Origin of the sequence: Frisingicoccus caecimuris, assembly GCF_004340975.1 — a bacterium.
Classification (GTDB): domain Bacteria; phylum Bacillota; class Clostridia; order Lachnospirales; family Lachnospiraceae; genus Frisingicoccus; species Frisingicoccus caecimuris.
Genome location: NZ_SLXA01000002.1, coordinates 286,529 through 344,199 on the forward strand (window position 1 = coordinate 286,529; position 57,671 = coordinate 344,199).

Annotated in this window: 50 protein-coding genes and 1 riboswitch (2 of these 51 running past the window's edge); of the genes, 10 read left to right on the forward strand and 40 right to left on the reverse strand. The window is 45.7% G+C overall.

Annotated elements, in window-relative coordinates; translation table 11 throughout:
- The 9 genes from EV212_RS03815 to ftsH all read right to left on the reverse strand — a co-directional run.
- A protein-coding gene (locus EV212_RS03815; protein ID WP_132089085.1) for a pyruvate carboxylase crosses the window boundary here: on the reverse strand, positions 1-1,866 show its 5' portion. Its footprint begins 1,590 nt before the window's first position; only the first 1,866 of its 3,456 coding nucleotides appear in the window; its start codon is at positions 1,864-1,866; its stop codon lies beyond the left edge, outside the window.
- An 89-nt stretch (positions 1,867-1,955) separates the two neighbouring features.
- Positions 1,956-2,210 carry an HPr family phosphocarrier protein gene (locus EV212_RS03820; protein WP_132089087.1) on the reverse strand — a complete coding sequence of 85 codons (255 nt, stop codon included), beginning with the start codon at positions 2,208-2,210 and terminating at the stop codon, positions 1,956-1,958.
- A gap of 27 nt (positions 2,211-2,237) precedes the next feature.
- Positions 2,238-3,188: a DNA-binding protein WhiA gene (whiA, locus tag EV212_RS03825; RefSeq protein WP_132089090.1), complete on the reverse strand. Its 951-nt coding sequence runs from the start codon at positions 3,186-3,188 to the stop codon at positions 2,238-2,240.
- A 34-nt stretch (positions 3,189-3,222) separates the two neighbouring features.
- A complete protein-coding gene (gene rapZ / locus EV212_RS03830) occupies positions 3,223-4,098 on the reverse strand; it encodes an RNase adapter RapZ (protein ID WP_132089093.1) in 876 nt (291 codons plus the stop codon).
- A gap of 16 nt (positions 4,099-4,114) precedes the next feature.
- Positions 4,115-5,032: a UDP-N-acetylmuramate dehydrogenase gene (gene murB / locus EV212_RS03835; protein ID WP_132089095.1), complete on the reverse strand. Its 918-nt coding sequence runs from the start codon at positions 5,030-5,032 to the stop codon at positions 4,115-4,117.
- Complete coding sequence (locus tag EV212_RS03840; protein ID WP_132089098.1) at positions 5,029-6,033, reverse strand: ROK family glucokinase; 1,005 nt, start codon at positions 6,031-6,033, stop codon at positions 5,029-5,031. Before EV212_RS03840 ends, murB begins: the two co-directional genes overlap by 4 nt.
- A 1-nt stretch (position 6,034) precedes the next feature.
- Positions 6,035-6,991 carry an HPr(Ser) kinase/phosphatase gene (gene hprK, locus EV212_RS03845; RefSeq protein ID WP_132089101.1) on the reverse strand — a complete coding sequence of 319 codons (957 nt, stop codon included), beginning with the start codon at positions 6,989-6,991 and terminating at the stop codon, positions 6,035-6,037.
- Between the two features lie 58 nt (positions 6,992-7,049).
- Positions 7,050-8,918, reverse strand: a complete 1,869-nt coding sequence (gene uvrC, locus EV212_RS03850) for an excinuclease ABC subunit UvrC (protein WP_132089104.1) — start codon at positions 8,916-8,918, stop codon at positions 7,050-7,052.
- Positions 8,919-9,035: 117 nt separating this feature from the next.
- On the reverse strand, positions 9,036-11,036 hold the full coding sequence (gene ftsH, locus EV212_RS03855) for an ATP-dependent zinc metalloprotease FtsH (protein ID WP_132089106.1): 2,001 nt from the start codon (positions 11,034-11,036) through the stop codon (positions 9,036-9,038).
- A 185-nt stretch (positions 11,037-11,221) separates the two neighbouring features.
- Here ftsH and EV212_RS03860 point away from each other — a divergent pair, with 185 nt between their 5' ends.
- A complete protein-coding gene (locus tag EV212_RS03860; protein WP_132089108.1) occupies positions 11,222-12,826 on the forward strand; it encodes a CTP synthase in 1,605 nt (534 codons plus the stop codon).
- 134 nt (positions 12,827-12,960) lie between these two features.
- Here EV212_RS03860 and EV212_RS03865 read toward each other — a convergent pair whose 3' ends face one another.
- The 4 genes from EV212_RS03865 to EV212_RS03880 form a co-directional block, all read right to left on the reverse strand.
- The gene (locus EV212_RS03865; RefSeq protein WP_132089111.1) at positions 12,961-13,785 is read right to left on the reverse strand and encodes an HAD family hydrolase; all 825 of its coding nucleotides are present in this window, start codon (positions 13,783-13,785) and stop codon (positions 12,961-12,963) included.
- Between the two features lie 173 nt (positions 13,786-13,958).
- Entirely contained in the window at positions 13,959-15,353 is a 1,395-nt protein-coding gene (gltA, locus tag EV212_RS03870; RefSeq protein ID WP_132089114.1) for an NADPH-dependent glutamate synthase, read from the reverse strand.
- Positions 15,353-16,243 carry a sulfide/dihydroorotate dehydrogenase-like FAD/NAD-binding protein gene (locus tag EV212_RS03875; protein WP_132089117.1) on the reverse strand — a complete coding sequence of 297 codons (891 nt, stop codon included), beginning with the start codon at positions 16,241-16,243 and terminating at the stop codon, positions 15,353-15,355. Before EV212_RS03875 ends, gltA begins: the two co-directional genes overlap by 1 nt.
- A gap of 116 nt (positions 16,244-16,359) precedes the next feature.
- Complete coding sequence (locus EV212_RS03880) at positions 16,360-17,757, reverse strand: UDP-N-acetylmuramoyl-tripeptide--D-alanyl-D-alanine ligase (protein WP_132089120.1); 1,398 nt, start codon at positions 17,755-17,757, stop codon at positions 16,360-16,362.
- Between the two features lie 187 nt (positions 17,758-17,944).
- Here EV212_RS03880 and EV212_RS03885 point away from each other — a divergent pair, with 187 nt between their 5' ends.
- Positions 17,945-19,318 (forward strand): sodium-dependent transporter, encoded by a 1,374-nt coding sequence (locus EV212_RS03885; RefSeq protein ID WP_132089123.1) that lies wholly within the window; start codon positions 17,945-17,947, stop codon positions 19,316-19,318.
- Between the two features lie 89 nt (positions 19,319-19,407).
- Here the strand turns inward: EV212_RS03885 and EV212_RS03890 are convergent, their stop codons facing one another.
- From EV212_RS03890 to EV212_RS03935, 10 genes are all read right to left on the reverse strand, one after another.
- Positions 19,408-19,767, reverse strand: coding sequence for a hypothetical protein (locus tag EV212_RS03890; RefSeq protein ID WP_132089126.1), 360 nt, complete (start codon positions 19,765-19,767; stop codon positions 19,408-19,410).
- Between the two features lie 179 nt (positions 19,768-19,946).
- On the reverse strand, positions 19,947-21,248 hold the full coding sequence (locus EV212_RS03895; RefSeq protein ID WP_132089129.1) for a M18 family aminopeptidase: 1,302 nt from the start codon (positions 21,246-21,248) through the stop codon (positions 19,947-19,949).
- Positions 21,249-21,276: 28 nt separating this feature from the next.
- On the reverse strand, positions 21,277-21,831 hold the full coding sequence (locus EV212_RS03900) for a nucleotide triphosphate diphosphatase NUDT15 (protein ID WP_165873287.1): 555 nt from the start codon (positions 21,829-21,831) through the stop codon (positions 21,277-21,279).
- A gap of 10 nt (positions 21,832-21,841) precedes the next feature.
- Positions 21,842-23,011 carry a SpoIIE family protein phosphatase gene (locus EV212_RS03905; protein ID WP_132089135.1) on the reverse strand — a complete coding sequence of 390 codons (1,170 nt, stop codon included), beginning with the start codon at positions 23,009-23,011 and terminating at the stop codon, positions 21,842-21,844.
- Positions 23,012-23,029: 18 nt separating this feature from the next.
- Entirely contained in the window at positions 23,030-24,784 is a 1,755-nt protein-coding gene (locus EV212_RS03910; protein WP_132089138.1) for a [Fe-Fe] hydrogenase large subunit C-terminal domain-containing protein, read from the reverse strand.
- Between the two features lie 143 nt (positions 24,785-24,927).
- Positions 24,928-26,676 carry an NADH-dependent [FeFe] hydrogenase, group A6 gene (locus tag EV212_RS03915; protein WP_132089141.1) on the reverse strand — a complete coding sequence of 583 codons (1,749 nt, stop codon included), beginning with the start codon at positions 26,674-26,676 and terminating at the stop codon, positions 24,928-24,930.
- Positions 26,677-26,690: 14 nt separating this feature from the next.
- Positions 26,691-28,481: an NADH-quinone oxidoreductase subunit NuoF gene (gene nuoF, locus EV212_RS03920; protein ID WP_132089144.1), complete on the reverse strand. Its 1,791-nt coding sequence runs from the start codon at positions 28,479-28,481 to the stop codon at positions 26,691-26,693.
- Between the two features lie 17 nt (positions 28,482-28,498).
- Positions 28,499-28,870 carry a (2Fe-2S) ferredoxin domain-containing protein gene (locus EV212_RS03925; RefSeq protein WP_132089147.1) on the reverse strand — a complete coding sequence of 124 codons (372 nt, stop codon included), beginning with the start codon at positions 28,868-28,870 and terminating at the stop codon, positions 28,499-28,501.
- A 19-nt stretch (positions 28,871-28,889) separates the two neighbouring features.
- Positions 28,890-29,447, reverse strand: coding sequence for an ATP-binding protein (locus EV212_RS03930; protein ID WP_132089150.1), 558 nt, complete (start codon positions 29,445-29,447; stop codon positions 28,890-28,892).
- Between the two features lie 3 nt (positions 29,448-29,450).
- The gene (locus EV212_RS03935; protein WP_132089153.1) at positions 29,451-29,945 is read right to left on the reverse strand and encodes an NADH-quinone oxidoreductase subunit NuoE family protein; all 495 of its coding nucleotides are present in this window, start codon (positions 29,943-29,945) and stop codon (positions 29,451-29,453) included.
- A 150-nt stretch (positions 29,946-30,095) separates the two neighbouring features.
- Between EV212_RS03935 and EV212_RS03940 the strand changes: the two genes are divergently transcribed.
- The 8 genes from EV212_RS03940 (at position 30,096) to EV212_RS03975 (ending at position 37,531) form a co-directional block, all read left to right on the forward strand.
- Complete coding sequence (locus tag EV212_RS03940) at positions 30,096-30,452, forward strand: DRTGG domain-containing protein (protein ID WP_132089156.1); 357 nt, start codon at positions 30,096-30,098, stop codon at positions 30,450-30,452.
- Complete coding sequence (locus EV212_RS03945; RefSeq protein WP_132089159.1) at positions 30,442-30,873, forward strand: ATP-binding protein; 432 nt, start codon at positions 30,442-30,444, stop codon at positions 30,871-30,873. Before EV212_RS03940 ends, EV212_RS03945 begins: the two co-directional genes overlap by 11 nt.
- 24 nt (positions 30,874-30,897) lie before the next feature.
- Complete coding sequence (locus EV212_RS03950; protein WP_132089162.1) at positions 30,898-32,313, forward strand: [Fe-Fe] hydrogenase large subunit C-terminal domain-containing protein; 1,416 nt, start codon at positions 30,898-30,900, stop codon at positions 32,311-32,313.
- Between the two features lie 2 nt (positions 32,314-32,315).
- Positions 32,316-32,651, forward strand: a complete 336-nt coding sequence (locus EV212_RS03955; protein WP_132089165.1) for a hypothetical protein — start codon at positions 32,316-32,318, stop codon at positions 32,649-32,651.
- Positions 32,648-33,373, forward strand: coding sequence for a PHP domain-containing protein (locus tag EV212_RS03960; RefSeq protein WP_132089168.1), 726 nt, complete (start codon positions 32,648-32,650; stop codon positions 33,371-33,373). The genes EV212_RS03955 and EV212_RS03960 overlap by 4 nt, the downstream gene beginning before the upstream one ends.
- Before the next feature lie 86 nt (positions 33,374-33,459).
- Entirely contained in the window at positions 33,460-33,897 is a 438-nt protein-coding gene (locus EV212_RS03965) for a MarR family winged helix-turn-helix transcriptional regulator (protein WP_132089171.1), read from the forward strand.
- 24 nt (positions 33,898-33,921) lie between these two features.
- Complete coding sequence (locus tag EV212_RS03970) at positions 33,922-35,673, forward strand: ABC transporter ATP-binding protein (protein ID WP_132089174.1); 1,752 nt, start codon at positions 33,922-33,924, stop codon at positions 35,671-35,673.
- On the forward strand, positions 35,666-37,531 hold the full coding sequence (locus EV212_RS03975; RefSeq protein ID WP_132089177.1) for an ABC transporter ATP-binding protein: 1,866 nt from the start codon (positions 35,666-35,668) through the stop codon (positions 37,529-37,531). The genes EV212_RS03970 and EV212_RS03975 overlap by 8 nt, the downstream gene beginning before the upstream one ends.
- A gap of 137 nt (positions 37,532-37,668) precedes the next feature.
- Here the strand turns inward: EV212_RS03975 and EV212_RS03980 are convergent, their stop codons facing one another.
- From EV212_RS03980 to ispE, 17 genes are all read right to left on the reverse strand, one after another.
- Positions 37,669-39,024 (reverse strand): acetyl-CoA hydrolase/transferase family protein, encoded by a 1,356-nt coding sequence (locus tag EV212_RS03980; RefSeq protein ID WP_132089180.1) that lies wholly within the window; start codon positions 39,022-39,024, stop codon positions 37,669-37,671.
- A 126-nt stretch (positions 39,025-39,150) separates the two neighbouring features.
- Positions 39,151-40,056, reverse strand: a complete 906-nt coding sequence (locus tag EV212_RS03985) for a LysR family transcriptional regulator (protein ID WP_132089183.1) — start codon at positions 40,054-40,056, stop codon at positions 39,151-39,153.
- The gene (locus EV212_RS03990; protein ID WP_132089186.1) at positions 40,056-41,462 is read right to left on the reverse strand and encodes an alanine/glycine:cation symporter family protein; all 1,407 of its coding nucleotides are present in this window, start codon (positions 41,460-41,462) and stop codon (positions 40,056-40,058) included. Before EV212_RS03990 ends, EV212_RS03985 begins: the two co-directional genes overlap by 1 nt.
- A riboswitch (glycine riboswitch) is annotated at positions 41,463-41,559 on the reverse strand.
- 68 nt (positions 41,560-41,627) lie between these two features.
- Positions 41,628-42,890, reverse strand: coding sequence for an O-acetylhomoserine aminocarboxypropyltransferase/cysteine synthase family protein (locus EV212_RS03995; protein ID WP_132089189.1), 1,263 nt, complete (start codon positions 42,888-42,890; stop codon positions 41,628-41,630).
- Positions 42,887-43,801 (reverse strand): deoxyribonuclease IV, encoded by a 915-nt coding sequence (locus EV212_RS04000; RefSeq protein ID WP_132089192.1) that lies wholly within the window; start codon positions 43,799-43,801, stop codon positions 42,887-42,889. The genes EV212_RS03995 and EV212_RS04000 overlap by 4 nt, the downstream gene beginning before the upstream one ends.
- A gap of 34 nt (positions 43,802-43,835) precedes the next feature.
- Complete coding sequence (locus EV212_RS04005; protein WP_132089195.1) at positions 43,836-44,558, reverse strand: polysaccharide deacetylase family protein; 723 nt, start codon at positions 44,556-44,558, stop codon at positions 43,836-43,838.
- Positions 44,559-44,631: 73 nt separating this feature from the next.
- On the reverse strand, positions 44,632-45,447 hold the full coding sequence (locus tag EV212_RS04010; RefSeq protein WP_132089198.1) for an RNA polymerase sigma factor RpoD: 816 nt from the start codon (positions 45,445-45,447) through the stop codon (positions 44,632-44,634).
- A gap of 117 nt (positions 45,448-45,564) precedes the next feature.
- The gene (locus EV212_RS04015; RefSeq protein ID WP_165873288.1) at positions 45,565-46,479 is read right to left on the reverse strand and encodes a cadherin-like beta sandwich domain-containing protein; all 915 of its coding nucleotides are present in this window, start codon (positions 46,477-46,479) and stop codon (positions 45,565-45,567) included.
- A gap of 15 nt (positions 46,480-46,494) precedes the next feature.
- Positions 46,495-49,284, reverse strand: a complete 2,790-nt coding sequence (locus EV212_RS04020) for an SH3 domain-containing protein (RefSeq protein ID WP_132089201.1) — start codon at positions 49,282-49,284, stop codon at positions 46,495-46,497.
- A gap of 179 nt (positions 49,285-49,463) precedes the next feature.
- Positions 49,464-50,327: a class II fructose-1,6-bisphosphate aldolase gene (gene fba, locus EV212_RS04025; RefSeq protein ID WP_132089203.1), complete on the reverse strand. Its 864-nt coding sequence runs from the start codon at positions 50,325-50,327 to the stop codon at positions 49,464-49,466.
- A gap of 89 nt (positions 50,328-50,416) precedes the next feature.
- Complete coding sequence (locus EV212_RS04030) at positions 50,417-50,842, reverse strand: DUF1934 domain-containing protein (RefSeq protein ID WP_132089206.1); 426 nt, start codon at positions 50,840-50,842, stop codon at positions 50,417-50,419.
- A 29-nt stretch (positions 50,843-50,871) separates the two neighbouring features.
- Positions 50,872-51,678, reverse strand: coding sequence for a glutamate racemase (gene murI / locus EV212_RS04035; RefSeq protein ID WP_132089209.1), 807 nt, complete (start codon positions 51,676-51,678; stop codon positions 50,872-50,874).
- 12 nt (positions 51,679-51,690) lie between these two features.
- The gene (locus EV212_RS04040) at positions 51,691-52,755 is read right to left on the reverse strand and encodes a D-alanine--D-alanine ligase family protein (protein ID WP_132089212.1); all 1,065 of its coding nucleotides are present in this window, start codon (positions 52,753-52,755) and stop codon (positions 51,691-51,693) included.
- Between the two features lie 121 nt (positions 52,756-52,876).
- Positions 52,877-54,565, reverse strand: coding sequence for a GerAB/ArcD/ProY family transporter (locus EV212_RS04045; RefSeq protein WP_132089215.1), 1,689 nt, complete (start codon positions 54,563-54,565; stop codon positions 52,877-52,879).
- Complete coding sequence (locus EV212_RS04050) at positions 54,552-56,039, reverse strand: spore germination protein (RefSeq protein ID WP_243115446.1); 1,488 nt, start codon at positions 56,037-56,039, stop codon at positions 54,552-54,554. The genes EV212_RS04045 and EV212_RS04050 overlap by 14 nt, the downstream gene beginning before the upstream one ends.
- Positions 56,040-56,157: 118 nt before the next feature.
- Positions 56,158-56,850 (reverse strand): GntR family transcriptional regulator, encoded by a 693-nt coding sequence (locus EV212_RS04055; RefSeq protein WP_132089221.1) that lies wholly within the window; start codon positions 56,848-56,850, stop codon positions 56,158-56,160.
- A 29-nt stretch (positions 56,851-56,879) separates the two neighbouring features.
- Positions 56,880-57,671, reverse strand: partial view of a 4-(cytidine 5'-diphospho)-2-C-methyl-D-erythritol kinase gene (gene ispE, locus EV212_RS04060; RefSeq protein WP_132089224.1) — the 3' portion only. Its footprint extends 87 nt past the window's final position; the window shows 792 of its 879 coding nt (coding positions 88-879); its start codon lies off the right edge, out of view — the gene reads right to left on this strand; its stop codon occupies positions 56,880-56,882.

A 57,671-nucleotide genomic window follows, 5' to 3' on the forward strand; every position in this document is an offset into this window, starting at 1 on the left:
GCTGTATCCAACCGCATTCGACGCACGAATCAGCATCTGAATCAATGTGTTCGGCATCAGCTGACGCAATGTGGAAAGTCTGCGCCATGGAGATTCTTTTAAGAAACGATAAGCCGTATCATAGGTTGCGCCGCCCCAGGCTTCCGCCGAAAAAGCATTGGCAAGGAAGGCATTAGCCGCCGGCGCCGCATCAATGATATCTCTTGTACGCATACGAGTTGCAAACAGAGACTGCTGAGCATCTCGCATGGTCGTATCGGTCACATAGAGACGGTCTTCTCTGAGAATTTTCTGGGTAAATGCCTCTGCGCCCAACTTCAGGAATTCATCCCTTGCACCGTAAATTGTTTTTTTCTGATCAAAGACCGGCGGACGATGGGCATCCAGGTAAGGTTTCTCACCATTTTGAGGATTAACGATCTTATCGCCGATAAATTCCAAAATCTTTGTCGCCCGGTCCTGAACTTTTCTCAACTCATAAAGTTCCGGCGTCTCCTCGATAAATGTCGTATAGCATTTACCTTCCTGGAAGGTTTCATGATTCAGCACATTGATCAGAAACTGAATATTTGTCTTAACACCACGGATACGCATTTCTTTCAGTGCACGCAGCGATTTGCGTATAGCACCTTTAAACGTACGGTCATAGGAAATGACTTTAACAAGAAGGCTGTCATAATATGGCAGAACTTCCGCTCCTGTATAGGCATTACCGCCATCCAGACGAAGACCATTTCCTGAACCGGAACGATAAACATTGATTCTTCCTGTATCCGGAAGGAAATTGTTTGCCGGATCCTCTGTTGTAATACGAGTCTGAATGGAATAGCCGTTCAGATGTACCGCATCCTGGGACGGAATACCAATTTCCCCGGAATCAAGGGCATATCCCTCAGCAATCATAATCTGTGACTGTACGATATCGATTCCCGTAACCATTTCGGAAACGGTATGCTCTACCTGAATTCTTGGATTCATTTCAATAAAGTATGGGTGATTCTGATCATCGACAAGGAATTCCAGTGTTCCGGCGTTCCGGTAACCCACATGTTTTACCAGACGAATCGAACTTGAAAAAATTTCCTCACGTACTTCATCCGGTACGGTAAAAGCCGGTGCATATTCCACAACTTTCTGATGACGTCTCTGCACAGAGCAGTCACGATCATAAAGGTGGACAACGTTGCCATGATTGTCTGCCAGGATCTGAACTTCGATGTGTTTTGGACTTCTTAAATATTTTTCAATGAAAATCTGTTCATCGCCAAAAGCTTTTCTGGATTCTTCTCTCGCTTCACGATAGGCTTTCTCCAATTCGTCCGCCGAATTCACAATACGCATCCCTCGGCCGCCGCCGCCGTTAGAAGCTTTCAACATCACCGGATAACCGATAAAATCAGCTGCTTTTTCGACTTCCTCATAATTCTCCACAGCCTTGTCAATCCCCGGAATCGTCGGCACTTCGGCTTCCATCGCCATTTTCTTTGAAGAGATCTTATCGCCCATAGCCCGCATCATGCCCGCTGTCGGTCCGATAAATACGATTCCGCTCTTTTCACAAGCCTCTGCAAAATATGGATTTTCAGATAAAAATCCATAACCCGGATGGATGGCATCTACCTGATGCTCTTTTGCTATACGAATAATGGTATCGATATCCAGATAAGCATCTACTGGTCCTTTATCCGGATTTAATAAATAGGCTTCATCTGCCTTTGTGCGGAACATGGCATACTTATCTTCTTTTGAGAAAACAGCGACAGTACCAATCCCAAGTTCATTTAAAGCACGAAAAATACGAATTGCGATTTCTCCCCGGTTTGCAACCAGTACTTTCTTAAATTTTCTGATTCCCTTCGTATTCATCTCTCTTTCACCCTTTCTTTTTGTCTCATATTTTTAGAAAATCGAAGGCGCCTTCCCGCGCCTTCGATTTAAGGAATATGTTTACATTATTATTGCTTTGAAATATATTTGTCAATTGCATCAACTGCAGCGTCTTCATCCGGTCCATTCGCAATGATCGTAATCTTTTCGCCTTCGGCCAGACCAAGACTCATCATTCCCATAATACTCTTCGCATTTACCTTTTTTTCCTGAATCTCCACGTAAATGCTGCTCTCGTATTGACTTGCCACCTGAACAAGCAATGCTACCGGCCGGGCTTCCAGCCCTTTTGGAATATTAATCGTCATGCTCTTTGAAACCATAATTGTACCTTGCCTTTCTAGCCTTTGCTAATTTCCGGACCTCAATTCGTCCGCTAATACACTCAACTTACGTAATCGGTGATTTACACCCGACTTACCCACAGGGGTCGACAACAATTTCCCCAGTTCGACCAACGATGCTTCCGGATATTGCAGCCGAAGTTCTGCAATCTCCTTTAGTCCATCAGTCAATTCACTGAATCCTACGGTATCCCGGATATACGTGATATCCTCAATCTGTTTCACCGCCGCAGACACTGTTTTGGAAATGTTTGCCGTTTCGCAGTTTACACGCCGATTTACAGAGTTCCTCATTTCCTTTAAAATACGGATATTCTCCAATTCCATCAGTGAAACATGGGCTTCCATGACATTGAGCATATCTACGATCTGAGACGCTTCCTTAATGTACACGACGTGATACTTCTTTCGGGTAATACACTTTCCGTCGATATTAAATGTCTTCATCATATCGCATATCTGCTGAGCCCTCTCCGGTGTCATACATACAATTTCAAAATGATAGGTTTTTTCCGGTTCACTGATAGAACCGGCACACAAAAATGCGCCTCGTAAAAACGCACGTTTACAACATGCTTTCCGGAGGATCATTAAATGAACTATCGCATAGTCTTCCTCAATCTCTCCGTCGCCATTCATAAACTTTACCGAACTCAAAATTTTCCTGGCAGCATAATCGTCTGCAACATCCAGGATATATGTACGGCTCTTTCCAGTATGAATATGATTCCTTATGCATATATCAACATCTATATTATATGTTTTTTTCAACAATGTAAAGTATTTTCTTGCGACCGCAAGGTTTTCTGTTTGTATTTTTATCGATACTTTCCCATCTTCTTCCTGAAAAATCTGTCCGCACATACTCAAAATTGCCGCAATCTCAGCGATGCGGCAATGCATGGCACTTCCTGTCTGATAGGACAATTCTTCCTTTACACGACTTGAAAAAGACATGTTACCACCTCAATCCATCCTTCCGGGACCGGATTTATTTATTTCTGAGCGCATCCTTGGACACATCCCTGTGTTCCACCTTTGCACTGTAGTTTTTTGCTGCCAGCCGATGATAAATTCCATTGGCCATCGTCACGGAACGATGTTTACCGCCAGTACAGCCAACAGCAATCACCAGTTGATTTTTTCCCTCTTTAATATATTGGGGTACAAGAAATACAAGCAGATCCTCAACCTTATCCAAGAACATGCCGGCTTCTTTACAATTCAACACATAATCCCGGACCTCCGGTTCATTTCCTGTCTTTTTACGAAGGCTTTCTACATAGTAAGGATTCGGCAGAAACCGAACATCAAAAACTAAATCTGCATCTGTCGGAATGCCATATTTGAAACCAAAAGACAATACGGTCAGATAAAAGTTCTGATAGGGTTCATTTTTAACGAAAATTTTATCTACCTCGCCTTTTAAATCCCGGATCAGCATCTGGCTCGTATCAATGATATAATCCGCTCTTTGTTTTAGAAACTTCATCTTTTTCCGCTCATTTTTAATTCCATCTTCAATCCGGCCGCCCACAGCCAGCGGATGCTGCCGACGCGTCTCCTTATAGCGTTTGATCAAAACTGCGTCTTCGCAATCTAAAAACAGGATCTCGTAATTTATTTTCAAATCCTCTATATTTTCAAGAACTTTATTCACTGTCGCCAGGCCTTCACCGCTTCGTATATCAATGCCAAGAGCGGCCTGATGCATAGCATTTTCTCCCTGAACGGACACAAGCTCTGCAAATTTAGGCAAAAGAGGCACCGGAAGATTATCCACGCAAAAATACCCGATATCCTCCAACATTTTTAATACAGAGCTTTTTCCCGCTCCGGACATTCCTGTCACAACAACAAAACGCATCTGTCTGCCTCCTCCTTTAAAACTCTCCGATCATCCTCACTTCCGGTTCAAGATGTACCTGAAACTTTTCATAGACGATCGCATCCACATCCTGCATTAACTGCCGTACCTGAGAAGCCGTGGCCGCTCCTGCATTAATCACAAAACCGCTATGCTTTTCCGATACCATGGCATCACCGACCCGATAGCCTTTCAGACCCGCGTCCTGGATCAGCTTGCCTGCGAAATACCCCTCCGGCCGTTTAAAGGTACTGCCTGCACTCGGATATTCCAGCGGCTGTTTTTCCTTCCGCTGTCTTGAAAGCTCCTCTACCTGTTCCAAAATGGCTTCTGCATCACCCCGGGCAAACTTTAAGACCGCCGATAAGACAATCAGAGCTTCTTTCTGGATCCGGCTGGTACGATATCCCAGTTCCAGATCTTTTAAAGAAATTTCCAGGACCTCGCCAGCCATGTTAACCGCCCGGACAGATACAAGAACCTGTTTCATTTCTCCGCCATAAGCTCCTGCGTTCATTGTAACAGCTCCGCCAAGCGTTCCCGGTATTCCCGTGGCAAATTCAAAGCCCGTATAGCCTCTGGCTGAAACATCCCTGGCCAGCTTTGCCAACATCACACCGGCGCCTGCACGGACACAGATTCCCGATGGTGTAATTTCTGTCTCCACAAAATCAAGGTTTTTGCATACCTGAAAAACAACCCCCCGAAAACCTTTATCGCCTACAAGCAGATTGCTTCCATTTCCTATAACATAAAAAGAAATTTTTTTCTCTCTACACCATTTTAATCCACGGATCAGGCCTTCTTCCGTCTTCGGACATACAAAAATATCCGCCGGCCCTCCGATTCGAAACGTCGTATGGTTTTTCATCGGTTCATTCTCACAAACCTGCCCCTGCCCGATCACAGTTTCTAATTGTTCTGCTAATGTCATAAAATGCTATCCTCTCTCATTCTTTCAGAAATCATCATATAGGCCGCACCGAAAATTCCTGCCTCATTTCCCAGGACCGCCAGCCGCACCGGCGTGTTCTTAAGTTCTGAAAATGCCTGTTCTCTGAAATGATGGGCGACCTTTTCCCTTAAATATTCTCCGGCAGCCGAAACTCCGCCTCCGATCAGAATACATTCCGGATTTATCACCGCGGAAATTCCTGCCAGAGCACGTCCGAGATATTTGGTCACCGTATCGATGATCTGTTCAGCCGCCTCATCTCCGTTTTTTCCAGCGTCAAACACATCCTTCGTACTGATATTCCCTTTCTCCCGCAGTAATTCTCTTAATACAGATGGTATGTCCGTTTCATCCAGATAATGCCGGGCATACTTCACGATACCCGTCGCCGATGCTATCTGTTCCAGGCATCCCCGGTTGCCGCAGCTGCAGTTTCCCGTAATATCCTTTTCATCCACACAGATGATATGTCCGATCTCACCGGCACAGCCCGAAGCGCCGTTATATATCCGGCCATCAATGACAACACCGCCGCCCACGCCGGTCCCCAGGGTGACCATGATCAGACTTTTACAGGATTTTCCGCCGCCCAGCCACATTTCACCCAGAGCCGCCACATTCGCATCATTGGCGGCACGCACCGGAATATCTTCCGGCTGGCAACTGAATGCTCCGGCCAAAAGCTCTGATAATTCCCGGGCCGCTGCCACATTCGACCAGCCAAGATTGACACATCCTCTGACCATATTTCCGTCAGGCACAGGTCCCGGAAGCCCCATACCTACCCCTGCCAGATTGGTTATATCCACACCAAAGATCCGGCATTTATCAACAATAGTTTCCGCGATTTCCGGAAGAATATGAGAACCATGTTCCGACACGTTTGTCGGGATAAACCATTTCTCTTTTAGGCTATCCCCAAACAGGCCGAATTTAATTTCTGTTCCGCCCACATCCACACCAATCGTCCACTTCTTCATGCTAAAACTCATCCTGCTTTCCCTGAAGGTTTCCTGTCACTCTGCGGTACAATTCCTGAGCCGCATTATACCCCATCTGCTTCTGACGATAATTAATCGCTGCTGATTCAACGATCACGGCCACATTTCGTCCCGGACGAATCGGGATGGAATGACAGACAACTTTATTGCCAAGATATTCGGTATACTGCTCGTCCAGACCGAGACGGTCATATTCCCGCTCCCGATCCCAGGCTTCCAGTTTAACGACCAGACTGATCTTCTGAGTCTCCCGGACACTCTGGATACCAAACAGAGATTTCACATTGACAATACCTATCCCTCGAAGTTCAATAAAATACCGGGTAATATCCGGTGCCGTACCGACAAGCTCCGTATCACTGATTTTCTTAATCTCTACCACATCATCAGAAACGAGACGGTGCCCACGCTTGATCAGCTCCAACGCGGCTTCACTCTTACCAATGCCGCTCTCACCGATAATAAGAACGCCCTCTCCAAAAACATCCACTAAAACACCGTGAATAGAGATTCTCGGCGCCAATTCTTCTTGAAGAAAACGAATCGCTTTATTCATAAAGCCACAGGTGCCGTCCGGACAAAGCATCAGCGGTATCTTATACCGTGTTGCCAGTTCAATGACCTCATCCGCCGGTCTCAGATTCCGGCAGAAAACCATACACGGAATCCCGGCCTGAAAAATTTTCTCATACATCTTTACACCATGGTCTTCATAATTCATTTCAACATAGGCGCTCTCCACCATGCCCACAATCTGCAGACGTTCAAAGTCAAAATGTTCAAAAAAGCCTGCCAGCTGCAGGGCCGGACGATTCACATCCGACTGGCGTATTTCCACTTTATCTACATCCACTTCCGGATTCAGAAGGGTTAATTTTAGCGGCTCCATAATTTTGCTCAATTTTACATGGTAATTTGTCGGTATATTATCAAACATTTTTTTACCCCTTTCGTTATTCACGGTCTCTAAAGTATATCATATCCGCCGGACAACATCAATGCGGCTGTTTTCGGAAAAACCCGTAGACCGATTCCGCTGCCTTCTCATTCATCGACGGCACCTGTTTTAAATCTTCTACGGAAGCTTCCCGGATTTTCTGTATATCCCCGTAATAACGCATCAGCGCCTTACGCCGTGTTTCGCCAATCCCCGGTATATCCTCCAGAATCGATTTGACCTGAGTCTTACTGCGCAGACTTCGGTGGTATTCGATCGCAAATCGGTGGGCCTCATCCTGTATCCGGGTCACCAGCCGAAAGGCCTCCGAGTTTCTGTCAATAGCAATCTCCTCATCATCAAAATAAATCCCCCGGGTCCTGTGAAAATCATCTTTGACCATGCCGCAGACCGGAATATCCAGCCCCAGTTCCATCAATACCTTCTGAGCAATATGCACCTGACCTTTTCCGCCGTCCATCAAAATCAGATCAGGGAACATCGAAAAGCTTCCCATCGCCGGATCCATATTTTTCGCTTCCAGTTCTTTTTGCTCTCTCTGCCCATGGGTAAAGCGCCGGGTCAAAACTTCTTCCAGACTGTGATAATCATCCTGCCCCTGAATATCCCGGATTTTAAATTTGCGGTAAGCGCTCCGCTTCGGCTTTCCTTTTTCATAGACGACCATAGATCCAACCTTTTCAAAACCGCTGGTATTCGATATATCGTAGGCCTCCATGCGGGTCAGCAGCGGTAATCCGAGCAGATCGGCCAGCTCCCGCACTGCACCTACGGTCCGGGCTTCTTCCCGTTTCATTTTCTCACTGTCCTTATTCAAAATATTCATGGCATTTTTACAGGCCAATTCCACCAGCCGCTCTTTCTGCCCCTTTTTCGGCACTCTCAAAGCAACCTTCTGGCCCCTTTTTTCAGACAGCCACTGCAAAATGATCTCCTCATCCTCAATTCCTTCCGGAACCATCAATTCCCTTGGCACAAACGGTGACTCACCGTAAAACTGTTTCACAAAGGAAGTCAGCACCCCGGCCCGACTCTCATTCTCCACACCGGTGAGATAATAATGATCCCGGCCGATCAGTCGTCCGTTCCGAATAAAAAAGACCTGAACCACCGCTTCATTGCCTGCCCGGGCCAGACCGATGACATCTCTGTCCTCCATCTGAGAACTTGTCACTTTTTGTTTTTCCGTAATCTGCCGGATACTTCGAATCAAATCCCGGTATTCCATCGCCTTCTCATAAGCCATAGCCTCGGAAGCCTGCATCATTTTTTCCGTCAGCATCTGAATCACCGGCTCATAATTCCCGCCCAGAAACTGAAGGACCTGATGAATCTGCTTCTGATAATCCTCCTGGGAAATATTTCCCTGACAGGGCGCATCACACTGGCCGATATGATAATACAGACACGGCCGTCCAATGCCGATATCCTTTGGCAGGTTCCGATGGCACGTCCGTATTTTATAGATTTTCCTCAGAAGTTCAATCGTATCCTTCACAGCTCCTGCACTTGTATAGGGTCCAAAATATTTGGATTTATCCTTTTTCATTAATCGGGAAAATAAAATTCTCGGATAGGCTTCCCCCGTCGTCACTTTAATATATGGATATGTTTTATCATCCGTCAGCATCGTATTATACTTCGGACGATATTCTTTGATCAGATTACATTCCAGAACAAGGGCTTCCAGCTCCGAATCTGTAATAATATATTCAAACCGGGCAATATGGCTCACCATCCGGGCAATCTTCGGCGTCAGATTCCGGCTGTCCTGAAAATACTGGCGCACCCGATTTTTCAGCCGGACAGCTTTACCCACATAGATAATTTCATCCCGTTCATTGTGCATCAGATAGACGCCGGGTTTCGCCGGAAGCTTCTTTAATTCCTCTTCAATATCAAACATCCCGGAAACTCCTCCTGCTTTCTTTAAGTGTCCCTATTATATCACATAGAATATAAAAAAGGTAAACAACTCTCATTAAATCCAGCTGTTTACCTTTCATTTCAACTATTTGGAATGTTATTCGTCTTCCGGCATTTTCCTCGAAGCAATGGTGACGGCACCTGTATCTTCCACCGTCGTTTCGTCGGACTCCTCTTCCTCGACCTGCTCTTCAATCTGTGCGGCCTTTACCTCACTCTCCAAACCGGATTCCGGCTGTATCTCTTCCGGCTCCGGAATACCTTTCACTTCACGGAAAATCTTCATAAACTCTTTACCGGTAATAGTTTCTTTTTCTATAAGAAAATCTGCAATCTTGTCCAGACATTCTCTGTTTTCTTTCAGCAGTTCGACAGCTTTATCATAAGCCACTTTAAGAATCTGCATCACTTCTTTGTCAATCTCCGTAGCCGTCTCCTGGCCGCAGTTTAACACCGTATGTCCGCTAAGATAACGGTCTTCCACACTCTCAAGGCTCATAAGCCCAAACTTCTCGCTCATGCCATACTGGGTGACCATCGCCCGGGCAATGGCTGTCGCCCGCTCAATATCATTGGAAGCGCCTGTCGTCACCGAATCAAAGACAATGCTCTCGGCTGCCCGTCCGGCCAGCATGGTCACAAGTTCTTCTTCCATCTCAATCTGAGACATGAGGAATTTTTCCTCCTCCGGCACCTGCATCACATACCCCAGAGCCCCCATCGTTCTCGGAACAATAGTGATCTTCTGAACAGGCTCCGTATTTTTCTGAAGTGCCGCCACAAGGGCATGCCCTACTTCATGATAAGTAACAATCTTACGTTCTTTCTGGCTTAAAATACGGTCCTTCTTCTCTTTACCCGCGATGACCACTTCAACAGATTCAAACAAATCTGTCTGGGATACGGCATTACGCCCCCGTTTTACCGCCAGCAGTGCAGCTTCATTGATAATATTCGCCAGGTCTGAACCCACAGCTCCCGACGTTGCCTTGGCAATTTCTTCAAAGTCAACCGTTTCATCCATATGAACATTTCTGGCATGAACTTTTAAAATATCTACCCGGCCGATCAAATCCGGTTTTTCTACAATAATCCGACGGTCAAACCGTCCCGGACGAAGAATGGCCTTGTCAAGAATCTCCGGACGGTTCGTTGCTGCCAAAACGATAATACCTTTTGAGGAGTCAAAACCATCCATCTCAGAAAGCAGCTGGTTCAGCGTCTGTTCCCGCTCATCATTACCGCCATAACGGGAATCTCTGCTCTTACCGATGGCATCCAGTTCATCGATAAAAATAATGCACGGCGCGGTTTCCTGAGCCTTTTTAAACAGGTCACGAACACGGGATGCCCCCACACCGACAAACATTTCGACAAAATCTGAACCTGTCAAAGAGTAAAACGGTACATTCGCTTCACCGGCCACAGCCTTTGCCAACAGGGTCTTGCCGGTTCCCGGAGGTCCGACAAGCAGGGCTCCCTTTGGCAGCTTGGCGCCAATCTTTGTATATTTGGCCGGATTGTGAAGAAAATCCACGATTTCTGTCAGTGACTCTTTGGATTCTTCCTGTCCTGCCACATCTTTAAATGTAATTCCCGTTTCTTTCTGCATATAAGTTCTGGCCGTGGACTTTCCGACGCCCATCATACCGCCGCCCTTCATCGACCGCATGAGCCACCAGAACATTGCTACCATCGCAAGAATCGGGAGTACATAAGACATAAAGAGAGAAAAAATCATCGAACTGGACGAGGTGACCTCTTCGTTAAATTCCACGCCACCGGCTTCCAGCCGCTCAGTCAGGCCGTCGTAATCGACTTTTCCTGTCCAATAGACGATGGCTCTTTCTGAATCATCTTTGACAAATTCGATCGTATCGTACTTAATTTCTGCCTTCTTTACTTCTCCGGCATCCACCCATTCCAAAAACTGATTATAAGGTACTTCCTCCCGCCGACTTTCCTGCATCTTTGAGAGCAGACCATGAATCAGCATTACTGCCAGAAAAGCCGTGATCATGATAATGATCAGATTTTGTATATTCTTTTTATTATCATCATTTTTTTTATTTTGATCATTTCTGTTGTTATCTTCCATGTTTCCTCCTTTGGCCACGCATTCAGACTGCCATCTAATTATTATAATGGTCCTTCGGTCTCAAATCAATACTTGTACGCAAATTTTCGATGAAAAAAGTATGGATAAACTGTGAATTTAGGTGTATAATGACTTAATTATTAATATTGACAACCTTGATTTATACAGTATAAGGAGGAGCAAGCATGGCAGTAAAATACGTTTTTGTCACCGGAGGTGTCGTATCCGGCCTTGGAAAAGGTATTACCGCAGCCTCTCTCGGCCGCCTTTTAAAAGCCAGAGGCTACAATGTTACTATGCAGAAATTTGATCCATATTTAAATGTGGACCCCGGAACCATGAACCCATATCAGCACGGTGAAGTATTTGTCACTGATGATGGCACGGAGACGGACCTGGATCTTGGACATTATGAACGTTTTATCGATACCTCTTTAAACAGTCAGAGTAATGTGACCAGCGGAAAAGTCTACTGGGATGTTTTATCTGCAGAACGCCGAGGCGATTTCGGGGGCAATACCGTTCAGGTTATCCCGCATATTACCAACGCCATCAAGAGCCGTTTTTACCATAATGACCAGAACAAAACGACCGAAATTGCTATTATTGAAGTCGGCGGCACCGTCGGCGATATTGAAAGCCAGCCATTTCTTGAATCCATTCGTCAGTTCCAGCACGACATCGGCCGCGAAAACTGCATGTTGATTCATGTTACACTGATTCCATATCTCCGTAGTTCCGGCGAAATGAAAACAAAACCGACACAGAACACGGTCAAAGACCTTCAGTCCCTTGGAATTCAACCGGACGTTATCGTCTGCCGTTCCGAACTGCCTCTGACAGATGATATCAGAGATAAGATTTCCCTGTTCTGTAATGTTCCTCAAAATTGTGTTATTGAAAATCTGGACGTAGAAGTTCTATATGAAGCTCCTCTGGCTATGGAAAAAGAGCATCTCGCCCATGTTGTCTGCAAACGTCTTGGTATTGACTGTCCAGAACCTGACTTAAAAGACTGGGAAGCTATGGTAGATGCCTGGAAACATCCTGAAAAAGAAGTTACCATTGCTCTTGTTGGAAAATATATCCAGCTTCATGACGCTTATCTCAGTGTAGTGGAAGCTTTAAAGCATGCAGGTGTTGCCAACCGAGCAGAAGTTCATATCAAATGGGTAGATTCAGAACTTGTCAGCTCTTATAATGTAGCGGAAGTCCTCGGTGATGTGGACGGCATCCTTGTACCGGGCGGCTTCGGTGACCGCGGTATCGAAGGTAAGATAACAGCTATTCAGTATGCCCGTGAAAACAACGTTCCCTTTCTCGGTCTCTGCCTTGGTATGCAGATGGCCATTGTGGAATTTGCCCGCCATGTTCTCGGATATGCAGATGCCCACAGTTCTGAACTGAATCCGGCAACGACACATCCATTCATTCACATTATGCCGGATCAGCATGGAATCACAGATTTGGGCGGTACTTTGAGACTTGGTGCTTACAAATGTATTCTTGACCCGAATTCCAAAGCTTATCAGCTCTATGGCACCCGTGAAATTAACGAACGTCACCGTCACCGTTACGAGGTGAACAATGACTATCGTCAGGAACTGGTTGAAAATGGCATGAACCTCTGCGGCATATCTCCGGATGGCCGCATCGTGGAAATGATCGAACTGGATTCCCATCCTTGGTTTATCGCAACCCAGGCCCATCCGGAATTCAAATCCAGACCGAACAAATGCCATCCTCTATTCCGCGGTTTTATTGAGGCGGCGCTTACCAAGGTAAAGTAATCATTAAACAAAAAACCGGAAGGGACTATGATTCTCCGGGCGTGTTTGCAAACCCGCCTGGCTTGAACGGGCAAAACGCCCGGATTCGTCCCTTCCGGTTTTTCTATATTTGTAACAGATTTTTAATAGATTCTTTAAAAAAATTGCTCCAACACACAGGCTACGCCATCTTCCTCACAGGGCGGTGCAATGAAGTCAGAGGCCTGCTTTAAGAGTTCAACAGCGTTTCCCATAGCAACACCGAAACCAGCATATTGAATCATTTCCAAGTCATTCTCTCCATCACCAAAGGCCGCAATCTGCTGCTGTGGAATATTCAGTTCCTCCGCGAGCCACAAGAGGGCACTGCGCTTGCAGACACTGCCGTGGCTGATTTCTATATAACGAGGCACAGATGAAGTAACATAAAGTCCTTCAAAGGTTTCCAGTTGACGACGCATAGACGCCTTTAACTCCATATCATGGATAATGAAATTTATACCTTCGATTTCATTTTCATGCCTCTTTACAAAATTGCGCATGTCCGGCACTGGATGACGTGTTGTACGAACATAATTTACAGATAAAGGACCAGCGCCAAAATTCTCAGGATGGTCAAAATATGTTTTGGATGTGTAAGGGACTCCGCAGATAAAAGCTTCCATTGGACAATCATAATCTTCGTAAAACTCCAAAAGCTTTTCTATCTGCTCCGGTGTCATATCCCGACCATAGATACGCTTCCTGTCAGAAAGACGAAAAACACTGCTGCCATTTGAGGTAATGACATACTCCATCCCCGGAATCTGAATCAATTCTTCCGGCACAGCCTGCAATGCCCGTCCGCTTGCCACGACCAGATGGATATTCTGAGCGGCAGCCGCTGTCAACGTGTCCTTTGTACGTCTTGTCAATATTTTATTCTTTCCTATTAAAGTACCATCCACATCCATGGCAACCAGTTTGATTTTTCTCATCATTTCACTCGATTCACATCGATATATCCTTTAGAATAAGCAAGAAGCCGTTATCACACGACAACGGCTTCTAAGGGTTATATTATTATGGGATTCAAAGGGCTAATTTAATGTTATGTTAATTTCTTAACATAACAACATTATATACCTTTTCTTAAAAATTTGCAATAGTTTTTTTAATGTTTTTTATTTTTTTGTAAATACTCATGAATGCCCGCTGCGGCGGCTTTTCCTGCGCCCATAGCCAAAATAACGGTCGCTGCACCTGTAACCGCATCACCACCGGCAAAAACGCCCGGACGACTTGTCGCGCCATTGCTCTCCTCAGCAACAATACATTTTCTGCGGTCCGTATCCAATCCCTGGGTTGTGGAAGAAATTAACGGATTCGGTGATGTTCCAAGAGACATGATGACCGTGTCGGCTTCAATCTCGTATTCAGAACCCGGAATCTCCACCGGACTTCTTCTTCCGGATTCATCCGGCTCTCCAAGTTCCATATGGATACAGCGGATTCCCCGTACCCACCCAGAATCATCTACGAGAATTTCCACCGGATTATTCAGCAGATGGAACTGGATGCCTTCTTCTTTTGCATGATGAACCTCTTCTGCTCTGGCAGGAAGTTCCTTCTCGCTCCGACGATATACGATATGGGTTTCTGCCCCCAGACGGAGAGCCGTACGCGCCGCATCCATCGCCACATTACCACCGCCGACAACAACCACCTTGCTGCCCGCGTGGATTGGTGTATCATAATGCAAATATGCTTTCATCAGATTATTCCGTGTCAGATATTCATTGGCAGAGAATACGCCGTTGGCCTGTTCGCCCGGAATTCCCATGAATTTTGGAAGTCCGGCACCGGAACCGATAAATACTGCATCAAAACCTTCTTCATCCATCAACTGATCGATCGTCACCGATTTTCCGACAACCACATCTGTTTCAATCTCAACCCCAAGTTTTTTAACATTTTCAACCTCATGGGCTACCACCTGATCCTTTGGCAGACGGAATTGAGGAATTCCATAAACAAGTACGCCTCCAGCCTGATGAAGAGCTTCAAAAATCTTCACCTGATACCCCATCTTTGCCAAATCTCCGGCACAGGTCAGCCCTGCCGGGCCAGAACCAATGACAGCGACTCGTTCCGGACGCTGTTCCTTTGTCTTTGCCGGCGCCACCCCATTCTCACTGGCCCAATCGGCCACAAAACGCTCAAGTTTTCCTATGGAAACCGGGTCGCCCTTCTTACCAAGAATACATTTGCCCTCACACTGGGTTTCCTGTGGACAAACACGCCCGCAGACCGCCGGCAGAGATGAGGATTCATTGATAATGTCATAAGCCCTTTTAAAGTCTCTGTTTTTTACTTCCTGAATAAATTCAGGTATATTAATGGATACCGGGCAGCCCTGTACACAAAGCGGCTTAGCACAATGAAGGCAGCGTTCTGCCTCTGCTACTGCTTCTTCCTCCGAATATCCAAGACATACTTCTTCAAAATTCTTTGCCCGCACCAGCGGCTCCTGTTCCCTTACAGGAACTCGAGTCATACTTACTGCCATTATGCTTCACCTCCACACTGTCCGCAGCCGCCATGATGGGTATCCCCTTCGGTTACCTTCAACATTGCACGGCCTTCTTCCGTCTTATACATCTGCTGACGCTGCATCGCCTGGTCAAAATCCACCAGATGCCCGTCAAATTCCGGGCCATCCACGCAGGCAAATTTTACCTCTCCATCCACAGTCACACGGCATGCACCGCACATTCCTGTACCATCTACCATAATTGGATTCAAACTCACTGTTGTCGGAATGTCCAGACTCTTTGTCATCAGACAGGCAAATTTCATCATGATCATCGGACCGATGACAACGCAATGGTCATACTGTTTATGCTGGTTCTTTACCAGATCTTCAAGCACCTGGGTAACCAGACCTTTGAAACCATAGGAGCCATCATCCGTCGCCACATAAAGATAATTGGATACAGCCGCCATCTCTTTCGTAAGAATCAATAAGTCTTTTGTTTTGGCACCAATAATGACATCTGCTTTAATCCCATGCTCATGGAGCCATTTTACCTGTGGATAAACCGGGGCCGTACCAACACCGCCGGCAATAAACAGCATTTTTTTAGATTGAAGCGTTTCTATATCTTCATGGACAAAATCAGAAGGGTTGCCCAAAGGTCCCGTCACATCAGCAAAGGATTCCCCTGCTTTTAAACAAGCCATCCGTTCTGTGGATGCACCCACTGTCTGAAAAACAATGCTGATGGTTCCTTCCTCTCTATTATAATCGCAAATGGTCAATGGAATGCGCTCACCACGCTCATCCATTCTCACAATAACGAATTCTCCTGGCTGGCAAGCCTTGGCAACACGCGGCGCCTCAACTTCCATAAAGAAGATTTTCTCTGCCAGTTTTCTGGCTTCCCGTATTTTAAACATATTTCCCCTCCTGGAATATCTTTAATTCTTTACCTGATTGAATTGTCGATTTTGTTTGTAGATTATACCCCGATTTGCATAGAAATGCAAGGTAAGTTTAGGACTTAACAATGTATTTATGCCTTTGCCCCATATTTTTCTCTGAGTGCCTTGACAACTTCCTCTTCGTGCATACCTCTGGACCCTTTCACAAGAATCGCATCTCCGTCCGATACATTCTCAAAAAGCCATTGAATGGCTTCCTCATTCGTATCAACGCTGCATACAGCAATTCCCGCTCCTGAATCAATAATGGCCTTCGCCAGAGCTTTCATCTCCTGACCAACCGTAACAACCATATGAAGTTTTTCCTCCGATATGGCCATCCCTGTATCATAGTGACACTGCCAGGACGCATCCCCCAATTCCAGAATATCGGCAAGTACCGCAATTTTACGCCCCGGATTATCCAACTGCATCAATACATCCACACCGGATTTGACTGAGGCCGGACTGGCATTATAGGTATCATCAATGACTTTGATTCCATGCAAAAGATGATTAATCTGCTGACGCATCGGAATCCCCGCATACTCGTTTAATCCTCTCTTGGCCACTGCGGGTTCTATTCCAAAATGTCTGGCAATGGCAATGGCCACCAGTGCATTCTGCACATTATGAAGGCCAAGCTGTTGGATGACCACATCCTCCCGCCCTTCCGGATAGACTAAGGTAAAGCAATTCTTTCCATCTTCAATATGGATATTTTCCGCACGGTAATCACACTCTTCTGAGGTCCCGAACAGCGTGACCGGACATTTCATCGTCCCGGCAGCCTGACGCAAAAGCGGATCGTCACCATTCAGAAAAATACGCTGCTTCTCTGTGAAATTCATAGCAATTTTTAATTTTTCTCTCATCGTATTCTCTTTTTTCCCAAACTGGGCGATATGTGCTTCACCGATATTGGTCACAACGGCCACATCCGGTTCTACAAAACGGACAAGATTTTCCATCTCACCAAATTCACTGATGCCCATCTCTACCACGGCCAGTTCCTGCCCGGCTTCCATACGAAACAGCGTCAGAGGTACACCGATCTGACTGTTCTGATTGCCTGCTGTTTTCATAATATGAAAACCTGTTTCCAGAGCAGCACTGATCATTTCTTTTGTCGAGGTTTTTCCTACACTTCCGGTGATGCCGACGATCGGCATCCGGAATTTTCGCCGATAGTGAGCCGACAGATCTCCCAGGGCTTTGACCGTATCCTTGACCAGAATATGTACTTTATCTGAATCAATCACATCCCCATGAGACATGAATACCCCTGCCGCGCCATGATCCAGCACCTGTGCAATAAATTTATGGGCATCTACCTTCTCGCCAATAATCGGCACGAATAAACTTCCTTCGCTGGCTTCACGACTGTCAATGCATATATGTTCAATCACTGTCTCCGGATTTCCGGACAGTAATGTACCGCCTACCGCTTTCACAATTTCTTCCGCAGTCATCGCTTCCACTTTAATCATCCCTTCTATAATAAAATACGAATCTTCCGCGTAGATTATAGCAAGAATTCCCGTACCTGTCGATATTTTCTGTGTTTTTTATCTCTACAAACATTCCTCATCCATATTTTTACAATTTCCTTGACCCCACACCATACATTTGATATTCTTATAAATATTATATGAACATATAAGAAAGGGGAAAATTATGGAAAAAAGAGAACACTTCTCATCCCGACTCGGATTTATTCTTATCTCGGCCGGCTGCGCCATCGGTCTTGGCAATGTATGGCGCTTCCCATATATCACCGGTAAATATGGCGGCGCTGCCTTTGTACTGATTTACCTTGTATTCCTTGTCATTCTTGGTCTTCCGATCATGGTCATGGAATTTTCCGTGGGACGTGCCAGCCAAAAATCTGCAGCCAGAAGTTTTCACGTTCTGGAACCTTCCGGAACAAAATGGCATATCACAGGTTACCTGGCCATAGCCGGTAACTATCTGCTCATGATGTTTTATACAACGGTAGGCGGCTGGATGCTCTACTATGTCTATAAAATGATATGCGGCGAATTTGTCGGAACTACACCGGAAGAAGTCGGCGGCATTTTTAACAGTATGCTTGGCGACCCGGCTGCTATGACTCTCTGGATGCTGATCACAGTTCTGATCTGTTTTGGCATCTGTAGTCTGGGCCTCCAAAAAGGGGTGGAACGAATCACAAAAGTAATGATGAGTTTTCTTTTAATCATTCTTATTATTTTATGTATACGCAGCGTTACTCTTGATGGTGCTGGCGAAGGCATTCGTTTTTACTTAATTCCTGATTTCGGTAAAATTCTGGAAAATGGTCTCGGTGAAGTGATTTTTGCCGCCATGGGTCAGGCTTTCTTTACATTAAGCCTCGGTATCGGCGCCATGGCTATCTTTGGCAGTTATATCAGTAAAGAACACCGCCTTCTCGGTGAATCCATGAACATCTGTCTCCTGGATACATTGATCGCCCTGATGGCCGGACTGGTCATCTTCCCGGCCTGTTTTGCCTTCGGCGTAGACCCGGGCGAAGGCCCAGGATTGGTATTTGTCACTCTGCCGAATATTTTTAATCAAATGGTCGGCGGACAGATTTTTGGTACATTGTTTTTTATCTTTATGTCCTTTGCCGCCATGTCCACCATCATTGCCGTATTTGAGAATATTTTAAGTTTTTCTATGGATCTGTGGGGATGGGAACGCAAAAAAGCCGTTTTGATCAATGGTATTTTAATCATTGTCCTATCCATGCCTTGTGTCCTCGGTTTCAATGTTCTCAGCGGAATCACGCCCCTCGGTGCCGGCAGCACAATTCAGGATTTGGAAGACTTTATCGTTTCCAATAACCTGCTGCCGATCGGAAGTTTATTATATCTGCTCTTCTGTACGAGCAAACGCGGATGGGGATGGAAAAACTTCATCAAAGAAGCTGACGCCGGAAAAGGCCCGAAATTTCCACAGTGGTCCCGGTTCTATGTCAGCTGCATTCTGCCGCTTATTATTCTCTTTATCCTTGTCATGGGTTACTGGCAAAAATTTTTTGCATAAAATACAATGTGCCTGAACGGATATAAAAAAATCGTTACGAACCTCTCTATCAAAACAGAGAACTTTGTTCGTAACGATTTTCTGCATTACTATGCAATCTTATCTATCCGTTCTTTTACTTCCCGCATCTCTTTTTCAAGATTTGTCACTCGAAGTGCGATGAGTTCTTCTTCATTTGTAATTTTCAATGCCTCGTGGAGTTTTCTATGCAGATCAAAATGAGCTTCTGCAATAATCTTTATACCATGTGCGATCTCATTTTCCAGGGTGGTTTCAATCGACTTAATTGAGCTTCTCAAGTCTACTGCTTCCTCTCTTAACCCCCGAACATCATCTTTTGTATCCTGGATGTCCACTTTCATATCCCGAATGTCGGCCTTGACTTCCTTCATCTCTTCCTGAAGTTCTTTGACATCTGACTGAACATCCAATACAGTCGTTAATATCATCTGCAGCAATTCTCTATCCTGCGTTTTATCTTCTCTCCTCTCTTTCTTTCAGTTGATTACTATTATACTCTAAGTGGAATCACAATTCAATTTCTATTTTAATAATCGTATGCCAGGATTCGACAAGCCGATACATTACTCCGTCTTTTCAAAATGCTGATAGTCTTTTAGATTCTATACTATAAGATATAGCCATCTTCCTCACACTGGATATTGCTTTCAAAAAACTGTTTCGCTGCTTTTACGAGATATTCCGTATCCTTCGTGCCGGCTGTCTCATAAGATGAATGCATAGCCAGCTGAGCAAGTCCGATATCTACCGTATTCATTGAAATCTGTGTGCCGGCGATATTTCCCAGTGTGGAACCTCCGGCAATGTCGGACCGATTGACATACACCTGATAAGGTACTCCTGCTTTCTCGCAAATCATTTTAAATATCGCAGATGACACACCATCCGAAGTGTACCTCTGGTTCGCATTATATTTAATCACAATGCCCTCATTCATAAACGGCCGGTTGACCGCATCGGATTTCTCCATATGGTTTGGATGGGCCGCTTGAGCATTATCGGCGGATATCATAAAACTTGATGCCATCACACGACTTCGCTCCAGTTCATCCATACCACTTTCACGGCAAATTCTGAAGACTGTCTCCTTCAGGAAATCGGAAGCCGCCCCTTGTTTTGTCGTGCTGCCGACTTCCTCGTTATCCAAAACAGCCATCATTGCCACCTTAGGACAATTTTCTGCCCGAAGCAAACTATTGACCGAGGCAAAAACACATTGCAGATCATCCAGCCGGGCAGAAGAAATATAGCATCCGTTTTCGCCCCATATACTTCCATGTACCCTCGGATAAAGAAATAAATCATGCCCCATAATATGCTGAACATCTACGCGGGCTGCTTCAGCAACCACCGCCATGAATGTTCCTGAAACATTTTCGTCTCCATATAACGGAAGCAAATCCTTTTGAACATTAAATTTATATCCCTCATTCACTCCCCGGTTCATATGGATTGCCAGACTCGGTATAAGGAGCAGATCCCGGTCTACATTGACCAGCCTAGAAATAATACGTTCGCCATCTCGAACCAATAACCTTCCCGCCACCGACAAAGGACGATCAAACCATGTGGACATGAGCATTCCGCCATAGCCCTCTACATTTAATTTTGTGTATTTCTTTTCCACGCCAATCTCCGGCAATTCTTTCAACTTAAAAGTGGGTGAATCACTGTGTGTAGCCATAATATGAAAGCCTTCAATAATTTTCGGTAAGCAAAAGGCAATGATTGATGAGCCGTTTCGGGTCACATAGTACTTTCCACCTGGTTTTAAGGTCCACCGATGACTCTCCTGAAGTTTTTCAAATCCCCCGGCACACAGCATTCCCTCCAATGTGTTGACCACATGAAAGCAGGTCGGGCTTCTTCCTATAAATTCAAGTAACTCTTTCGGACTGTAATCTTGCATGTCTGTCTCCTTTTTTATCTTTTACTATTCAATGACCATAAACCGAATTTCCCTCCAGGGTCAATATGGTCATGCTGCCTTCCGCCAGCATATTTTTATACTTGGTAATAATAAATTCATCCGCAGAAAAGGCCAGGGGCGGCAATGTACTCATATTTTCAATACTGAACCACCCCGTTTCTATAATATCATCTCCTGGTTTCAATGTCTCATTCCCACGATAGTGAGAAAGCAATACAACGACCAACGAATTGACGCCATTGTCAAACTGATTGGAAACCACATTAATAATGCCATCCGCTGGGCTTGTAATCCCCGCTTCCTCCTTTACTTCCCGGAGAGCTGCTTCCAGATAGGTTTCTCCATACTCAATATACCCGCAGGGCAGACACCATTTCCCCGGATAGATCGACTTCTTATGCCGTTTTCCCAGGAGTATTTCACCCTGCTCATTCACAACAAGAACAGCGATACATGGATAAGGATTTTGATAATGAATATGACCGCAGCGTGAGCATCTTTGTCTTAAAACGCCGCCTTCCTCATAATCTTCACATTCTGCTCCGCATCTGATACAAAACATGACTGCCTCCCTAGTAATATGTAATATTGACTTGCTTGCCCATATGCTCCATCGCATCCCGTATTTGGACAACCAGATTTCTACGTACACTGATATCAAATAATTGATTATTGTCATAATTTGCCTGATTATTGGCTTTTCCGACAAAAAAATTCAGCTCCGTACACTCTTCCAGCAAAATTCGAGCCAGGCGGGCGCCGCCGTTATCGGCATCCAGAGCTTCAAAAAACTCCGCATCAATATCCCCCTCATCAAACTGTCTCAGCAACTTAAATGTATGACTCATCGTCAATACCCCCTCCGTGACCAGATCCAATTCCCGAATATTTGCCGTTGGCGGTACATCCTTTGTTCCATCATTATTATTCGTCATTTCCTGATTCAAATACCGGGCTGCAATCTGGCTGCTCGTGCCGCCGCAGACAATCTTTTTGCCGCCGGCCGCCATAAAATCTTTCATCAGACGCTCATCGTCTTCTTTCTTCTCCGGAGGCCCGGTAAAAATATTCACAATATGACGTTCGATAACCCGTGCCACAGCCACCGTCGTATCGTCTCCCGGCCGCTGTTGGTACAAATCATCACAAGCCTGACTGAGCATCGCGGCAATACGCGCCGCCGACTTGGTTTCCTTCACACATTTCAATGTGTATTCAGCCATACTCTCCCAGGTCCAGCCGAAATTCAGCAGTTCGCCCACACCGGCATAAATCGTTCCGTCGCTCATAAGCACAAAACAGTCGTCCGGCTGGACCTTGAAACGATATTCCCGGATTTTCCTTCCACTGATTTCCCGTATATTATCCGGAATTGTCATCAGCTTTTTATTCCGGACAAATATACATCCCGGATTATCAAATTCGACCAGATAGGCATCTCCACTGTGGAAAATCTGCAAAATACTGAATGTTGAATAGGATACCCCCCGCACTTTACAGACCGGAAGCGTACTGGCCAGTGTTGCCACTGCCTCTTCGATGGGTTCCCCTTTTAAAAACATGGTCCCGAGAATTTTTGACGCCAGTGTCGCCAAAATATTTGCCTTCACACCACTCCCCATACCATCGGCCAGAATAACGATATCCGAGTCCTCTGTCTTTAAGATTTCCACCTTATCCCCGCATAATTCCTCGTCATGCTTATTCAAACTTTTCCAAGATACATCAATACTGACATTCATTTTACACCAACCTTCCGCCTAACGGCCGTCATCCTCTAACATAGAACGTTTCAATTGATTCAGCGTTGCCTTTGTTTCCGCCGTTGTCTCTCCGAGTAATCCGGCAATCTCCTGAGCCACCATCATCTGCTTATCAATGACCATCTGGGCCGCTTCCACGGTTTTCATCTTTAACTGGTACTGATGTTCCAGTTCCTTTTCCTCCGCTGTTATATCCTGAATGATCGTCAGAAGGGAATCCTGATCTTCCATATAAATGACACTGGTCAGTACTGTCATACCATATGGTTCCAGCTCCATTTTTCTTCGTTGGATAGACTGATGAGTCTTGAAAATATCCTCAAACAGAGACGCATCCATAAATTCATAAATATAGCGTTCCAGAGCTTCCTGTCTGGACACCTTAAATACCTTTTCTGCCTTTGCGTTAAACTCACCGATACGCAAATCGTGACCAATAATCAAAATCATATTCGGCGTAGCTTCCAGGACCAGATTAGACATGGACTGAGCCTGTTCATATGTATGAGGAAGGCACATATCCAGTTCCGCTTTACCCTGGAAAACAGCAATGGCTTTCTCCCGACAGCTTGTATAACCACAGGCACCACAGTTTAATTCCTGATCCTTGTTGTACTTTCCGGTAGCTTTCAAAATTTCCTGAATTTCCTCTTCTGTCGGCATATGGTCATTCTCTTTTCTTGAATAAAATTTCTTAGCCATGACCACATCGGCCGGTACATCCAAAGCTTCGACCGGCGCATATTCTACCTGATCTTCAATATTAAAACGAGCCCGGTATCTGGAAAATTCCATCTTCGTCGTGGCCGGTCCCTTTATACAGCCGCCTTCGCACATATTCATCTCAACAAAGCATTTCTGAATTTCTCCGGTTTCCATGGCTTCCAAAAGTTCTCGGCAGTTTTCAATACCATCCACAAACATATGCCTGTATCCGCCTGACTGACCATCCTGACTTTCCGTAATCCCCGACTGCCCTGAAGCGTTCCTCGATAACATGACTGATTGAATAACACCCCGGCTGACCGGATAAAGCCGGTTGATCTTAGGGTCCGGATTGGCCATCGGACGATTTTCACATTCACTGAGTACGATATTTTCCGACTGCATCCACTCTTTTAATTCGCCAAAATGAATGACCGCATCGATGGCGCCTTCCGTTCGTTCATCTTCCTCCGCCTCTTCCTTCTTAGCCACACAAGGCCCGAGAAAAACGACCTTCGTATTTTGCCCATAAAGCTTCTTTATGAGCCGCCCATGAGCCACCATCGGTGATACTACCGGCGCCATAAATCGAACCAGTGACGGATAATATTTCTCGATCAGATCATTCACACTCGGACAGCAGGTTGTGATCACATTTATCATCTGTCCCTCCGAAAGAATCTTTGCATATTCCTGTGTTACCAGAGCAGCACCTTCCGCTGTCTCCCGGACAGCCGTAAACCCAAGTTTCAGCAGACCATCCACCACCTGTCCCGGCGTAACATAATCCATAATTCCCAGATAAGACGGGGCAATGGATACGACAACCTTTTCACCGGAACGGATATAATATTTTACCCGCTCCAGATCACTGACAAAGGTCTTGGCATTCTGCGGACAGACTTCCAGACATTTTCCACACAAAATACAATATTCCTTCATAATCTGCGCCTGGGCATTTTTCACCCGGATTGCCTTCACCGAACAGGAACGCACACATTTGTAACAATGCTTACAGCTCGCATTCTTAAAATCAATAATCTTCATAAACTTCTCTCCAAAATATTTTTCTAACAGGTTGGGCCGCCAATAATTACATCCTTCAGAATCCCCTGTTTCCCCTTTCATTATATATCGTAAGGCAAAACAGGAAGAGCTTACTGCTCTCCCTGCTTTCTTGTATGAATCATTTAGTTTCCGTTGACACTCCGTTTTACATAGGTTGTATGAAGCACTTCATGGGCCTTATGACTTCCCGGCTCTCCAAAATACTCTTCATAAACCTTTTTGATGGAAGGATTCTCATGAGATTTACGGATTGTCTTTGCCGCATCATTATCATACAGCACTTTTGCACGGATTCCCTGAACATCCACTGTATTGCGGACAGATCCGGATACCTGAGGCTGGCCGCCACCGTTGACACAACCACCCGGGCAACCCATAATTTCGATAAAGTGGTAATCTGCTTCTCCGGATTTCACTTTTTCAAGCAGCTCCCGTGCATTTCCAAGGCCGGAAGCTACGGCAACCTTTACGTCCATACCTGCCACATTATAGGAGGCTTCTTTGATACCCTTTGTTCCACGGACATCGACAAAATCCGGGTTCGGAAGTTCTTCACCGGTCAGCGTTTCCACTGCAGTACGAAGGGCCGCTTCCATAACACCGCCGGTAGCGCCGAAGATAACGGCCGCACCTGTCGATTCTCCCAATGGATCATCAAAACCTTCATCCGGCAGCTCATTAAACCGGATGCCAAGACGCTTGATCATACGTGCAAGCTCACGGGTCGTCATAGCATAATCTACATCCGGCACTCCGGCTGCACTCTGATCCGGACGGCCGATTTCGAATTTCTTTGCAGTACATGGCATGATGCTGACACTGACAATATTCTTCGGATCAATCCCCATCTTTTCCGCATAATAGGTTTTTAACACAGCGCCGAACATCTGCTGCGGAGACTTACAGGACGACAGATTCTCCGTCATATCCGGAAAATAATGCTCACAGTATTTAATCCATCCCGGTGAACAAGAAGTGATCATCGGAAGAACGCCGCCGTTCTGTACCCGGTCAAGGAATTCATGAGCTTCCTCCATAATAGTTAAATCTGCACTGAAATCTGTATCAAAAACTTTATCAAAACCAATTCTCCGAAGGGCTGCTGCCATCTTGCCTTCCACATCGGTTCCCATCGGATAACCAAACTCTTCACCAAGAGCGGCACGCACGGCGGGAGCTGTCTGAACACAAACATACTTCTCCGGATCTGCAATAGCTTCAAGAACTTCGTCAATATAATCTTTCTCTCTCAACGCCCCCGTTGGACAGACTGCAATACACTGTCCACAGGATACACAGCTTGTCTCGCCAAGTCCCATGTCAAAGGCGGAACCGATATAGGTTTTAAAGCCACGCTCATTGGCTCCGATGACGCCAATTCCCTGGACCTTTTCACAGACAGCCACGCAGCGTCGGCAGAGAATACATTTGCTGTTATCACGAATCATATGCGCAGCAGATGTATCGATTACACTCTCAAGCATCTCACCGTCATATTTTTGCTCATCAGTTACGCCCAAATCCCGGCAGAGCTGCTGTAATTCACAATTTCCACTGCGGACACAGGAAAGACATTCTTTCCGGTGATTGGAAAGAAGAAGCTGCAATGTCTTTTTCCGTGACTCAACAACCTTCGGTGTATTGGTCCATACTTCCATGCCCTCGTTGATTGGATAAACACAGGCGGTTACCAGCGTTCTTGCTCCTTTCACTTCAACGACACACATACGGCAGGCGCCGATTTCATTAATCTCTTTTAAATAACATAAAGTTGGAATTTCAATATGCGCCAGTCTGGCCGCCTCAAGAATCGTGGAGCCAGCCGGAGCGGTTACATCCATACCATTAATTTTAATTGTAATATCGCCCATCTCTCTGCCCTCCATTACTCTTTATAAATTGCGCCAAAGCGGCATTTTTCCATACATGCACCACACTTGATACACTTATCCTGATGAATCATATGTGGTTCCTTCACCTTGCCTTCGATTGCTCCAGCCGGACAGGTCCGTGCGCAGAGCGTACAGCCGCGGCACTTATCTGCATCAATATGATAAGACAGAAGTGCTTTACAGACGCCGGCCGGACAATGCTTATCCACAACATGAGCCACATACTCATCTCTGAAATAACGAAGGGTAGAAAGTACCGGATTCGGTGCAGTCTGTCCAAGACCACAGAGGGAATTATCTTTAATATAGTAAGCCAGCTCCTCCAGACGATCCAGATCCTCCAGCGTTCCCTGACCTTTGGTAATCTTATCCAGAATCTCATACATACGCTTTGTACCGACACGACACGGCGTACATTTACCACAGGACTCATCGACCGTAAATTCCAGGAAGAATTTGGCGATATCGACCATACAGTTATCTTCGTCCATGACGATCAGGCCGCCGGAACCCATCATGGAACCAATCTCTATCAGGTTATCATAATCAATCGGAATATCAAAATGCTCTGCCGGAATACATCCGCCGGATGGACCGCCGGTCTGAGCTGCTTTAAATTTCTTGCCGTTCGGAATACCGCCGCCGATCTCTTCGACAACCGTACGCAGCGTCGTTCCCATCGGAATCTCCACGAGACCCGTATTATTGATCTTACCGCCAAGGGCAAATACCTTTGTTCCTTTGGATTTTTCCGTACCCATGGATGCAAACCATTCGGCACCGTTCAAAATGATCTGAGGAATGTTTGCATAGGTTTCAACATTATTCAGAATCGTCGGGCTGGCAAATAAACCTTTGACAGCCGGGAACGGCGGTCTCGGTCTCGGCTCACCACGGTTACCTTCGATGGAAACCATAAGGGCGGTCTCTTCACCACAGACAAAAGCGCCAGCGCCCAGACGTAAATCAATATCAAAGTTAAAGCCTGTTCCAAAAATATCTTTACCAAGCAGGCCATATTCTCTTGCCTGATTAATGGCAATTTCCAGACGTTTTACGGCGATCGGATACTCTGCACGAACATAGATATATCCCTGATCTGCCCCGATCGCATAACCGGCGATGGCCATAGCCTCCAGAACAACATGCGGATCGCCTTCCAAAACGGAACGATCCATGAATGCCCCCGGGTCACCTTCGTCAGCGTTGCAACAGACGTATTTCTGAACTTCGCCCCGATTGGAGGAAGCAAATTTCCATTTCAAGCCTGTCGGGAAACCGGCACCGCCACGGCCGCGAAGACCACTGTCCAGAATAATCTGAATAACCTCATCCGGCGTCATCTCAGTAAGCACCCGGCCAAGAGCTTCATAACCGTTCGTTCCGATATATTCATCAATATTTTCCGGATTGATCACACCACAGTTACGCAGGGCAATCCGATGCTGCTTTTTATAAAAGTCTGTTTCTGCAAGGGATTTTACGCCTTCATCCGTTAATGTCTCATCATAAACAAGACGTTTGACAACACGGCCTTTGAGCAGGTGTTCTTCGACGATCTCCGGAATATCATCTTCCTTTACCATGGAATAAAAAACGGCTTCCGGATAAACAACCATGATCGGGCCGAGAGCACACAAACCATGGCATCCAGTCTGTACAACGGATACCTCTTTAGTCAATCCCTGTTTATCAAGTTCTCTTTTTAATCTTTCTAAAATTCTCTGGCTGCCGGAGGACGTACATCCTGTGCCACCGCATACCAGAACATGCGCACGATACATAGAACGCTACCTCCTGACTATAATTTTGTTTCGTTTAATGTATATTTTCCTAATACATGGCCACGAACCAGATGCTGTTCCAGCATCTCCATGGCCTTATCCACGTTCATCTTCACATAGGTTACTTTTTCTTTGCCTGGTTCAAGCACCTCAACGATCGGCTCATACTGGCACAGACCGATACATCCGGTCTGAGTTACAACCACGTTGCTCATACCACGTTTTTGGACCTCATCGGATAACACATTCAATACTGGTCTTGCGCCGCTGGCAATGCCGCAGGTCGCCATGCCGACGATTACCCGGGTCTGTCCTGAATCCTCGGAGCGCATGCCGACTTTTCCCTGCATCTTCTCACGAATAGCTTTTAATTCTTCAAGCGATTTCATAATAATAGCTACCTCCTATTCAAATGATGGCTCCGCCATCCACGTCCACTTTATTCTCCGTCAAATATTCCCGTATGTACTCGGCCACCTCCGGCGTATCCAGAGGAATGCCGCCGAGAATGTCCTTCATCTGCCGCGTATCCAGAACAAATTCCCTGTCATCATACCGATAGGTATAACAAAAATCCACCTCGGGATGAAAATGAATCAGTGTATAAATCGTCCCGCTGATATCTCCCAAAGGCATCCTGTCAATATGATCCAGGCGAAACTCTGCCTGAACACGGGTCCCTTCACCGACTTTTGAATCAATGCAAAAATCTCCATCCGCACTGAGCGCCGCCATCTTAAAGAAGGGAACTCCAAGGCCCACTTTTCGTGTTGTCCGCGTCGTAAAAAATGGATCCTCCACCTGCCTGAGCTGCTCTTCTGTCATTCCACAGCCATCATCCTTAATGATGATGGTCAGCCGGTCGGCCCGTGTGTCTACCAACACACTAATCTCTACAAGTGAAGCTTTGGCCCTGGTAGAATTTTCCGCCACATCAAGAATATTTAAGGAAATCTCTGTCATCATAACTTAATCATACTTCGCCAGAATGGCTTCAACATCATCCACAGACAGACGTCCGTAAACCTCGTCGTTGATCATCATGACCGGTGCCAGGCCACAGGCGCCAACGCAGCGACAGGCATCCAGAGAAAACTTTCCATCCGGTGTACATTCGCCGCCGACAATGCCAAGCAGATCCATCAACTTATTATATATATCTCCGGATCCTTTGACATAGCAGGCTGTTCCAAGACAGACAGAAATCTGATAACGTCCTTTTGGATTCAAAGCAAACTGCGAATAAAAGGTTGCCACACCATAAATCTTTTCCAGAGGCACATGTAATTCATCGGAAATCATCGTCTGCACTTCGATTGGCAGATAGCCATAAATTTCCTGAGCTTTCTGCATGATCGGCATCAGGGATCCCCTTTCTCCCCGGAGCTCATGAATCACAGAAAGCAATGCCTCCTTCTGCTCTGCTGTTCCGGTAAACGGAACGCTCTGTTTCTTACTTCCCAAAATAATCACCCCTTAATTAAAATCTGGTAATTCATTATACCACTATTTTTGTGAAATTTCTATATATTTGCTAAAAACAATATACAATTTTTATAATTACATGATATAATTATACTAATTGGTACAATCCCTAGAATCAGGAGGAGCAATATGACAGTTCAATCCATAAAAAAATTATTAAACGCCCGTGTATTGGGCGGAGAAGACATGCTCGATCGTGAAGTTTTTACTGCCTGCGGCTCGGATATGATGAGTGATGTCCTTGCCCATGTTGATAATCAGGCAGTTCTTATCACTGGTCTTTGTAATCCCCAGGTGCTGCGCACTGCTGAAATGATGGACATTGTCTGTGTCATCATGGTGCGGGACAAACAGCCGGATGATGCCATGATTCAAATGGCGGCAGAGCGGAATATATGTCTGCTCGCCACATCTCTGCCAATGTTTTCAACCTGCGGCCTTCTCTATGAGGCCGGACTGCGGGGAGGTGCTTCCCATGGAAAATAGTCTCATGTCTTTAAAATATCATGTATCGCCGACAGACTTTACCCGGGCTGGTGAAGCAAGCAGCGACGTAAAAAACAAATTAAAAAAACTGGGGGTCCCGCCGGAAATCATCCGCAAAGTAGCGATTGCCATGTATGAAGGCGAGATCAACATGGTCATTCATGCCAATGGCGGTGATATTTTTGTCGACATCACACCGGATACCATCCATATGGAATTAAAAGATGTTGGTCCCGGCATTGAAGATATTGACAAGGCCATGCAGGCCGGTTACTCCACTGCTCCGGATGATGTTCGTTCCCTCGGCTTTGGCGCCGGTATGGGACTGCCGAATATGAAAAAAAATTCGGATACTATGGATATCCAGACTGTACTTGGTCAGGGAACGACCGTGATCATGACGGTAAATATGCCGGAATAAATATTGAGAAAAGAGGGTGCGTTTATGAATAATCATAAGTTCTTCCACTCCGTCTATTTAAATGAAGAATTGTGTAACGGCTGTATCAATTGCATTAAACGTTGTCCGACACAAGCGATTCGTGTCCGTAACGGTAAAGCCGTGATCACAAGCCAATTTTGCATTGACTGCGGCGAATGTATACGCATTTGTGCCCATCATGCAAAACGCAGCAATTATGACCGACCGGATATTCTCAGCAATTTTAAATATACCGTAGCTCTTCCGGCACCGTCTCTATACAGCCAGTTCAACAATTTAGACGATATCAACATCTTACTGACCGCCCTGATCTACATGGGCTTTGACGATGTTTTTGAGGTGGCTTCTGCTGCGGAGATCGTCTCGGAAGTATCCCACAAATATATTGACGAACACCCGGAAAAGTGGCCGTTGATCAGTACAGCCTGTCCTTCTGTTGTCCGTTTGATTCGTGTACGTTTTCCGAATCTCATTGACCATCTGCTGCCGATCAATCCTCCGGTAGAGGTGGCCGCCCGATTAGCCCGTAAATATGCAGCCGAAAAAGCCGGAATTGCTCCGGAAGATATCGGTATCATTTTCATTTCTCCATGTCCTTCCAAAGTTGCCTATGCCAAAGAACCTTTGGGAACAGAGAAAAGCGCCATTGATGGTGTGCTGGCCATCAAAGATATCTATCCACTTCTCCTGCCACTTATGTTGGAAGCGGAAAAATCACCGATGAATCTGTCACGGGCCGGTCAGATTGGCGTTGGTTGGGGAAGTCACGGGGGTGAGGCCGCCGGCATCGTCACCGATAACTATCTTGCAGCAGACGGTATTGATAATGTCATACGCGTTCTGGAGGATCTGGAGGATGAAAAATTTTCCAACTTATCTTTTATTGAATTAAACTCCTGCGACGGCGGCTGCGTCGGTGGTGTACTCACTGTAGAAAATCCATACGTTGCCCAGGCAAAACTCAAAAAACTGAATCGCCATCTGCCGGAAGTGGTCACCCACGCACCTGCCGACTTAACCGAAGAAGAGATTTACTGGACCGAAGAAGTTGAATATCTGCCAGTATTCCGTCTCGGAGATTCCATGAAAGAAAGCATCATGATGATGAACCGGGTTGAGCGGCTCTGCCAGAAATTCCCGGGACTGGACTGCGGCGCCTGTGGCGCTCCGACTTGCAAAGCTCTGGCCGAAGATATTGTCCGTGGAAAAGCCAACGAAACCTATTGTATTCATATATTGAAAGACCAGATTCACTCTCTGACCCGCAGTATGAATTCTCTGGTCAACAGCGCTTCTGCCTATGAAATGAAAGGAAACGACTATCGTTACATATTTAAACAGTATCTGAAGACACTGCTTTCCGATATATCTCTTCTGGATGCCGCGCTGAACCTTAATAAAGAAGATAAGGATGAATGACAATGACCGTACAGGATTTAATCAATACAAATCTGTTTCAATTAATAAATGCCGGTGATGACCTGAACAGGGACATCACCGGGCCATTCTGCTGTGATCTGTTAAGTATTGCCATGGGTAAGGCACCGGCCGGCTGTGCCTGGGTCACGGTTATGTCAAATATCAATACTCTGGCCGTCGCTTCACTGACCGATACCGCCTGTATCATTCTGGCCGAAGATACTTCCGTGGATGAAGTCACCCTCGCCAAAGCGAAAATGCAGGGAATCACCCTGTTTACCACCGGACTCCCTGTTTTTAATGCAGCGCTGAGTATTTATCAGCAACTGAACCCATGATGCGGCTTACCTATGACCTGCACATCCATTCCTGCCTGTCTCCCTGCGGAGATAATGACATGACTCCTGCCAATATTGCCGGTATGGCCGCTGTCAAAGGACTGGATGTGATTGCTGTCACCGATCACAACTCCTGCCGTAACTGCGCTCCGACCATGAAAATGGCCGAAGAATACGGCGTGATCGCTCTGCCCGGTATGGAGTTGTGTACGGAAGAAGAAGTCCATGTTGTCTGCCTTTTTCCTGATTTATATACAGCCATGGATTTTGACGGTTACGTTTATGACAAAATGCTGAAAATTCCAAACAAAGAAAAAATATTCGGTGAGCAGCTCCTGTATAATGATATCGATGATATTATCGGAAAAGAACCTAATCTTCTGCTCTGTAACACCTCCATCCGTTTTGATGAAGTCTTTGCGCTGACAGAAGAACGAAATGGCATTATGATTCCGGCCCATATCGATAAAACAACCAACAGTCTGATCGCCAACCTTGGATTTATTCCACCAGACAGCCAATTTACCTGTGCGGAAGTAAGGGATTTGAATAAACTGTCCGGGCTTCTGGACACCCAGCTCTATTTAAGCCGGTGCCGGATTATCAGTAATTCGGATGCGCATTATCTTGAACATATCAATGAACCGGAACATACCATTGATGTGACGGGCCTCTCTGCTGCAGAAATTATCAAAGCATTAAAATTTAAAGACAAAAAATAACCTGTTGACAAGTAAACAGGTTTTCTGTATAATATGTTAGACATCGAACTGTTTGGTGTCTAACATTTTTTTTAAGGAGGAATTTTATGCCCCACACAACAGATATCGGGTTTCAGCTTCACAGTTTATCCAACCTGATGAAACGCCGCATGGAACATTCCGATGCTTTTTCTCATATGGATGATAATGTCACCCGGAATAATGGCTGGATCTTAAATTATCTGGCTTACCACTCGGACCGGGACATTTATCAAAAAGATATTGAAAATGATTTCTGCATCCGCCGTTCAACGGTTTCAAAAGTCATCCGCCTGATGGAAACAAAGGGGCTGATTCGCCGCGAAACGGTTCCCAACGACGCACGACTTAAAAAGCTGGTACTGACACCCAATGGAAAAAAACTCCAGGCCGCCATTGAAAGAGATCAGCAGGAAACGGAACGTCTGCTCCGTCAGGGAGTTACCGAAGAAGAACTGCAAATGTTCTTTCAAGTCATGGAAAAATTCAAAAAAAATATTCAATAATTCACTAAAAACAGGAGGTATCTTATGATTAAACACTTAATGAAAAGCATCCGGGAATATAAGAAAGATTCTTTCCTGGCACCGATCTTTGTTACCGGTGAAGTTATTTTTGAGGTCATCATTCCATTTCTGATGTCCAAATTAATTGATTCCGGTATTGATGCCGGTAATATGAATTATATTCTCCGGACCGGCGCCATACTCGTTGTATGCGCCCTCGTCTCTTTATCCCTCGGTTTTTTTTCCGGCCGCAGTGCTGCCATTGCCTCATCCGGATTTGCCAAAAACCTGCGCAGGGATATGTACTATAATGTGCAGAACTTTTCATTTGCCAATATTGATAAGTTCTCCACAGCCAGTATTGTCACCCGTCTGACAACCGATGTCACCAACGTACAGAATGCATACCAGATGATCATACGAACGGCCGTCCGTTCACCAATCATGATGATCGCCGCCATGGTCATGGCCTTTAAAGTCGCCGGACCCCTTGCATTTGTCTTTCTGGCCTGTATCCCGATTCTTGGCATCGGACTTTATTTCATCATGACCCGGACCCATCCGATCTTTGAACGGGTATTTAAAACTTACGACAAACTAAACAATGTGGTTCAGGAAAATCTGCACGGTATCCGGGTTGTCAAATCCTTCGTCCGTGAAGATCACGAAATAAAAAAATTCAAAGATATTTCTCAGGATATTTATAATGATTTCAGTCACGCTGAGAAAAATCTTGCCTTCAATATGCCGCTCATGCAGATTTGTGTTTACGGCAGTATGCTCTTTATCTCCTGGTTCGGCGCCCGAATGATCGTGGCCTCCGGCAACGACGCTGCTGTAGGCTTAAGTACCGGCGAACTGATGAGCCTGTTCGTATACCTGATGCAGATTCTCATGAGTCTGATGATGCTCTCTATGGTATTTGTCATGATCACCATGTCCAAGGCTTCCGCCGAACGTATTGTGGAGATTCTGGATGAAACATCGGATATTACTTCCCCGGAACAACCGGTAATGGCCATTTCCGACGGTTCGATCGATTTTGAGAATGTAAGCTTTAGTTATTCTAAAAATCCGGATAAACTCTGTCTGAAAAATATCCATCTGCACATTGCTTCCGGTGAAACAGTGGGAATCATCGGCGGCACAGGTTCCGGTAAATCAAGCCTGGTTCAGCTTATTCCACGTCTCTATGACGCCACCATTGGAAATGTCCGGGTAGGCGGCACAGATGTTCGGGATTACGATCTGGAAGTTCTCCGTGACAACGTCGCCATGGTCCTCCAGAAAAATGTTCTCTTTTCAGGAACGATCAGAGAAAATCTTCGGTGGGGAAATGCCGAGGCCACAGACGAGGAATTGATTCATGCCTGCCAGCTGGCCCAGGCCGATGACTTCATCCGAACCTTTCCGGACGGCTATGACACATATATTGAGCAGGGCGGAAGCAACGTTTCCGGCGGCCAGAAACAGCGTCTCTGTATCGCCCGGGCTCTGCTTAAAAAGCCGAAAATACTTATTATGGATGACTCCACCAGTGCAGTGGACACCAAGACCGATGCATTAATTCAGCGTGCCTTCCTGACCGAAATCCCGGAGACAACAAAAATTATCATTGCACAACGGATTTCTTCTGTGGAACACGCAGACAAAATCATTATCATGGATGACGGAGAGATCAATGCCATCGGAAATCACGAAGAGCTGCTGGCATCCAACCCGATTTATCAGGAAGTTTACGCATCACAAGTGAAAGGAGGAAACGACCATGAATAAACGACCAAAAGTATCTTCAAACACAATAAAGCGTCTGCTCTCCTACATTTTTCATTATAAGCTGCGTTTTTTCTTCGTTCTCGTATGTATATTGGTGAGCGCTCTGACCAGCGTTGCCTCATCCTTATATCTGCAGACCCTGATCGACAGCTATATCACACCATTGCTTCTGGAGGCAAATCCGGTATTTGATGCCCTTTTAAAATCCATCATCACCATGGCCTGCATTTATGCCGTGGGAATTATATGCACGTTCCTCTATAACCGAATCATGGTATCGATTGCTCAGGGCGTTTTAAAAGAAATCCGTGACACCATGTTTTCCCATATGCAGACACTGCCCATCCGATATTTCGATACCCACACCCACGGCGATATCATGAGCCACTATACCAACGATACGGACACACTGCGTCAGATGATCTCTCAGAGTATTCCTCAGATGTTTTCATCCCTGATCACGGTTATTTCTGTTTTCTGCGCCATGCTGTCCGTCAATGTATGGCTGACTCTGGTCATTGTTATCTGCATTACTTTTATTTTAAATATTACGAAATTTGTGGCTGGCCGAAGCAGTACCTATTTCATCCATCAGCAGGCATCGATCGGCGATGTCAACGGTTATATCGAAGAAATGATCAATGGTCAGAAAGTCATCAAGGTTTTCTGTCATGAAGAAGCCGCCGAAAAGGTCTTTGATGAAAAAAATGCCGGACTCTGCAAAGATTCGACAGCGGCCAATATGTTTGCCAACATCCTCATGCCAATCATGAACAACCTTGGACACCTCCAGTATGTTCTCGTCGCCATCATCGGCGGTGCTCTGGCTCTGAATGGCGTCAGTGGTCTGACATTGGGTGCCATCGCTTCTTTCCTTCAGCTGACCAAATCCTTTAACGGACCGATCAGTCAGATCTCTCAGCAGTTAAATGCCGTCATTATGGCTCTGGCCGGCGCAGACCGTATTTTTAAATTAATGGACGAAGTTTCCGAAGAAGATGATGGTGAAGTGACACTTGTCAATGTCCGGTATAAAAATGGGGAATTGGAAGAGGTGGATCGCCGTACCGAACTTTGGGCATGGAAAGTGCCAAATGGTGACGGCAGCTTCCGTTACGAAGAATTGAAAGGCGAAGTTCGCTTTTATGATGTGGACTTCGGATATACGGAGGAAAAAATTGTTCTCCACAATATCACCCTTTACGCCGAACCCGGACAGAAAGTAGCTTTTGTCGGAGCTACGGGCGCCGGTAAAACAACGATTACTAACCTGATCAATCGTTTTTATGATATTGCTGACGGCAAGATCCGTTACGACGGCATCAATATCAATAAGATCAAAAAAGCTGATCTCCGCCGTTCCCTCGGTATCGTTTTGCAGGACGTCAACCTCTTTACCGGAACCGTCATGGAAAACATTCGTTATGGCAACCTTAATGCTACTGACGAAGAATGTATCGCCGCCGCCAAGCTGGCCAATGCGGACAGCTTTATACGACGTCTTCCACAAGGATATGACACCGTCCTTTCCGGTGATGGTTCTGGTCTGTCCCAGGGCCAGCGCCAGTTGATCTCCATTGCCCGGGCGGCCGTGGCCGACCCACCGGTCATGATCCTGGATGAGGCCACCTCCTCCATCGATACCCGGACCGAGGCCATTGTCCAGAAGGGTATGGACCGGCTCATGCTTGGCCGGACCGTATTTGTCATCGCTCACCGGCTCTCCACGGTCCAGAACTCGGACGTTATCATGGTTCTGGAACAGGGTAATATTATCGAGCGCGGACCGCACGATGACCTGATCGCTCAGAAAGGCAAATACTACCAGCTCTATACGGGCGCCTTTGAATTGGAATAGAATTCTGTTCCCTGTGCATAAACAAAAAATTCTTCTCCATGAGAACCGTTCACCAGGTTCCTCAGGAGAAGAATTTTTTATATTTGATACGAAGTTACCAACAACCGCAGCAGTCGGCAGAATACAACCGGCCGGAGCTATTCCTCCGCTGTCTCCTTTACGCTTCGGCGCACTGCCGGCGCATATTCGTAAGGTTCAAGGAAACGCCGTTCATACTCTTCTCTCAACTCTTGCCGGAATTTCGGATGGGCGATCTTAATCAATGCCCTTGCTCTTTCCTTCAAAGTCTTTCCTTTAAGAAGGGCGATTCCATACTCGGTAATGACATAATGGACGTCATTCCGGGAGGTCGTCACCGCCGCTCCCTGATCTAAAAACGGTACGATTCGGCTGATCGTTCCGCCTTTGGCCGTTGAGAGCATGGCGATAATACTCCGGCCGCCATTGCTCATAGCCGCACCGCGCACAAAGTCTACCTGGCCGCCGACACCGCTGAACTGTCTTAACCCTATACTTTCACTGGCTACCTGTCCCATCAGATCGACCTGAATACAACTATTGATGGAGACCACATTGTCATTCTTTGCAATGGTCACCGGATCGTTCACATAATCGACCGGATTCATGGAAATTTCCGGGTTATCATCAATAAAATCATACAGACGCCGTGTACCCATGACAAACGTAATCACACTCCGTCCCGGCTCCACTTTTTTTCGCTTATTATTAATAATACCTGCCAGCATCAAATCCACAATACCATCGGAAGCCATCTCTGTATGGAGTCCCAAATCCTTTCTATCCCACAAAAATGGAAGAACAGATTCAGGAATCGAACCAATACCAAGCTGGAGACAATCCCCATCTTTAATCAGTGTAGAACAATATTTTCCGATTTTCTGTTCTAAAATACTTACCTTCGCGGGCTGCTGTTCCAGAATCGGTTCGGAATGTTCCACAATAAAATCAATATCACGGACATGAATCAGATTTCCGCCAAAGGTTCTCGGCATAAACTCATTAACCTGTGCAATAACAATTTTTGCACTGTCGGCCACCGGTTTCGTATAGTCGCTGGATGTTCCGAAAGAACAGAATCCATGTTTATCCGGAAGGCTTACCATGACAAGAGCTACGTCCACCGGAAGTTCCGTGCGGAAAAGCTTTGGAATTTCATGAAAAAATCCCGGACTGTAATTGGCATAGCCCTGGGCTACCGCTTCCCGGGTTCCTGCTCCAAGGAAGAAGCCGTTAAAAATAAAATGGCCCTTCATCTCAGGCCGTGTATACTTACCTTCACCCAAAGAAACAAGATGACAGATTTCAACATTTTCATACATCTCATAGTTATCTACTAATGTATCAATTAAATATGTAGGCTCACCTGCCGCATGTCCGGTCACCACCCGGTCGCCGCTTTTAATATAACCAATAGCCTCTTTTGCGGATACGACCTTCGAATCATAAATATCTTTCCAATCTAGAATATTCATATCTTCCACCCCCTGTTATCTATTATTATATTTCACTGCCGCATCAAACACAAGCAGAAACTATCCGGATCCCACAATATTGAAAAAAAATACAGCCAAACAATCGAATTGTCTGACTGTATCCTGCTATAACAATCGTTTCCGATAAGCCTCCAGTTCCCGGATATAAATCTGGCCGATGGGACTGATATTTGAATCTTTCCGCTTAATATATCCAATCCGCATTTTCTCTGTTTCCACCAAAGGCACTGCCTTATAGTCTGAACCATTCAGTTCTTCACAAATAATGCCGGAACAAAGGGTGTAAGCATTCAGACCGATCATCAGATTCAAAAGCGTAGCCCGATCATTCGCATGGATGATCTGCTTATAATCATAAGTACTCTTCATCTCTTCAGCGAAATAAAACGCACCGTTTTTTCCCTGATCAAAGGCCAGACACGGATAGTCCTGAAGCTCCTCCATGGAAATCTGAGGCTGGTCCGCCAGCGGATGTCCGCCCCACAGATAGACATAGGTCTCGCACTGAAAAAGCTCCGTAAATTCCAGGCCATTCTCTTTAAAAATCTTCCGCATGACCTGTTCATTATAATCATTCAGATAAAGCACACCCATTTCGCTTTTAAAAAACTTGACATTTTCAATCACTTCCCAGGTCCGGGTCTCATGGACCGCAAACTCATATTCATCCATGCCGGTCTGCTTTACCATCTCCACAAAAGCTTTGACCGCAAAGGAATAGTGCTGCATAGAGACACTGAATTTCTTTTTTGATTTTTTTTCAACATATCGATTCTCCAGCAACCGATACTGCTCATCGACCTGACGGGCATAGCCTAAAAACTCCTCGCCCTCAGGCGTAATAATAATGCCACGGTTAGAGCGGACAAAAAGATTAAAGCCAATCTCCTGTTCCAGCTCCTTCACTGTCGCCGACAGACCCGGCTGGGATATGAACAATTTTTTGGCCGCTTCATTCATGGACCCGCTATCCGCAATCGTAATCACCTGACGTAATTGCTGTAATGTCATTATTTCGCCTCTTTATTAAAGTACGCCCTTGTCTCCCTGGCTACCACGCCGCTCAAAGCGATCAAAGCAATCAGGTTTGGAAGGGCCATCAGTGCATTAAATATATCTGCAATATTCCATACCGCTTCCACTGTCATATATGGTCCGATAAATACGGCTAAAATGTACAGCCAGCGATAGGTCGTAACAACATTTTTATTCCTGTTAAACAAATATTCCACACAGCGTTCCCCGTAATAATTCCATCCGAGAATCGTTGTAAACGCAAAAAATGTCAGACACAGCATTAATACGAAGGACGAAACCACCGCCGGAAACGGAAGTCCCATTCGGAAAGCCGCACTGGTGATCTCAACACCCTCCAGCCCCTCAATCTGCCAGGCACCGGTCAAAACAATCGAGATTCCTGTCATGCTGCAGATAAGCACCGTATCAATGAAAGTTCCCGTCATAGATACAAGCCCCTGACGAACCGGCTCTTTTGTCTGAGCCGCAGCCGCAGCGATCGGCGCACTACCAAGGCCGGATTCATTTGAGAATATACCTCTGGCAATACCTTTCTGCATGGCAATGACCATCGTGCCTACAGCCCCACCGACCAGCGCACTGCCTGTAAAAGCCGTTTTTACGATCAACGCAATGGCCATCGGAATTTTTGTCACATTTGTTATCAGAATGATCAACGCAAAGACCACGTAGAGAACTGCCATGAAGGGAACTATGATTTCCGAAACTTTTGCAATACGTTTAATTCCACCCAGGACAACCATTCCAACGACCACTGTAAGTACCAGGCAGGTAATCACAGTCACCCACGAATATGTATTACCAAAAAGCGACACTGTCGACTGCATGTCCGGGTCAAAAAAGTTCTTCGTGGCTGAGGCGATACCATTAACCTGAGTAAAAGTACCGATTCCCATAAGACCGACGCAGGCACCAAAGAAAGCAAATATCTTTCCGAGCCACCGGAAATTTTTACCCATACCGTTTTCAATATAATAGAACGGTCCGCCGAGAACATGTCCTTCCGCATCAATCGTCCGGTACTTAATAGCCAAAAGACCTTCGGCATACTTGGTCGCCATACCAAACAAGGCTGCAACTACCATCCAGAATAAAGCTCCCGGTCCGCCGGCAGCAATCGCCGTAGCCACACCGACAATATTTCCTGTACCGATAGTTGCCGAGAGGGCCGTACACAAGGCGCCGAAACTGCTGACCTCTCCCGCGCCACCTTCCTCATTCTGCACCATAAACTTCAATGCTTTCCCCAAATGTCGGATTTGAAGTAAGCCCAGCCGAACAGTAAGGTAAATCCCCGTCGTCAAAATCATAATGATTAACGGCAACCCCCAAACGGCATCATCGATCCACTTGATCAGTTCGTTGATTTGTTGTAACATTTTTCTTCCTCCATCCTTTTGCCTGAGAGAATTGCAGCGGACTGCTGCGTACACCTTCGGCGCTCACAAAAATCTGAGTCTCTCCTGAGTTGGCTTAAAAGCCATTTATTAGAATAGCATAAAGAAAAATGACATACAAGAAATTTTCATCTATTATTTACAAATTTATACATTCTTCAGGCTCTGTTCCAAATCTGCGATGATATCCTCCACATTTTCAAGGCCGACCGACAGGCGGATCAGACCCGGATTCACACCAGCGGCGATCAGCTGCTCATCGGTCAACTGGCGATGGGTCGCACTGGCCGGATGGAGTACACAAGTACGGATATCGGCTACATGAACTTCATTGGAAGCCAATTTTAAGCCATCCATAAACCGGACAGCCGCTGCTTTTCCGCCTTTGATCGTAATGGAAATAACACCGCAGGTTCCCTTCGGAAGATATTTCTTCGCCAGCTCATGATATTTATCCCCCGGAAGGGCCGCATAGCTGACAGATTCGATTTTATCTGAAGCCTGTAAAAACCTGGCCACTTTCAGTGCATTCTCACAGTAACGCTCCATACGGATCGGCAGTGTTTCCAAACCGAGATTCAGCAGAAAAGCCGAATGGGCTGCCGGATAAGCACCAAAATCCCGCATAAGCTGCATCCGCGCTTTAATAATATAGGCCATCTCTCCAAAGTCCTTTGTGTAAATTACGCCATGATAGGATTCATCCGGCTCTGTAAATTCAGGGAATTTGCCATTTGCCCAATTAAATTTACCACTGTCGACAATGACACCACCAATCTGAAGCGCATGTCCGTCCATATATTTTGATGTGGAATGTACAACGATATCCGCGCCAAATTCAATCGGTTTACAGAGAATCGGTGTGGCAAATGTATTGTCAATAATAAGCGGCACATCATTCTTATGAGCTATCTTTGCAAATTTTTCGATATCGAGAACAGCCAATGCCGGATTTGCCAGAGTTTCACCGAATACACAGCGAGTATTTGGCTTAAAAGCTTTCTGGATGGTTTCTTCATCCGCTTCTGCATCCACAAAAATACATTCAATTCCAAGCTTCTTTAAGGTGACTGCAAAGAGATTGACCGTACCGCCGTAAATTGTGGACGTACTGATAAAGCTGTCTCCCGCATTACAAAGATTCAGAATTGAAAACAGGGAGGCCGCCTGTCCGGAGGAAGTACACATAGCGCCAACGCCGCCCTCCAGATCCGCAATCTTTTTCTCTACTGCATCCACTGTCGGATTGGCAAAGCGGGAATACATATATTCCGTCGGCATATCAAAGAGCTGTCCGATGTGCTCCGTCGAATCAAATACATAGGTCGTGCTCTGTACGATCGGCATTACCCTGGGTTCCCCGTTTTTTGGCGTATAGCCTGAATGCAAACATTTTGTTTCGTCTCTCATGACTTCATTCCTCCGCTTTCTGCAAGTTTTTCTTTTAATGTAGGGTCAAATACTCCCTGACGGAGCATTTCTATTTCCATCCGGTAAGGCGCCCAGGATTTTTTCGGCTGACTGGCATCAGCCACATAGGGCGTCTCCAGAATTTTCGGTATATTTTCAAAATCCTTGTGATGAACGATCCGGTTCAGGGCTTCGAAGCCAATATGTCCGAAACCAATATTCTCATGACGGTCCTTGCCCGCTCCAGGTACATTCTTACTGTCATTTATATGAAATACGGCAATCTGCTCTTTGCCAAGTATCCGGTCAAATTTTTCCATGACGCCGTCAAAATCGTTGATAATATCATAGCCAGCATCGCTTGTATGGCAGGTATCGAAACACACACGCAGTTTGTCGTTAAACGTCACCTTGTCATAGATCTGGGCCAGTTCCTCGAAACTTCTGCCGATCTCACTGCCCTTTCCCGCCATCGTCTCCAATGCCACATAAACCCTGGCATCCCGATCCAGCACCTCATTCAGCGCTTCTGCAATTTTGGCAATCCCCGCCTCGGCCCCTGCGCCCACATGAGCTCCCGGATGAACAATAAGAATCCGACTGCCCATGGCCTCGGCCCGGTTCAATTCCAGATTCATAAAATCCACAGCCAATTCGAAGGTCTCCGGCTTTATCGTATTCGCCATATTAATAATATAGGGGGCATGAATAACGATTTCATCAATTCCATGTTCCCTCATATAATTCCAGCCTTCGTCAATGCGCAGTTCACGGATATCCTTACGCTTTGTATTCTGGGGTGCACCCGTATACACCATAAAGGTATTGGCACCATAGGACACGGCTTCCTTTGCCGAGCCTAAAAACATTTCTTTTCCACTCATTCCCACATGGGAACCTATTTTTAACATAGTCCCTCCTTATCTCATTATCCCGTATATTTATCTACCGTGCCCGCCGGTAAGCCACACCATTTTCCAGCTCGATATCTCGGCGCGCAAACAACTGCTCTACTGTTAAAAAAGTATAACCCATTCGCTGTAATTCGTCAATAATTCCGGCGGCTCCCTCCAGACCATGTTCTGATATATCATGCATCAGAATAATGTCCCCGTCTTTCACGGTTTCTGCCGTTTCGCGAATTATTTTCTCAGCGCTTATTCCTGTCCAGTCCGTCGTGTCCACCGACCATAAAATCATCGGACGATCCAGCCAGTCCTCCAGATTCTTATTTATTCTTCCAAAAGGCGGTCTCAGCATAAACCCACTCTGTCCTGTGACAGCTTCAATTGCCGCCTCTGATTTCTCGATTTCCTTCTTCTGCTCCGCCTCAGACAAGCAGCCCAGATCCACATGACTGTAAGTATGTATGCCGATTTGATGGCCCTCTTCGTACATACGGCGGACAAGTTCCTGATTTTCCTCCACCTGGGCCCCAATCATAAAAAAAGTGGCATGAACCCCTTTTTCTTTCAACATATCCAAAAGTGCATCTGTCTTTCCTTCTTTTGGACCGTCATCAAAGGTCAATGCCACCAACCGTTCGCTTTCTTCATAAATATCATAAGTTGAACTCTCCGGAGTCGCCGATACATTTCTGACGCCAGACACAGTTAAAGATAACAAAAGCATACACAGCGCCGCCACGAGCACACGAAATTCTTTCATTCTTCCTGCTCCTTTAAACTTTTCATATTAATATATTCACCGGATATGTCACTTATGCGGAGCGCAGGCCCACCTACCGGGCTTTTGCCCGTTCTTCTGCTTTTCGAATCAGATCCATCATATCCTTAAGTTCCCTTTCCGACATTCTTGTATATTGAGCCAATTCCTGAAGGGACGGCTCCTGGCCGTTTTGCTCCATCAGATATTTCCTGGCCTCACCCACCAGCGTCACTTTCCCGACAACGGCATTCTCCACATCACTGGCGCCGGTAAGCTCCTGAATATACGATTTCATAGCAGCTTCCACTGCCTGAATAAGTTCTTTTTCCACATATACAGCAGAAAGACCTCTGTCTGCCTTTGCCCCGCTTCCGCATAATTCGGAAAGTTTCAAAAAAAATGCCATGTTGCCTTCCTGAACGACATCAGAGAAATCCTCGGAAGCCACTGACAATTTTCTGGCCTGTTCCAGAATTCGTTCCATCCAGCTCTCGGATATCTTTCCGATGGCCGTCTCATCTCCGTCCAAAAGCGCCTCATATAATCGCTGAAGCTCTTCCTGTGTGCAGACCGAAAGTCCTTCCAGATCTTCCATATACATCCGCAGAATCCGTGAATCCGTAAACGCTTCATCCGCTTTTAATCCGGACGCCTCAAAATTCGTACTTTTTTCCATTGTCTCTGCTTTTTTACTTTCCACTTCCGCATGAGAAACTGCTCCGTTCTCCGGCTTCATCAGGTATTCCAATACCATTTCCTGCTGCTTTTCATTTAAATCCATTTTATGAAAATAGCTGAGAATCTCTTCTCTGGATAAAGGTTCCGCGGCGGTCCGAATGATCTCGGACACTTCTCGAATTGTTTCCGTAAATGTATTTTGATCTAACATAAAATAACCTTCCCTTTCCACTGAATATTCACAATTCACTATATCACAAAAACCCCTGTAAGCAAATGCTTACAGGGGTCCTGATCTTAAATTTTATTCTTCAGGTTGACTCTCTGTCTATTCATAGCTGTATGGCTGAGGCTCTCCAAGAAGCTCTTCACCCAATGTTTCACTTTCCGTTTCAGGTTCGGTCTCAGTCTCGGTTTCAGTCTCGCTCTCCACCCCAGTTTCCAGAGCCGATTCGGTCTCGGTTTCCGTCTCGGATTCCGTTTCCGTCTCAGATTCCAGTTCATGATCCAGACGGGTCACATTAATGACATAAGTCTGAGTATTGCCTGCCGGAGCTGTGACAAGAATCTCAAAGTGATTCTCACCGATCGCCAACATCAGGTCTTCCGGTGCCGTAACCACACTGTCTTCTTCCATCGGTACCGCGGAATAGATAAGCATTTCCATGTCTACCCCAACTTCCACATTATATTCATACACATCCGGGCTGAACTTTTCCTCCAGCTTCTGTACACCGGCGATCATCAACTCTTTAATACGGGCATCCTCGGAAATTGCTGTATTTACGACCACTTCAAGGGATGTGGAATCACCTTCCAGACTGAGCATTTCCAGAGATTCATACTGCTCAATGTAAGCATCATAAAGACGAATATCTGTTGCACCGACCTCCAGTGCTTTGAACGTCAGCTCATAGGTTCGCTCTGTCTCGCCATAAGCTAATGTTTCAATGATCTGTATCTCTCCATTGGCTCCTGTAGCCAGGTCGGTGGATGTTCCCACCAACTCAAGCTTTTCAGGATCATAGGATAAATCTGCTTTGATATAGCTCATCGACTCGCCGCTGGAGGCTGTCACAAGCACTTTCACTTCATCGTCTTTCTCCACTGTCGGAGATTCCACGGATACGGTCATCTGAGTTCCTGATGCATTTGTCTGCATTCCGGTAAAAACCACACCGCCGACCACTGCACAGAGGGTTAAAACCGTTGCACATATGATAGAAATTATTTTTTTATTCATGGTCTTTCTCCTTTTCTACTGACGATAGATATTCAGTGTATAGGTTGTCTGGGTGCCGTTTCCTGCCTGACATACGACCTCAATCACATTGTTGCCCGGGTTCAATTCATGATATCCTGCACCGGATACGATCGTTCCGTAGCTGCTGACTGGTGTTGCGGATATATTGACTGAAGCCTCTCTTGTAACCGCATTATAATTCAGCTTATTATAAGTAAATGTCTGGTTAAAGCCAATGCTGCCGTTATTCAGTGTCAGACTCTTAATGTAACTGTTCGGATTTCCTGTAACAGCTGGAATAGACGCCGCACTTTCAGGCATATTATTGTATACAGGAATAATAAAGGTTATAGCGCTGTTCAAAATTCCCAGATCTTTATATGTCTCGTAACGGCCGGAGCTTTCTGTACTTGGAGCCTGAATATTTCCCATATATTGATGATCGAAATACGGCGAATTTACAACATTAAACTTCTGGAAGTAATCCGTATTCTGTCCCACATTGATATAGGAACCTGCCAGGAATTCGGCACCACCAACAATCGACAACCAAGGACTTGTCCACGGCCGGCGCCATGTACCGGTCTGGGACGCGTAGGCAATACCGTTAGATACTGCGTTACCGCTGCCGCTTGCATATGCACCGATGTTAAAGAAGTTATAATATCCATAACTTCCATCCGCCGCCGGACTTCCTCCGCCAACTTCCTGACGGCATCTGGATGCCAGGAAATATGGGCTTGCTCCTGAAATCTCACCGGCTTCCATAAAGGTATCTACATAAGAATAATATCTGCCATTATAATTATATCCATTACCATCTGCCATGAACGTTCCATTTAAAATACCGGCTGTAACATTCCGATTCTGAGAAGATTCATAGGATTGGGTTTCAAACATGAAAATCTGCTGCTCATCCAGGAAATTTCTAGGGTCCATATAATAAGCGATCAATTCTCTGGAAGCGCCTTTCCACGAAGCTCCATCCTTGTTTACATAGGTGTCTGTCGCCCAGTCATAATCTCCCGGTGCTGTGGATAACCATGAGAACGGTGTTGTAGAGGATACATATACCATCGAACGATTACCGCTGTTCTCCTGATCGACCGCATAGCCGAAATCAACCCCTACATTGTTTGCCACAAATTTCCACTCTGGATGCTGATCGTGTAATCGTCTGAGCGCATTCTTATAACTTTCAGGGAAAGCCGCTATCTGTTCTTCAAACTGAGCATCTGTCGTTCCTTCATACGGATCATCATTGCTTCCCACGATCCTTACATACTCTCTGCTCATGTAACCTTTTTTCAATACACCGTTTACCACACAGGAAACTTCATACCAGTCACCCTCAATGCCTAAAATATTTACCTGTGTGCCGAGATATACAAGGCCCTGTGTACCGTAATTTGTTCCCGGCCCAGTACGGAAATTCAGACCATCCGCCGTTGTGATGCCTATTTGTCCGACCGGGGAAGTATTGTTATTATTGTTGTTATTGTTATTGTTATTATTATCAACAATCGTGATGAATTCGGCGGAAACATAACCTTCACGGGTTGTCCCGTTCACTACGCAGGAAATCTTATACCATCCGTTTTCCTCACCGATCACAGTAACAGAAGCATTCTGATAGATCAGGCCGATCGCTGAATGATTTGTACCGGCCCCGGTACGGACATTCAGTGCATCCGCATTCACAACGCCATTTTTCTTTTCATAAGTTGGCGGCGTTGGTGTAGGATTCGTATTACCGGAATTATTTTCATCTGTTCTGGTAATATATTCGGCTGCAACATAACCGGTTGTCTCACTGCCATTGACCGTACATTTTACCTGATACCAAGAACCTACCTGTGAAAGGATCTCCACCTGTTCATTTTTGCGAATCAGACCAATAGAGCTGTTATTTGTGCCAGCTCCGGTACGGACATTCAATGCATCCGCATTCACGACGCCCTTACCGATCGGCGTTGTCGTATTGTTGTTGTTATTATTATTATTGTTGTTATCCGATGTCTTTGAAATATATTCGGCATAAACATAACCGGTCTGGGTACTGCCATTAACAGAACACCGTATCTTATACCAGGAACCTTCCTGACCGAGAATCTCTACCGACTCATTCTGACGGATAATTCCTAAAACCGAATCATTCGTGCTGGCGCCGGAACGAACATTCAATGCATCCACGTTGACAACACCTGCTGCTACTACCGGCTCGGCACCGCTGTTATTATTATTGTTATTATTATTATTGTTATTATTGCCGGAATCGCCGTCCATCTGAACGTACTGGCTATGTACATATCCGGTCTGAATCGTTCCGTCCATCTGGCATGTCACTTTATACCATTCACCATGGACAGAAATCACTGTCAGACGCGTTCCCTGAGCCACACTGCCCATACGGGAAAAATTTGTTCCCGCACCGGTACGAACATTCAGCCAATCGGCTGTGATCGTTCCGGCCGAACTGCTTGGACGCGTCGGCGTATCTGAAACAATATTCGAAATAAAGTCACCCCTAACATATCCCGAAACCGCTCCGGACACCTTATACCATGTATAACCATCTGAGCCCTGTACCGTCTCCACAATGCCGAGTGTCTGTCCCTGAGTCACCGTTCCCACACGGGAATATCCTGTGCCTGCACCAGAACGGACATTCAATGCATCTGCGTTGACAGTTCCTGTCGTAGCCGCATTCGCTCTCAGCGGACCAATTCCCGCTGCGCAGGAAATGACCATTGATGTCACCAATGCGTAGACAAGGCCCTTATTGAAGCCACTGAACTTTTTCATAATGTCCTCCCTGTTGATTTATTACAAATCTATTACATATTTACTACAATTATGGCATAAAAGATTAAAATAATCAACTGTTTTTCGCATTTTTATTTAAAAACTATGTTTTTAATGGCACAAAAACGGCATTCACTCCATACAGGAGCGAATGCCGCGTTCAATTTTTTATTCCCCAATCAGGCTTTTCCAACAGAACCAAATAATTCCATCTTTTCAAGAACCTTTGCGCGGATCGCATCAGCGCCTGGTTTTAATAATTTACGAGGGTCATAACCTTTGCCCTGTAAATCTTTACCTTCTTCGATATATTTGCGGGTAGCGTCTGCAAAAGCAAGCTGACATTCCGTATTTACATTGATCTTAGCAACACCCAGGGAGATGGCTTTTTTAATCATATCATCCGGAATGCCTGTACCACCATGAAGTACCAGCGGCATATCGCCTGTAAGCTGCTGAACCGCATCCAATGTCTCAAAGCTCAATCCCTGCCAATTGGCCGGATATTTGCCATGGATGTTACCGATACCCGCTGCAAGCATATCTACACCTAAATCAGCGATCATCTTACATTCCTTCGGATCTGCACATTCACCAGCACCGATCACACCGTCTTCTTCACCGCCGATGGAGCCAACTTCTGCTTCCAGAGACATTCCTTTTTCACGGCAGATCTTTATAAGCTCTTTTGTTTTCTCAACGTTTTCTTCAATCGGATATTTGGAGCCATCGAACATGATGGAAGAAAATCCTGCTTCCACACATTTCAGGCATCCTTCATAGGTTCCGTGATCCAGATGGATTGCTACAGGAACTGTAATCCCCAATTCTTCAATCATAGCCCCAGCCATTGCTGCAACTGTCTTAAATCCGGTCATGTACTTTCCCGCACCCTCGGAAACACCAAGGATAACCGGAGATTTCGCTTCTTCTGCCGCCAGAAGAATTTCTTTTGTCCATTCCAGATTGTTAATATTAAACTGGCCAACAGCATAGTGACCAGCTACGGCCTTTTTTAACATTTCATCTGCAGATACAAACATGTCTAAACCCTCCTTAATCTTCTTTTTTGTTAATGGTTACTTAAAATTTTACTCTCAAATGCGGAAAAAATCAATTAAATACCGAAAAATCAATGTTCTTTCGCACGAACATTTATCTCAATCGTGCAGTCAGAAATAAAACCCTCATTAATTTCCAGTGCATACTCGATCCGGGCATAAATACTTTTCTCTGTTTTCTCCAACTCCACACTGAACGTATTAAAACAGACTTCCATCATTCCATAAGGCGTTCGGTATACAACCATATTTTTCGTGTTCGCCTCAAATACCATATGCACACTATGAGAACCATGCTTGATCAGATCGATCCGCTCCGGGCTCATTTTCAATGTATTACTCATCTGCTCTCCGGTCTCCGGTATCATCTCATCATACAGAATATAATGTTTCCCATTTCTAAAATAATAATTCCCGGTGGTAATCATCTCTGTAACGCCGTCCTCACCATATTCGTGTTGGACACCTTTAATTGATACGATTACTTTATCTGTCATTATGTATACCCATCCTTCATCACTCCTGATCAATAATTTTCAATCGGCACAAGTCGTGTTGGCACCAGATCCACAGGCAAGATGGAATTGGCAAAATTCGTAAACCGTTCCGCTCCATCACTGACAAAAAAGTGATAGGACGGCTCCCCTGTCTCCCGGTATATGCCTTCTTCTTTCAATAATTCCCTCAGACTGCATGCCGTTTCATAAGCCGGATTCACCAATGTCACACCATCGCCCACCAGACGACCAATCGTTTTTCTGAGCAGTGGATAGTGGGTACAGCCAAGAACAAGTGTATCCACATCCGAAGTCTGCAAAGACTTCAAATACCGTCGCGCCACCTCATCTGTCACCGGATCATCGGTCCATCCCTCTTCCACCAGAGACACAAACAACGGGCAGGCCTTCTGAACAACCTGTATCTCCGGATCATACTCATGAATAACTTTCGGATAAATACCACTGCCGACCGTACCCTCTGTAGCTATGATTCCTATACGTTTATTCTTTGTAGCATTTACTGCGGTCACCGCCCCCGGCCGGACCACACCAATAATCGGTATATCCAGCTTTTCCTTCAATACATCCAGGGCATAGGAAGTTGCCGTATTACAAGCCACCACAATCGCCTTTACTTGCTTTGTTTTTAAAAAATGAACAATCTGTTCCGAATAATTTATAATCGTGTCTCTTGACTTTGTACCATAGGGTACCCGGGCCGTATCTCCAAAATAAACAATATTTTCCGAAGGAAGCTGTCTTATAATTTCACGGACCACCGTCAATCCGCCGACACCGGAATCAAAAACACCAATCGGTGCATCTATCTGCATCGCTCGGACCTCCTATCTCACATAACGTTCAAATGCCAGTTGAATCATCTTATCGACAAGAGCGCCATTATCAAGCCCTTTTTCATTCCAGAGCATCGGATACATACTGATTGAAGTAAATCCCGGCATGGTATTAATCTCATTGAAAACCACTTCGTTCGTATCCTTTTCCATAAAGAAATCCACACGCGCGCAGCCAAAACCGTCCAATGCCTTAAAAATCTGTACAGCGTCTGCACGAACTTCTTCCATCTTTCCTTCCGGAAATACCGGATGTAAATCCGTTTTTGATTCCTGATTGTTGTATTTGGCGTCAAAGGTATAAAAATCTTCTGCTGAAAGTACTTCACCTACATCGGAAGCCTCCGGCGCATAACCGCCGAGAACCGCACATTCAATCTCCCGTCCCACAATGGTTTCCTCCACGAGAATATGAATATCATGCTTAACAGCCTCCTTTAAAGCTGCTTTCAATTCTTCTCTGTCAGAAGCCTTGTTTACACCTACGGAAGAGCCGGCTTTTGACGGTTTCACAAATACCGGATAAGATAAAGCAGCTTCCACCTTTGCCACACATTCTTCAATATTCCGCATTTCAATATGATTGATCGGTACGTACTTCGCCTGACGAATATTCAGATCATCCACGACAATCTTCGTATACCATTTATCCATGGAAACACTGGATGCCAGGACACCGCAGCCCACATAGGGGATCTTAGCCAGCTCAAACAGACCCTGAATCGTTCCGTCTTCGCCATACATCCCGTGAAGCACCGGGAAGATCACATCCACTCTCTGTTTCCAGCTTCGTCCGTCTTCTGAAAGGATCAGGCCATGATCCTGTTCATCCGGCGATAAGACAGCCTGGATCTTACTGTTTCTCCAAACGCCGCTTTCCACATCCTCCATGGAATCTGCAAGCAGCCAACGACCATCCTTTGTAATTCCGATCAGAACCACATCATACTTTTCCCTGTCCAGGGCTTTCATGATCGTCAGCCCCGACATACAGGAAACATCATGTTCAGAGGACTGACCGCCAAACACCACAGCTACAGTTAATTTATTGTTCATGTTTTGCACCTCGGTTATCTATCCATACTTATGGTATTGTAGTTTTTTATCTATTGTACCTGATTCACTCTAATTATTCAACTGCTTTCTTCCTTCCAAATACTCGTCCGTGACGGCGGATTCAGCGCATAATCCGGGGTTTTTTGTCGTATATATATACTTTTGGAAGAATTCCGCCGATATCCGTCGTTTCCATTTTCATAATCACATCATTTAAGGTAACCGATGAAATACCCAGATGCTTTCCGTTATTTTCAAACATTTCTTCCATGTAAATGCCTATAGAACCGGCCACTTCTTCATCCAGCGCCAACATTTCTTCTCCTGTCGTCAGACATTCACACACCAGCATTGTCCGGGCAAATTCCGGCTTATTCCGTATCTCATCCAGCAGATTCTTCAATTTCTTCCAATCAGAAACCATTTCATTTCCCAGAACAATCACCTTCACCTGACCATAATCCAGAGATTTTCCGGACATACTGTCATACTTATCCTCACTATCCTGAAGGCTGTCTGCCTCCAATGTCATCGGCGGATATTTGGCGCTGCTGCCGTTTCCCGTCAGCGCCTCCAGATCGGGAAATGTATAGGTAAACCGATAGTTTTCTTCTTCCCCGGGGTCCACCCCAAGTGCCATAACAAAGGCCCGATTCTCAAGCTCTACATAATTCTCACAGCCGGTCAGTCCACCGATCAAACAGAGAGCAAGAACCATAGTGCCTATCTTTTTTCCCTTTTTCTGTAACAGACTGCCTCTGCGAGTCACCCCCACAAACCAGGGTACAATCCACAGAAGGGCCACCCCGGATGCCAGCATCCACCAAAAGTAAATATTTAAAAATCTCCGGTCGGTTCCTAAAAGCCAGGCGGCACCTCCGCCCGCCAGTGCACAGATTCGCAGCATCCACTGATTGTTCTTCACTTTGCCGCCTCCCCACAATTCTGCCGTATGGCTTAACGCCCCTGACAGACTGATAAACATGGCAAAAATCCAAAAGGACAGCATCAGTCCGTCCTGCCTTGATAAAAATCCGCCGGGAATCCGTACAATCTGCATTAAGATGACCGTTGGCCACCGTTCTCCGGCCATCCCCTCCACTGTTATCACTGTTACACATAAAGCATAGATCAGCGCAGCCAGGCCACCACCGATACCAAGCGCCCAGGCAAATATTTTAAATGGTTTTTCATTTGGATTTTCCGGAGCAATATAAAGCATCCATTCCACCGGAGCCATAAGCACCCAAGTCACTAAAACCCCCTGAAACACTCCGGAAAAAGACACATCTGAGAATGTCAGGAGCCGGCTAATATTCCCTTCCGGGATAGAAAACAGACCAATAAGGATAATCGGCACCAGAATAAGATAAAACAAGATTTCCGACAATCGGGCACGGACTTCAATCCCTTTTGTACTCCCATAAATTAACACAAACAACATTCCGACAATGACCAGCCATTTTGGCATGGTGTATAAAAAAGTCTCATTTAAGACAGATGAAAACATTCCCATGAGAAAGATAAAGGCAGCAAAGCATCTTAAACCATAGAGCCAGCGCAGAATCCTGGCAGCCCATCCCCTGCCAAGGTTTTGAATGAACTGGCTTGCACACTTTTCAAGGCACCAGGAAAGCACCGCCCCATCAACTAAAGTCAACAAAAGCCCGAGAATTAACGCCAAAAATCCACCGTTTCCCGCTATTCTTGAAAGGGCCATCGGCAAAAACAGGCAGGCTCCGGTAAACACATCCAAAATCAGCAAACGTATCGCCTGATGATTTGAAATTTTTCCATTATTTGAAAACATTCCGCTCCTCCTCCGACTTATAACGTATTCTCTGGTCTTTTCTGGCAAAAACAGGACGTTTTTTTAACTTAAATAAAGGCATTCGTATCAACCCATCCTGAAAATCTCTGTTTTCGTCGGCTTTTACCGCCACATAGGGCATAAGATATGGAATACCAAAGCTCTCCAAAGAAGCCAGATGAATCAATACGCTCAGCATTCCCAAAACCACACCGTAAACGCCCAGAAATGCACCGAGCAAAATAAGGTAAAATTTTACCAGACGAAAAGCCGAGGCGAAGCCTTCGTTCGGTATGGTAAAAGAAGCCAACGCCGTCAGCGCCACAATGATCACGACGATCGGACTGACAATATTGGCATCCACGGCCGCCTGTCCAATGATCAAACCACCCACGATACCGAGGGCACTGCCCATCGGTCCGGGCAGTCGGATTCCTGCTTCCCTCAAAAGTTCAAAGGCCAACTCCATCAAAAGCACTTCTACCGGAACCGGAAAAGGCACCCCTTCTCTGGCTGCTGCAAATGAAAGTTCCAGACTGGTCGGCAGCATCTCGGGGTGAAAGCATGCCACACCGATATAAAAAGCCGGCAGCACCATGGCGATCAAAGCCGCCACATATCTTAAAATACGCACAAAACACACAATGCCCCATCGGTTATAGTAATCGTCCGCCGCCTGGAAAAAACAGTTCAGCGTCGTCGGCAGGAGCAGCACCATCGGCGAATTATCCACGATGACAGCGATCCGCCCCTCCATGACCGAAGACGCCGCCTTATCCGGCCGCTCTGTGGACTGAAACTGGGGAAAAGGAGAATACCATTCTTTCTCTGTCAGTTGTTCCAGGCTGCCGCTGTCAAAAATTCCATCAATCTTAAACCGTTTCAACCGTTCCTGAATGTCAGACACCAGTTCCGGCCGGGCGATTCCTTCCATGTACATCACCGTAATATCCGTCTGTGAACGGACGCCAACCTTTGTCTGTAATGTTTTCAACCGGGTATCCCGAATTCGCCGTCGAATCAAAACTGTATTTGCCCGCATGGACTCGGTAAAACTGTCCTTTGGTCCCCGCACGGCCACCTCAGATTCAGCGCTCTGGACGCCCCGGGTCGGAAAGTTTTTACTGGATATGATCAAAGCCTTTGGGCAGTCCTCAAGAAAAATAGCTGTATCCCCTGACAGTACGGCCAGAATAGCATCTTCCAGCGTTTTTGCTTCCTTTGTATCTGCCGTCGTCAGAGCCCGTTCCTGTAAAAATTCAAAAACATCTGTCTTTGGCATATAATCCAGACTGTACATGATATTTTTCAGGAATTCGCCTTCCACTAAATCTCTGTCGATCATTGAATCCACATAGACCACATAAATCGGTAATCCCGTGGCAACCATCTGACGCTGAATCACATCCTGACAGTTCTCAAATCTTTTTTTCAGTTCCTTTATATTGATCTCCAGCTGACTGGATATATTCATATACATCCCCACCTCCGAACTTTTTAAGCGTCCTTATTTGCGACATGCTCTTTATTCCACCAAAAAAAGAAGTCATTGCTCTAGTCTGTGCAAATGACTCCTTTTTTATCACTTATATTTATTTTTTTACGATCAGCGTCTCATCATCATCCTGAATCTTTTTCATCACCGTCAATTCCTGATTATAGACATGACGGACGATAATATTTGTCGCTGTATCCTTATCTCTTTTCGAAAGAGCCTCTATGATCGCCTCATGTTCCTCAATAAGTGTCTGGTGGGCCAGATCATATTTCAGATATTCCAATCGATACCGATACATCTGCTCTCGAAGATTATTCAGCATCTGAATCAATCGCAGATTACCGGTGGCCTTATAAATGACATCGTGAAATTCCACATCTCTCTGGGCCTGCAAGGTGATATCATCACCATCCAATGCTTCTTTAAAAGCTTCCTGAGCCTTACGCAGTTCAACAATCGTATCTTCCTTCATACGTTCACAGGCCAGCTCTGTGGACAGCCGTTCCAGGGAAGAGCGCACTTCCAACACGTCCCTCAGATCCTTTTCCGTAATCTTCGCAACGATTGCTCCCCGTCTCGGGATCATTAATACAAGGCCTTCCAGTTCCAGCTTACGAATCGCCTCACGAATCGGTGTCCGACTGACGCCGAGCTGTTCAGCCAGCTGCATCTCCATCAAACGTTCTCCCGGTTCCAGTTCTCCTTTTAAAATTGCCTGGCGAAGTGTGTAGAAAACCACATCCCGCAATGGCAGATATTCATTAATATGCATTTGAAAATTATGCATTTCTCTCACTTCCTCCTCGTGTACGTTGTTTATCGCCTGCTCCGGATATTAAAGGGCTTTACAAGATAAACCTGTTTGGCCAGTGTCCCCTTTCTTAAAATATCCCTTGCTTTTGCTCCCTGCGCTTTATCATCAAAAATGCCAAAGACCGTCGGACCGCTGCCGCTCATCATGGCATTTATCGCTCCTTCCGAAATCATGATCTCCTTAATCTGCTGAATCTCCGGATGTTCCGGAATCGTTACGGTTTCCAGAACATTCCCCATACACGATGCCACACCGGAAAGACTGCCCGACTCCAGAGCTTTTACCATCCCGTCAATATCCGGATGCCGCTTGATCAGGTCCAGCCGCAAATGCTCATAAACATGTTTCGTTGAAACACTGACCGGCGGTTTTGCAACAAGAATATAACAGTCCGGTAAGGCGGCCACCGGTGTCAGTATCTCGCCGATGCCCTCCGAAAGCACTGTTCCGCGCATAATGCAATAAGGCACATCTGCGCCAAGCCGTACCCCCCGTTCCATAAGCTGATGTTTTGTCAGCCCAAGCCCGCATATTCGATTGATTCCATAAAGTACCGCCGCACCATTGGTACTTCCCCCGGCCATTCCAGCAGCCACCGGAATATGCTTTTCAATCTTTATATGCAATCCGCCTGAAATATGAAATTCCTCCATCAGCATCCACGCAGCTTTGTATGCAATATTATTTTCATTCACTGGAAGAAAAGGCAGATTAGTTTCCAGCCAAATACCTTCCTGAGGCTTTTTTTCTATGGATATCCGGTCAAACAACTGAATTGTCTGCATGATCATCCG

Excerpts from the sequence above, each read along its gene's own strand:
- murB (WP_132089095.1), bottom strand. The coding sequence starts at position 5,032 with ATGACATTAGCAGAACAATTAGAAACTGTGATCGGGCAGGGGCAGGTT.
- rapZ (WP_132089093.1), bottom strand. The coding sequence starts at position 4,098 with ATGCGTTTTGTTGTTGTGACAGGAATGTCCGGAGCGGGAAAAAGCTCT.
- EV212_RS03975 (WP_132089177.1), top strand. The coding sequence starts at position 35,666 with ATGAATAAACGACCAAAAGTATCTTCAAACACAATAAAGCGTCTGCTC.
- EV212_RS03840 (WP_132089098.1), bottom strand. The coding sequence starts at position 6,033 with ATGAAGAAGTGGACGATTGGTGTGGATGTGGGCGGAACAGAAATTAAA.
- EV212_RS03900 (WP_165873287.1), bottom strand. The coding sequence starts at position 21,831 with ATGTTTTGTATCAGATGCGGAGCAGAATGTGAAGATTATGAGGAAGGC.
- EV212_RS04015 (WP_165873288.1), bottom strand. The coding sequence starts at position 46,479 with ATGAATAAAAAAATAATTTCTATCATATGTGCAACGGTTTTAACCCTC.
- EV212_RS03945 (WP_132089159.1), top strand. The coding sequence starts at position 30,442 with ATGGAAAATAGTCTCATGTCTTTAAAATATCATGTATCGCCGACAGAC.
- EV212_RS03955 (WP_132089165.1), top strand. The coding sequence starts at position 32,316 with ATGACCGTACAGGATTTAATCAATACAAATCTGTTTCAATTAATAAAT.
- EV212_RS04055 (WP_132089221.1), bottom strand. The coding sequence starts at position 56,850 with ATGCATAATTTTCAAATGCATATTAATGAATATCTGCCATTGCGGGAT.
- fba (WP_132089203.1), bottom strand. The coding sequence starts at position 50,327 with ATGTTTGTATCTGCAGATGAAATGTTAAAAAAGGCCGTAGCTGGTCAC.
- gltA (WP_132089114.1), bottom strand. The coding sequence starts at position 15,353 with ATGGCAGTAAGTATGACTCGAGTTCCTGTAAGGGAACAGGAGCCGCTG.
- EV212_RS03930 (WP_132089150.1), bottom strand. The coding sequence starts at position 29,447 with ATGATGACAGAGATTTCCTTAAATATTCTTGATGTGGCGGAAAATTCT.
- EV212_RS04010 (WP_132089198.1), bottom strand. The coding sequence starts at position 45,447 with ATGTTAGATCAAAATACATTTACGGAAACAATTCGAGAAGTGTCCGAG.
- EV212_RS03875 (WP_132089117.1), bottom strand. The coding sequence starts at position 16,243 with ATGTTTAAAATACGGGAAGCCAGAAAACTGGCAGAGAAAATCTTCTTT.
- EV212_RS03860 (WP_132089108.1), top strand. The coding sequence starts at position 11,222 with ATGGCAGTAAAATACGTTTTTGTCACCGGAGGTGTCGTATCCGGCCTT.
- ftsH (WP_132089106.1), bottom strand. The coding sequence starts at position 11,036 with ATGGAAGATAACAACAGAAATGATCAAAATAAAAAAAATGATGATAAT.
- EV212_RS03885 (WP_132089123.1), top strand. The coding sequence starts at position 17,945 with ATGGAAAAAAGAGAACACTTCTCATCCCGACTCGGATTTATTCTTATC.
- hprK (WP_132089101.1), bottom strand. The coding sequence starts at position 6,991 with ATGTTTGATAATATACCGACAAATTACCATGTAAAATTGAGCAAAATT.
- EV212_RS03915 (WP_132089141.1), bottom strand. The coding sequence starts at position 26,676 with ATGGGCGATATTACAATTAAAATTAATGGTATGGATGTAACCGCTCCG.
- EV212_RS04050 (WP_243115446.1), bottom strand. The coding sequence starts at position 56,039 with ATGAATATATCCAGTCAGCTGGAGATCAATATAAAGGAACTGAAAAAA.
- EV212_RS04040 (WP_132089212.1), bottom strand. The coding sequence starts at position 52,755 with ATGAACAATAAATTAACTGTAGCTGTGGTGTTTGGCGGTCAGTCCTCT.
- EV212_RS04005 (WP_132089195.1), bottom strand. The coding sequence starts at position 44,558 with ATGAAAGAATTTCGTGTGCTCGTGGCGGCGCTGTGTATGCTTTTGTTA.
- EV212_RS04045 (WP_132089215.1), bottom strand. The coding sequence starts at position 54,565 with ATGTTTTCAAATAATGGAAAAATTTCAAATCATCAGGCGATACGTTTG.
- whiA (WP_132089090.1), bottom strand. The coding sequence starts at position 3,188 with ATGTCTTTTTCAAGTCGTGTAAAGGAAGAATTGTCCTATCAGACAGGA.
- EV212_RS03965 (WP_132089171.1), top strand. The coding sequence starts at position 33,460 with ATGCCCCACACAACAGATATCGGGTTTCAGCTTCACAGTTTATCCAAC.
- EV212_RS04000 (WP_132089192.1), bottom strand. The coding sequence starts at position 43,801 with ATGTTAAAAATAGGTTCCCATGTGGGAATGAGTGGAAAAGAAATGTTT.
- EV212_RS04020 (WP_132089201.1), bottom strand. The coding sequence starts at position 49,284 with ATGAAAAAGTTCAGTGGCTTCAATAAGGGCCTTGTCTACGCATTGGTG.
- EV212_RS03990 (WP_132089186.1), bottom strand. The coding sequence starts at position 41,462 with ATGTTACAACAAATCAACGAACTGATCAAGTGGATCGATGATGCCGTT.
- EV212_RS03985 (WP_132089183.1), bottom strand. The coding sequence starts at position 40,056 with ATGACATTACAGCAATTACGTCAGGTGATTACGATTGCGGATAGCGGG.
- EV212_RS03970 (WP_132089174.1), top strand. The coding sequence starts at position 33,922 with ATGATTAAACACTTAATGAAAAGCATCCGGGAATATAAGAAAGATTCT.
- EV212_RS03950 (WP_132089162.1), top strand. The coding sequence starts at position 30,898 with ATGAATAATCATAAGTTCTTCCACTCCGTCTATTTAAATGAAGAATTG.
- EV212_RS03910 (WP_132089138.1), bottom strand. The coding sequence starts at position 24,784 with ATGAAGATTATTGATTTTAAGAATGCGAGCTGTAAGCATTGTTACAAA.
- EV212_RS03865 (WP_132089111.1), bottom strand. The coding sequence starts at position 13,785 with ATGATGAGAAAAATCAAACTGGTTGCCATGGATGTGGATGGTACTTTA.
- EV212_RS03980 (WP_132089180.1), bottom strand. The coding sequence starts at position 39,024 with ATGAATATTCTAGATTGGAAAGATATTTATGATTCGAAGGTCGTATCC.
- nuoF (WP_132089144.1), bottom strand. The coding sequence starts at position 28,481 with ATGTATCGTGCGCATGTTCTGGTATGCGGTGGCACAGGATGTACGTCC.
- EV212_RS03925 (WP_132089147.1), bottom strand. The coding sequence starts at position 28,870 with ATGAAATCGCTTGAAGAATTAAAAGCTATTCGTGAGAAGATGCAGGGA.
- EV212_RS03820 (WP_132089087.1), bottom strand. The coding sequence starts at position 2,210 with ATGGTTTCAAAGAGCATGACGATTAATATTCCAAAAGGGCTGGAAGCC.
- EV212_RS04030 (WP_132089206.1), bottom strand. The coding sequence starts at position 50,842 with ATGACAGATAAAGTAATCGTATCAATTAAAGGTGTCCAACACGAATAT.
- EV212_RS03890 (WP_132089126.1), bottom strand. The coding sequence starts at position 19,767 with ATGATATTAACGACTGTATTGGATGTTCAGTCAGATGTCAAAGAACTT.
- EV212_RS03960 (WP_132089168.1), top strand. The coding sequence starts at position 32,648 with ATGATGCGGCTTACCTATGACCTGCACATCCATTCCTGCCTGTCTCCC.
- EV212_RS03940 (WP_132089156.1), top strand. The coding sequence starts at position 30,096 with ATGACAGTTCAATCCATAAAAAAATTATTAAACGCCCGTGTATTGGGC.
- EV212_RS03995 (WP_132089189.1), bottom strand. The coding sequence starts at position 42,890 with ATGAGAGACGAAACAAAATGTTTGCATTCAGGCTATACGCCAAAAAAC.
- EV212_RS03895 (WP_132089129.1), bottom strand. The coding sequence starts at position 21,248 with ATGCAAGATTACAGTCCGAAAGAGTTACTTGAATTTATAGGAAGAAGC.
- murI (WP_132089209.1), bottom strand. The coding sequence starts at position 51,678 with ATGCAGATAGATGCACCGATTGGTGTTTTTGATTCCGGTGTCGGCGGA.
- EV212_RS03905 (WP_132089135.1), bottom strand. The coding sequence starts at position 23,011 with ATGAATGTCAGTATTGATGTATCTTGGAAAAGTTTGAATAAGCATGAC.
- EV212_RS03880 (WP_132089120.1), bottom strand. The coding sequence starts at position 17,757 with ATGATTAAAGTGGAAGCGATGACTGCGGAAGAAATTGTGAAAGCGGTA.
- uvrC (WP_132089104.1), bottom strand. The coding sequence starts at position 8,918 with ATGTTTGATATTGAAGAGGAATTAAAGAAGCTTCCGGCGAAACCCGGC.